Genomic DNA, 54,817 nt, shown 5'->3' on the forward strand with positions numbered 1-54,817 from the left:
CCGACGCCATAGCCCGATCCCGCGGCGGCCGACCCGGCGCGCCCGCCGAACGACCAGTGCGCGGACACGTACAGCGGGCCGAACTGGCCTTCGTACTTCGCCATGTTGTTCTCACGGAAGTTCGCGCCGGCCATCGCGACCACCGGCTCGAACTCGGGCGAGTAATAGGTCGGGGTGTAATCCGCCAGCGCGACGAACATCGACGTGTATTGCCGGCCGAACTCGAGCTTCTGGGTACCCTTGCCGCTACCGAGGCCGACGAATGCCTGCCGGCCGAACAGCAGGCCGCCGTTGCCGAGCGCACCGTTGTCCGGATTGAACTGGTTCTCGAGGGTGAAGAACGCGGAGTAGCCGCCACCCAGATCCTCCGTGCCGCGCAAGCCGAAACGGGAGCTGGCGATGCCGGCAGGGTTCATCTGAAATTGCCTGCCCGACGCGCCGGGGATGATCGTGCCGTTGTTCGTGCCTTGTACGTGATTGACGAACTGGATGTCGGTCGTCACCATCCCGTAAAGCGTGACGGACGACTGCGCGTGCGCGCCGCTCGCCAATGCAAGGGTTGCCACGCCGGCCAAATGACGTTTCTTCAAGTCTCCTCCGATTGCTCATTGTGATGGGTGGTCGATGCGCACGGCCCGCGTCAATTCACCGGCCGGGCCTCGGGAAACTTCCAGGCGCCGCTGAGAATTTCCGCGCGCGGCTGGTACATCCGCTCCAGGTAGTTCCAGCCCGGCGTGATCGGCAGGCAGTTGGCGATCTTGCCGCTCTCGCAACCGCCGAACTGGACGGTGATCGCACCGTCGCTGTCGCGCTTGGCCGTCACGTTGTTGATCGTGTAGGCACCTTCGGCGTTCTTCTCGAAATAGCCTTTGGCGTTGTAGACGCTGATCGACCAGAAGGCGTTCACAGGCGCGTCCTTGAGGCTCAGCCGATAGATCGTCTTGCCATCGTTCTGCCTGGGGGTGATGCTCACGTAGGTCGCTTCCTTTTCCGGCAGCCCGCCCCAGCCGAACGCGGTCCCGAGCAGGTGCCTCACCGGATCCACCTCGCTTCTGGTGCCGAACGTCCTGTCGGCATTCGGCGTGGTGGCCGCGAGTTCGAGCAGCGGCTCGCGCACCTTCTTGAGGCTGGCCGGATCCCATTGAGGCAGTTCGAGCTTGCCGGTTTCTTTCTGGCTGACCTTGATCGCATCCTGCAGCGCATGGACTTGCTTGAGGTCGTCCGCGCTGGCGGGGTCGACGAACATGCGGACGATGGCGATCGCGTAGCGCGTGCCGACGTTCTCCCTGGTCAGGGTGTACGTGCCGCCGCCATGGTAGAGGGCCTGGGTGTAGTGGTCCTCGTCGAGGACCGCCAGCGACACGTAGCGCTTGCCCGGGTCGGGCATCGTGATGGTCACCGGGCCGGCGTCGAGATCGAACACGCCGTTGCTGTACAGCGTGTCCCGGTTCATCCGAATGACGGACTGCTTGTCGATCGGTGCGAGTTCGCGGCTGTGATTCAGCTTGCCAACGCCGCCAGGTTTCGAGAGCTTCACGATGTAGCTGTCGGTTTCCGCCCGGACGAAATTGTCGACTGTGACGGCCGCGGCGGACGGCGCGGGCGTTTGCGCATTCGCGTGGCATGCGATGGCGAAAGCACTGATGCCCAGCACGGCAGCCGTGAAAGCCAGGGATTGGTCTTTCATTGTCGATGTCTCCTTGGGGTGGAACGTCGTTATGATGGTTGTGGTTGACAAATCGGTCCATGGTAGACCACGGGGCGTGGATTATTCTGTCAACCGCGCAACCAATTTTTCAGAATCGCGTCATGGAAAACCCGCAACAGAAATCGCAGAGCCAGCGTGAGAAGATCGAACAAGGGTTGCGCAGTTGTCCGATGTTTCACGACTGGCCGGCCGATCGTCTGTGGGAGTTGTCGCTCTCCGCGCGCCTCGCGCGCTATCGACGAGATACGCAGATACTGGTTTGCGAGGGCACTCCGCGAGACATTCTTCTAGTCGTGTCGGGGTCGGTCGAACTCGGGGCGACGAACGCCACTGGGGACAAGTACCTGCTGGCGGTGCTGGAGCCCGGCCAGGTCGTGCAGCTGGCGCATCTGCTGATGGAACAGGAAGACGTGCCGTCGCCGTACGTCTACCATGCCCGCAAGGATTCGCAGATTATCCACATTCCGTCCGCCGCCATGCGACGATTGCTGGATGCGGAGCCAACGCTCTGGCGAAGCGTCGCGCTCCTCGTACTGCGGCGGCATCGTCTTTCAACCAGGAGCCTCAAGGATAGGGCGATTCGCTCCATTCGGCGCCGTCTGGCCATCGCGCTGATGAATCTCGCGAAAGACTATGACAGTCGGGAGACCGACGTCTATCGCACCGAATTGCACATCTCGCAGACCGACTTGGCCAACATGCTCAAAGTGTCCAGGCAGACGGTCGGCAAGGAACTGAGACGACTGCAGGATGAGGGGGGCGTGAATCGCAGCGGCGGATACAACCGGATTTCACTGAACATCCCCGGGCTGAAGCGTATCGTGCAGGAAGATGAATGCGCCGAGTAACCGTCCGCCGAGTCGAGCGCATTCATCAATGCTTGAACCAACCAGCGTGCCGCAAAAAACACGAGGGGCCGTTCGTCGAACGGCCCCTCTTCGTTGGCGACACACCGCGCGGGCCGCGTCAGGCGATCCGCGCCTCCGACGCCGGATCGAACAGCACCGCCTTCGACGTATCGAACAGCAGCGACAGCGTCTGCGCCGGCTGCGGATTCGCGGCCGGGTGCACGCGCGCGACGATCCGCTTGCCGTTCACCTGCGCGAACACGTGCGTATCCGGGCCGGTCGGCTCGGTCACGTCGACGCGCACATCGATCGGCTGAAGATGCGCGCCGCCGCCGTCGTGCGCATGCCGCACGTCGGTGATCCGCTCCGGGCGCAGGCCGAGGATCACGTCGCGGCCGATGTGCGACTTCAGCTTCGCCGCGTCGAACGGCAGCGTCAGCACGCCGCGCGACACACCGGTGTCGATCTCGAGCGCAACGCCCGCGCCCTGCTCCGCCAGCCGGCCGTTGATGAAGTTCATCGGCGGCGCGCCGATGAAGCCCGCGACGAACAAATTCGACGGCGAATCGTAGATGTCCTGCGGCGCGCCGAACTGCTGGACGACACCATCCTTCATCACCGCGATCCGGTCGCCGAGCGTCATCGCCTCGATCTGGTCGTGCGTCACGTAGACGATCGTCGTGCCGAGGCGCTGATGCAGCAGCTTGATCTCCGCGCGCATCTCGATGCGCAGCTTCGCGTCGAGGTTCGACAGCGGCTCGTCGAACAGGAACATCACCGGATCGCGCGCGAGCGCGCGGCCCATCGCGACGCGCTGCCGCTGGCCGCCGGACAGCTGCCCCGGCTTGCGGTCGAGCAGATGCTGGATCTGCAGCATCTGCGCGACACGATCGACAATCTGGTTCTGCTCGTTCTTCGGCACCTTGCGGATGTTCAGGCCGAACGAAATGTTGTCGCGCACCGACATCGACGGATACAGCGCGTACGACTGGAACACCATTGCAATGTCGCGATCCTTCGGCGACAGGTCGTTGACGACCTTGTCGCCCATCAGGATCTCGCCGCTCGTCACCGTCTCGAGGCCGGCGATCATGTTGAGCAACGTGGATTTCCCGCAGCCCGAACCGCCGACGAGGATCAGGAACTGGCCGTCCTCGATCTCGATGTCGACACCCTTCAGGACCGGCACCCCGTTCGGGTAGGTCTTGTACACGTCGCGAATGGAAAGGCTTGCCATGCTTGTTTCCTTTGTCTCCAGCGGCGCGGCGAAAAAGCCGCGCCGTCTCGTTGCGATGCGCCGCGCGTCACGCGCTCGGCAGATGCTTCGTTGCTGCGCTCAACCCTTCACCGCGCCCGCCGTCAGGCCGCGCACGAAATAGCGGCCGGCAATCACGTAGACGAGCAGCGTCGGCAGCGCGGCGATGATCGCGCCCGCCATGTCGACGTTGTATTCCTTCACGCCGGTCGACGTGTTCACGAGGTTGTTCAGCGCGACCGTGATCGGCATCGAGTCGACGCCGGAGAACACGATGCCGAACAGGAAGTCGTTCCAGATTTGCGTGAACTGCCAGATCACGCACACCATGAAGATCGGCAGCGACACCGGCAGCAGGATCTTCAGGAAGATCGTGAAGAAGCCCGCGCCGTCGATGCGCGCCGCCTTCACGAGCTCGGCCGGAATGCTCACGTAGAAGTTGCGGAAGAACATCGTCGTGAACGCGATCCCGTACACGACGTGCACGAAGATCAGGCCGGGAATCGTGTTCGCGAGCCCGAGCATGCCCTCGAGGCGCGCCATCGGCAGCAGGATCACCTGGAACGGGATGAAGCAGCCGACGAGCAGCATCGTGAACAGCGCGTCCGCGCCGCGAAAGCGCCAGTGCGTGAGCACGTAGCCGTTGAACGCGCCGACGAGCGACGAGATCAGCACGGCCGGGATCACCATCTCGACCGAGTTCAGGAAGAACGGCTTCATCCCGTCGCAGCGCACGCCGGTGCACGCGCCGCTCCACGCCTTCACCCACGGATCGAAGGTCCAGTGCGTCGGCGGCGTCAGCAGATTGCCGGTGCGCAGCTGGTCAAGATCCTTGAACGACGTCGACAGCATCACGTACAGCGGGAACAGGAAGTACAGCGCGAACAGGATCAGCGCCGCGTAGATCACCGCGCGGCTGATGGTCATCTTAGGCTGCATTGCGGGTGCTCCTCGATTCCATATACATGAGCGGCACGAGCACCGCGACGACGGTCGCGAGCATCATCACCGACGACGCCGCGCCGACGCCCAGCTGACCGCGGCTGAACGAGAACGTGTACATGAAGATCGCCGGCAGCGACGACGACGTGCCCGGCCCGCCCGCCGTCAGCGCGACGACGAGGTCGAAGGTCTTGATCGTGATGTGGCAGAGGATCAGCAGCACCGAGAAAAACACCGGGCGCATGCTCGGAATCACGATCTTGCGGTAGATCGTCGGCAGCGTCGCGCCGTCGACCTGCGCGGCCTTGAAGATCTCCGCGTCGACGCCGCGCAGGCCTGCCAGGAACAGCGCCATCACGAAGCCGGTCGATTGCCAGACGGCCGCGATCACGACGCAGAAGATCGCCTTGTCCGGATCGTCGAGCCAGCCGAACGAGAAGCTCGACCAGCCCCAGTCGTGCATCACCTTCTCGAGGCCGAGGCCGGGATTCAGGATCCACTGCCACGCGGTGCCGGTCACGATGAACGACAGCGCCATCGGATACAGGAACACCGCGCGCAGCGCGCCTTCGTTGCGGATCTTCTGGTCGAGCAGGATCGCCAGGAACAGGCCGAGGAACACGCAGATGCCGATGAACGGAATCCCGAACCAGCCGAGGTTCGCGGCGGACGTCCACCAGACGTCGTTCTGGAACAGATCCGTATAACGGCCGAAGCCGTCGAACGTGTAGTTCGGCAACAGCCGCGAGTGGGTCAGCGACAGATAGCCGGTAATCGCGATGAAGCCGTAGATGAACACGACGGCGATCGCCACGCTGGGCGCGAGCACCAGCTTCGGAATCCAGCGGTCGGCGAGTGCCGACAGCGGCGACGCGCGTCGTGCGACGGTCGCGCCGGATCCATTTCCGCTAAGAGGGGAAGCCACTTGATTCGACTCCTGAAACGAGAGGTGACGCGGCCCGGCATGCCGGGCCGCCCGACGTGCGCCGTCGCGCGTTACTTCACCTTCGCGGCCTTCGCGAGCTGCTCGACCGCCGTCTTCGGATCTTCCGACGAGTTCATGAACTTCGTCACGACGTCGGTGATCGCGCCGGCGGTCGCATCACCCTGCGCCATCCCGTGCGCGAGCGACGGCACGTAGCCGCCCGCCTTGATCGCGGTCTGCTCGTCCGCATACGACTTCTTCGCGCAGTCGTCGAACTTGTCCATCTTCACGCCAAGGCGCACCGGGATCGAACCCTTCAGCAGGCTGAACTGCTCCTGGAACGCCGGCGACATGATCGTCTTCGCGAGCGCGAGCTGGCCCGGCGTCGCGTTGCTGCCGCCCTTCTGCTGGAAGAACACGAACGAGTCGACGTTGTACGTGTACGCGCTCGCGGTGCCCGGCACCGGCGCGCACACGTAGTCCTTGCCCGACTTCTTGCCGGCGTTCTCGAACTCGCCCTTCGCCCAGTCGCCCATGAACTGCATGCCGGCCTTGCCGTTGATGACCATCGCGGTCGCGAGGTTCCAGTCACGGCCGTTGCGGCCGCTGTCGAAGTAGCCCTGGATCTTGCGCACGGTGTTGAACACGTCGAGCATCTGCGGCGACGTCAGCGTCTTCTGGTCGAGGTCGACGAGCGCCTTCTTGTAGAACGCCGGCCCCTGCGACAGCACGACGTCTTCCCACAGCGTCAGGTCCTGCCACGGCTGGCCGCCCATCGCGATCGGCATGATGCCGGCCGCCTTCATCTTGTCGGCGACCGCGAAGAATTCGGGCCAGGTGGCGGGCGGCTGCGCGTGCACCTTGTCGAGCGCGGCCTTGTTGATGTAGAGCCAGTTCACGCGGTGCACCGAGAACGGCGCGCCGACGTAATGGCCCTTGTATTTCATGATCGCGTCGATCTGCGGCGGCAGGTTCGCCTTCCAGTCGCCGGCGGCGGCATCGATGTTGACGAGCACGCCCTGATCCGCCCAGTCCTGAATCAGCGGGCCCTTGATCTGCGCGGCCGACGGCGCGTCGCCGGAGATCACCTTCGTCTTCAGCGCGGTCATCGCCGCCGCGCCGGCACCGCCCGCGACCGCGAAGTCCTTCCACACGTAGCCCTGCTTCTGCAGGTCGTCCTTCAGCGCGCCGACGGCCTTCGCCTCGCCGCCCGACGTCCACCAGTGCAACACCGTCACATTCTCGGCCGCCTGCGCGTTGACGCCGGCCATCAGACCCGCGGCGCACAGCGCACCCATGATCGCGCGAACTTTCATTACTTGTCTCCTCCAGAGTGAATCAACTCGTCAGGCTCCCGGATCGGGAGATTGTGTCATCGATGTCCGATACCATCCGGCACATCGCGCGCCGTTCCCGCGAAGCGGGCGCGGCGGCATCGGCCCCGCTGCATTTTTTTCTTCGCACGGGTGCTATCCATTGCGGCGGATTGTAGTTAAACTACAATTCAGTGTCAAAATTATTTTTATCGGACTACGGCATCACCCCCGGTCACCCACTCTCCCGGCAAAGACACATGCAAACCGATTCCAGCTTCACCTTCGTTCTGTTCGGCGGCACCGGCGATCTGTCGATGCGCAAGATCCTCCCCGCGCTGTTCGAGGCGCATCGCGGCAACATGCTGGCGGAGAGCGGGCGGATCGTCTCGGTCGCGCGTCATGACACGGATCTCCCCGGCTATCTCGAATGGGTCGAGGAACATGTGAAGCCGCACGCGATGAAAGCCGCGCGCGGCGCGTTCGACGAAGCGGCGTGGAAAAGTTTCGTCGCGCGGCTCGTCTACGTGCCGCTCGATGCGGGCCGCGTGGAGGACTACGCGGCGCTGCGCGACGTGATCGCGCCGCTGCCCGGCATCCGCGTGTTCTACCTGGCGACGGGCCCGTCGCTGTTCGAGCCGATCTGCGAGGCGCTCGCGTCGGTCGGGCTGAACCAGGGCGCGCGGATCGTGCTCGAGAAGCCGCTCGGCTATGATCTGCGCTCGTCGAACGAGATCAACGACGCGGTCGGCCGGATCTTCGCGGAAGAGCAGATCTACCGGATCGACCACTATCTCGGGAAAGAGCCGGTGCAGAATCTGCTCGCGCTGCGCTTCGGCAACGCGCTGTTCGAGCCGCTGTGGCGCCGCGAATGGGTCGAGAGCATCCAGATCACGATCGCCGAGCAGCTCGGGGTCGAAGCGCGCGGCGATTTCTACGACAATACCGGCGCGCTGCGCGACATGGTGCAGAACCACCTGCTGCAGTTGCTGTCGATCGTCGCGATGGAGCCGCCGCACTCGATGGATTCCGACTCGGTGCGCGACGAGAAGCTGCGCGTGCTGCGGGCGCTGAAGCCCGTCGATTCACGCGACATCGGCAAGGTCGCGGTGCGCGGGCAGTATCATGCGGGCGTCGTCAAGGGGCAGCAGGTGCCCGGCTACGCGACCGAGCCCGGCGTGAAACCCGACAGCGCAACCGAGACGTTCGTCGCGCTGAAGGTCGAGATCGAGAACTGGCGCTGGGCCGGCGTGCCGTTTTTCCTGCGCACCGGCAAGCGGCTCGCGGAGCGCGTTGCGGAGATCGTCGTGAACTTCCGTCCGGTGCCGCACTCGGCGCTCGGGTCGTCCGCGTTGCGGCCGGGCGCGAACCGGCTCGTGATCCGCCTGCAGCCGAACGAAACGATTCGCCTGTACTGCCTCGCGAAGCAGCCCGGCGAAGGGATGAACCTCGCGAGCGTGCACCTCGACCTCGCGTTCGACCAGTTCTTCAAGGAAGGGCAGATGGAGGCGTACCAGCGCCTGCTGCTCGACGTGATCAACGGCCGCCTGGCCCTCTTCGTGCGGCGCGACGAGCAGGAAGCCGCGTGGCTGTGGGTCGAGCCGATCCTGAACGAATGGGCGAGCTCGCTGAAGCCGCCGAAGCCGTATGCGGCCGGCACCTGGGGCCCCGCCGCGTCGAGCGCGATGCTCGCGCAGCACGGCACCTGCTGGCTCGAAGAGGAAAATTGACGGTATACCGGGCGCGGTGCGAAGCCGCGCCCGGGCGCAGTCGCTATAAGATTCACGAAGTTCCACGACAACAATTGCAGTCCGGAGGAGATGTGATCGACATCCACGCTTTCGACACCCAGGAAGCGCAATGCACGGCCCTCGCGGTCGCGGTCGGCGACGCGCTGCGCGCGGCGCTCGCCGACGCATCCGCGCGCGCGACGCTCGCGGTATCGGGCGGCACGAGCCCGCGCCCGTTCCTGCAGACGCTGTCCGGCGCGGCGCTGGACTGGCCGCGCATCGACGTCACGCTCGTCGACGACCGCTGGGTGCCCGAGACCGACGCCGCGAGCAACGCGCGCCTCGTGCGCGACACGCTGCTGCAGCGCGACGCCGCGCGCGCGCCGTTCCTGCCGCTCGTCGACACCGCCGCCGCGCTCGACGCGCACGTCGCCACGCTGAACGCGAATCCCGCTTACCGGCTGCCGACCGTCGCGGTGCTCGGCATGGGCGAGGACGGCCATACCGCGTCGATCTTCGCGGACGCGCCCGAGTGGGAGCACGCGACGTCGACCGCCGAGCGCTTCGTCGCGGTTCATCCGGGCGCGGCGCCGCATCCGCGCGTGAGCCTGTCGCTCGACGCGCTCAAGCATATCGACCGGCTGTTCCTGCTGATCGCGGGCGGCCGCAAGCGTGACGTGCTCGAAGCCGCGGCCGCGGCGCCGCAGCGCAACGCGATTTCGAAACTAGCCAACGACAAGGGGATCAAGCTCGATGTCTACTGGTGCGCCCATTAACGTCGCCGCGTCCCCGCACGCCGACGGCCCGCGCCTGCTCGCCGACATCGGCGGGACCAACGCGCGCTTCGCGCTCGAGACCAGTCCCGGCGCGATCTCGCAGATCCGCGTGTATCCGGTCGGCGAGTTTCCGACGCTCGCCGACGCGATCCGCAAGTATCTGAAGGACGTCAAGATCAACCGCGTGAATCACGCGGCGGTCTCGATCGCGAACCCGGTCGACGGCGACCAGGTCAGCATGACGAACCACAACTGGAGCTTCTCGATCGAGGCGACGCGGCGCGCGGTCGGCTTCGACACGCTGCTCGTCGTCAACGATTTCACCGCGCTCGCGATGGCGCTGCCGGCGCTCACCGACGCGCAGCGCATGCAGATCGGCGGCGGCACGCGCCGGCAGAACGGCGTGATCGGCCTGATGGGGCCGGGCACCGGGCTCGGCGTATCCGGGCTGATCCCGACCGACGACCGCTGGATCGCGCTCGGCAGCGAAGGCGGCCACGCGTCGTTCGCGCCACAGGACGAGCGCGAGGATCTCGTGCTTCAGTACGCGCGCACGAAATTCCCGCACGTGTCGTTCGAGCGCGTGTGCGCGGGGCCGGGGATCGAGCTGATCTACCGCGCGCTCGCCGCGCGCGACAAGAAGCGCGTCGCGGCCAACGTCGATCCCGCGCACGTCGTCGAGCGCGCGCACGAAGGCGATGCGCTCGCGCTCGAAGCCGTCGAGTGCTTCTGCGGGATTCTCGGCTCGTTCGCGGGCAGCCTCGCGCTGACGCTCGGCTCGCTGGGCGGCGTGTACGTCGGCGGCGGCGTCGCGCTGAAGCTCGGCGAGTTGTTCGTGCGCTCGCCGTTCCGCGCGCGCTTCGAGGCGAAGGGCCGCTTCTCCGCGTATCTCGAGAACGTGCCGACCTACCTGATCACCGCCGAGTATCCGGCGTTCCTCGGCGTGTCGGCGATTCTCGCCGAGCAGCTGTCGAACCGGTCGGGCGGCGCGTCGTCGGCGGTGTTCGAGCGGATCCGCCAGATGCGCGACGCGCTGACGCCGGCCGAGCGCCGCGTCGCCGATCTCGCGCTGAACCATCCGCGCTCGATCATCAACGATCCGATCGTCGACATCGCACGCAAGGCCGACGTGAGCCAGCCGACCGTGATCCGCTTCTGCCGCTCGCTCGGCTGCCAGGGGCTGTCCGACTTCAAGCTGAAACTCGCGACGGGGCTGACCGGCACGATTCCGATGAGCCACAGCCAGGTGCATCTGGGCGACGACGCGACCGACTTCGGCGCGAAGGTGCTCGACAACACGGTGTCGTCGATCCTGCAGTTGCGCGAGCATCTGAACTTCGAGAACGTCGAGCGCGCGATCGAGGTGCTGAACGGCGCGCGACGGATCGAGTTCTATGGGCTCGGCAACTCGAACATCGTCGCGCAGGACGCGCACTACAAGTTCTTCCGCTTCGGCATCCCGACGATCGCGTACGGCGACCTGTACATGCAGGCCGCGTCGGCCGCGCTGCTCGGCAAGGGCGACGTGATCGTCGCGGTGTCGAAGTCGGGGCGCGCGCCGGAGCTGCTGCGCGTGCTCGACGTCGCGATGCAGGCGGGCGCGCAGGTGATCGCGATCACGTCGAGCAACACGCCGCTCGCGAAGCGCGCGACGGTCGCGCTCGAGACCGATCACATCGAGAACCGGGAATCGCAGATGTCGATGATCTCGCGGGTGCTGCATCTGCTGATGATCGACATTCTCGCGGTGGGCGTCGCGATCCGGCGCGCGGCGCCGAACGCGGAGCTGTCCGAGGCGCTCGCGCAGGCGAAGTCCCGCGGCGGCGACGACGAGGCGGCGGACGTGCTCGACTGGCTGAGCCACGGCGCGTCGCCGACGGCGAGGGATTGAGCGGGACGTCTTCGTGGCGCGTTGCTTCGCGCGCAGTAATGAAAAACGCCGCCGGGGTTCGGTTCATCGGATCCCGGCGGCGTTTTTCCAGGCATCGAAAGTCACCCGCCCCCCTTCACCGGCCGCCCGTGCCACTTCAGCACGAGCAGCCGCCCGACGAAGCACAGCACGCCGGTCGTGCCGATCGTGACGCCCATCGCGAACGGCGTGCCGTCGGCGAGCGCGCCGATCGCGACGCTCGCGAGCGCGCCGAGCGCAAGCTGCATCGCACCGAACACCGCCGCCGATGCGCCCGCGTTGTGCGGATAGCGCAGCATCAGGTCGGTCGTGCAGTTCGCGGACAGGATGCCGACGACGCCGACGACGAAGAACAGGCAGCACACGATCGACCACAGCCCGCCCCAGCCGGTCAGCGCGACGAGCGCGACCGCGAGCGACGCGACGCAGCTCACGAGCGACGCGGCCGCGATGAGCCGCAGCGAGCCGATCCGGCCGACGAGCCGCGTGTTCGCGAAGTTGCCGATCATGATGCCGATCACGTTCAGGCCGAACAGAAATCCGTAATGCTGCGGCGACACGTGGAAGTAGTCGATGTAGACGAACGGCGTCGCGGTGATGTACGCGAACATCGACGCGAACGCCATCCCGCCGCACAGCATGTGCCCCCACGCGACCGGATCGGCGAGGATGTGCCCGTACGACGCGAACGAGCTCAGCACCGCCGAGGTCTTGCGCTTCTCCTTCGGCCAGGTTTCCGGCACGCGCAGGAACGCCATCGTCGCGCACAGCGCGCCGAACAGCGCGAGCACGACGAACACGCCGCGCCAGCCGGCGAAGCGCAGTATCTGCCCGCCGACGAGCGGCGCGAGCAGCGGCCCGACCGCGGTGACGATCGCGACCATCGACAGCACCTTCGCGGCGTCGGTCGGCTCGTGCGCGTCGCGCGCGATCGCGCGTGCGAGCACCGATGCCGCGCCCGCGCCGAGCGCCTGCAGGAAGCGCACGACGATCAGCACGTCGATCGACCCGGACACGAAGCATGCGACGCTCGCGAGCGCGAACAGCACGATCCCGCCGAGCAGCACCGGGCGCCGCCCCCAGGTATCCGACAGCGGGCCGTACAGCAGCATCCCGATCGAGAAGCCGGCCATGAAGCTCGTCAGCGTGCGCTGCGCGGCCGCGGGGCCGACGCCGAAGCCGTCCGCGATCGACGGCAGGCTCGGCAGATACATGTCGGTGGCGATCGGCCCGCAGGCGGCGAGCGCGCCGAGCAACAGGATCAGCCGGGCATCGGGCCGGCGCCGGACAACGTGGGGCATGGGAAATCCGCAGGGAAGCGGCTGGCGCGCCGGGTGACGCGCAGCCTGGTCAGGCAGGGCATGGCGGCGACTTCGGGCCGGCGCCGTCCCGAGATTGTACGCGCCCCTTTCAGATCGCATCCGGGCTTTCGGCCCAGCCGGTCGTCCGAGCGTCGCGGAGCCCGGCCGCCCCCGGGCGCGCCTTGCCCCGCGCGGCGCCGCGCCGCTGGCGGGCAGGCGGCCCGCGGCGCGCGTCTCCGGTACAATCGGACGATCTCGTTTCGCTTGCGCGCGGCAGCCCGCGCGCGCTTCTCTCGCAGGTTTCGTCCATGTCGAACAATCAGATCCTCTTCGAACGCGCCCAGAAAACCATCCCCGGCGGCGTCAACTCGCCGGTCCGCGCGTTCCGCTCGGTCGGCGGCACGCCGCGCTTCGTCGCCCGCGCGCAGGGCCCGTACTTCTGGGACGCCGACGGCAAGCGGTACATCGACTACATCGGCTCGTGGGGGCCGATGATCGTCGGCCACGTGCATCCGGAAGTGCTCGACGCCGTGCAGCGCGTCCTCGCCGACGGCTTCTCGTTCGGCGCGCCGACCGAGGCCGAGATCGAGATCGCCGAGGAGATCTGCAAGCTCGTGCCGTCGATCGAGCAGGTGCGGATGGTGTCGAGCGGCACCGAGGCGACGATGAGCGCGCTGCGCCTCGCGCGCGGCTTCACCGGCCGCAGCCGGATCGTCAAGTTCGAGGGCTGCTATCACGGCCATGCGGACAGCCTGCTCGTGAAGGCCGGCTCGGGCCTGCTCACGTTCGGCAACCCGACGTCGGCCGGCGTGCCCGCCGACATCGCGAAACACACGACGGTCCTCGAATTCAACAACGTCGCCGCGCTCGACGAAGCGTTCGGCGCGTTCGGCGACGAGATCGCCGCGGTGATCGTCGAGCCGGTCGCCGGCAACATGAACCTCGTGCGCGGCACGCCCGAGTTCCTGAACGCGCTGCGCGCGCTGTGCACGAAGCACGGCGCGGTGCTGATCTTCGACGAGGTGATGTGCGGCTTCCGCGTCGCGCTCGGCGGCGCGCAGGCGCACTACGGGATCACGCCCGACCTCACCTGCCTCGGCAAGGTGATCGGCGGCGGGATGCCGGCCGCCGCGTTCGGCGGGCGCCGCGACATCATGGCGCACCTCGCGCCGCTCGGCGGCGTCTATCAGGCGGGCACGCTGTCGGGCAATCCGATCGCGGTCGCCGCGGGCCTGAAGACGCTGCAGCTGATCCAGGCGCCCGGCTTCTACGATGCGCTGACCGCGCAGACGAAGCGCGTCGCCGACGGTCTCGCGGCCGAGGCGCGCGCGGCCGGCGTCGCGTTCTCGGCCGACTCGATCGGCGCGATGTTCGGCCTCTATTTCACCGAGCGCGTGCCGGCGAGCTTCGCGGACGTCACGAAGAGCGACATCGCGCGCTTCAACCGCTTCTTCCATCTGATGCTCGACGAGGGCGTCTATTTCGCGCCGTCCGCGTATGAGGCCGGCTTCGTGTCGAGCGCGCACGACGACGCGGTGGTCGACGCGACGCTCGCCGCCGCGCGCCGCGCGTTCGCCGCGCTCGCCGCCTGACCGGGAGCCGCGCGGATGTTCTCGGAGACCGATTTCGCGCAGATGCAGCGCGCGCTCGCGCTGGCCGCGCGCGGGATGTATACGACGACGCCGAATCCGCGCGTCGGCTGCGTGATCGTGCAGGACGGCGTCGTGATCGGCGAAGGCTTCACGCAGCCGGCCGGCCACGACCACGCGGAAATCCAGGCACTGAAGGACGCGCGCGCGCGCGGCCACGACGTGGCCGGCGCAACCGTCTACGTGACGCTCGAGCCGTGCAGCCACTTCGGCCGCACGCCGCCGTGCGCGAACGCGCTGAGCGACGCGCGCGTCGCGAAGGTCGTCGCCGCGATGGAGGATCCGAATCCGCAGGTATCCGGGCGTGGCCTGTCGATGCTGCGCGATGCCGGCATCGACGTGCGCTGCGGCCTGCTCGCGCACGAGGCGGGCGAGCTGAACATCGGCTTCGTGTCGCGGATGACGCGTGGCCGGCCGTGGGTTCGGATGAAGAGCGCCGCGTCGCTCGACGGCCGCACCGCGCTGCCGTCCGGCGAGAGCCAGTGGATCACCGGCGACGCCGCGCGGCTCGATGGCCATGCGTGGCGCGCGCGCGCGTGCGCGATCCTGACCGGGATCGGCACCGTGCGCGAGGACAATCCGCAGCTGACCGTGCGCGGCATCGACACGCCGCGCCAGCCGCGGCGCGTGCTGATCGACAGCCGGCTCGAGCTGCCGCTCGACGCGCGGCTGCTCGAAGGCGCACCGTTGCTGATCTTCTGCGGCGCGCTCGACGACGCGGCGAACGCGCGCGCGGCTGAGCTTAAGGCGCGCGGTGCGGAGATCGTGCCGCTGCCGAACGCGCGCGGCAAGGTCGATCTGCCCGCGATGCTCGCGGCGCTCGGCCAGCGCGGGATCAACGAACTGCACGTCGAGGCGGGCCACAAGCTGAACGGCTCGCTGCTGCGCGAAGGATGCGTCGACGAGTTGCTCGTGTACCTCGCACCGACGCTGCTCGGCGCCGACGCGGCCGGCATGTTCGATCTCGCCGCGCCGCCACGGCTCGATGAGCGTACGCGGCTCACGTTTCACAGTTTCGAGCGGATCGGCGACGATCTGCGGATTCTGGCGCGTTTCGCGCCGCCCACCGCCTCTCATTGAACGGAATCGTCACGATGTTTACCGGAATTGTCGCGGCCGTCGGCCGTATCGAATCGATCAAGCCGCTCGGCACGTCGCCGGACGCGGGCGTGCGCCTGAGCGTGCACGCGGGCGGGCTCGACCTCGCCGACGTCGCGCTCGGCGACAGCATCGCGATCCAGGGCGCGTGCATGACGGTGATCGAGAAGCGCGCCGACGCGTTCGACGTCGACGTATCGCGCGAGAGCCTGAACCGCACGGCCGGGCTCACGGACGTCGGCGACGTCAATCTCGAGAAGGCATTGCGCGCACACGACCGGCTCGGCGGGCATCTGGTGTCGGGGCACGTCGACGGGCTCGGCACGGTGTCGCATTTCGCGCCGGTCGGCGAGTCGCACGAGCTGCGGATCGTCGCGCCGCGCGAACTCGGCCGCTATCTCGCGTACAAGGGGTCGATCACGGTCAACGGCGTGAGCCTGACCGTCAATTCGGTCGCGGATAGTCAGGAAGGCTGCGAGTTTTCGATCAATCTGATTCCGCATACGGTCGAAGTGACGACGCTGCGGCATTTGAAGGCGGGGACGAAGGTCAATCTCGAGGTTGATTTGATTGCGCGGTACACCGAAAGGATACTGTCGGCGGCAACGCCCACACAACGTCGCTGACCGCTGCGGGAAGCATCGTTCCGCGAGCAGTCGCCCCATCGGCGACTGGGTAACTCTCGGGCCCTTTGCACCCGCCGCGTCGGGTATCAGCCCTTCGGTCCGCTCAAAACGGACTACGCCGCGGCAACTCGCGATCAGGCGCCCACGCCCCCATCGCTGGCCAACTCTTTCAATGCTCGCTCCGGCGACACGGGGCCCTTGTAAAGCGGGCTGCATGGCGTGCGCGCCAGTTTTAGCGACAGGTCGATGAGTGCGGTCGGTTCGCCGTGGGCGCGATAGGCGTCAGCGAGATATGCGAACTCCGTCATGATGCCAACAACGCTGCGATTTTGCGTCTTCGCGTATTTGACGACCTGCATTTCGCATACTTCCGAGTCGATGAACGAACGCGGCACTCCGTGGGCGGCCAGTATATCCACCAGAGCCCCCGGAAACCTAACCGCTAGACTAGCCGCCGGAGCCAACGGCATGAGCACAGGCAATAGCGTCCGCTCATTCACAAGCATCGCAACCTGCGGCCGCCATGGCAAAACAGTTGCATACCAGTTACCAAGCTTCGCGGTGCTACTTCCTACCTCGAGCACCTCGGGATTCAGGCGTTTGAGCAACTTGTGAGTGCAGTAAAGACACAGCATAGAAAAAGGGAACAGTCCTACCAAGAGAAGATGTACGCCGAGCGAACAAGCGTGGTTCGGCCCGGCCCGCTCTCCAACGCATGTCCTTTGCAATTATACGCAGGTAGCGTACAATTCACCGATGCACGCGACCTTCATCGAACTGCCGCCATTTTCCCGTGAACGCGAGAACTACCTCGCGGATGATGAGTACGCCGTGCTGCAGAAAGAGCTGCTGGCTAATCCCGAGGCCGGTGACTTGATCAAGGGAACCGGCGGTCTGCGGAAGCTGAGGTTCGCTGACAAACGCCGCCAGAAAGGCAAACGCGGTGGCCTACGAGTGATCTATTACTACTGGGTTAGCGGTTATCAATTCTGGTTGTTCACGCTGTACGACAAGGATGAAATGGCAGACCTAACCAGTGACGAGCGGAAAGCCTTCGCGAAGCTGCTGGAAAGAGAGGTCACGATACGGAGCAAGCAATGAAGAAGCGAAATCTGTTTGCTGAATTGACTGAGGGTCTCGACGCCCTTGCTGCCGAGCGCGAAGAGAAAATCACACTGCGCAAGATCAAGGCCGAGGTGCCCGATGCGCTCGACGTCTCGCCGGCCGAAATCAAGGCCGTGCGCGAAGCATCTCACGCATCTCAAGCTGTCATGGCCCGAAGCCTGCGCATCAACGTGCGCACGTATCAGAATTGGGAACAAGGCAAGGCCAAGCCCAACGCACAGGCCGCCACGCTGATCCGACTGGTCGCCAAACACCCGGAAACGCTTCAGATGCTGGAAACGCTCTGAATGATGTCCGATTGCAGGCACCGTCCAGCATCGCCTATCATCGTCGCGCTACATGCAGCGCGACACGACGGTATTGCTGACGGTATACGAGCGGCCTTTCTCGACCCCGCCTATTTGGGGCGTGGCTTTCCCGCCAGACCCAACATAATTGCGCGGTATGTCGAAAGGATGCTGGCGGCGGCGTCGCCGATACAACGTAGCTGACCGCTGCGACGGCTCTCGCATCACGACGATTTTTTCGCTGCGTGACAAGTCGTCTATCGGGCGGCGACTTTGTCACCCTTGGACGCTTTGCACTCAGCGCATCGGGTATCAGTTCTCGCGTCCACTCGAACCGGACTAGGCGGTAGCAGTTCGCAATCAAGCGGCTGCGCCGCCAACACTCGTCAACTCTTTCAACGCGCGCTCCGGAGACACGGGCCCCTTGTAGATAGAAGATGTACGCCTATTGTGCCAACATGACGTACATCTGAAGGAGTATTTCATGAGCACATCTACCCGTTCCGCCCGCCTGGGCTCGATCGTCCGACCCAAGACAATGCGGGCTTGAAGGAGTTGTTCTCCCGAACGGCGCCTTGGGAGAACTGATGTCGCTGTCCGCACTGCAAGCACTAGGCGCCAGCCATGTATTGGAGGGCTTCGATTGCGGCAAGCCCGGACTGAATGACTGGCTCCTGCGCCATGCGCGGCAGGCGCAAGCTAGTGGCTCGGCCAAGACCTACGTCGTTACCGAAGATCGGCGCCTAGTTGGATACTACAGCCTAGCGGTAGGACAGATCGATACGCTGAGGCGCCCGATCGAGTCCGCAAAGGGATGAGCGCCTATCCAATACCTGTGGTGATCCTTGCTCGGCTGGCGGTGGCAATGCAGGACCATGGGCGTGGTATCGGAATCGGCATGCTGCAAGATGCAATCCGGCGCACAGTGGCCATCGCCGAACAAGGCGGCGTTCGCGCGCTGCTGACGCACCCGATCGATGAGGATGCAGCTCGGTTTTATCTGCGTTTCGGATTTGAAGCTTCACCGGTGCGAGAGCAGCAATTGCTGCTGTTGCTCAAGGACGCTCGTCGACTACTCATGCCTGCTGCATCGGGCAAACAGAAGTAGGGATCGTCTATCGATGTTTCGCTACTACACGATCCGTACACCGCGCCGGTTGCTCCCCGGACGTTTCCAGAATGCGTCGTTCTCGAAGCGACTGACGAGCTCCGGCGGCAGAATCGTGTCGCGTGACGGCGGCGCCACGCGCGCCCTGACCTCGTGCAGTCCGGGCATGCCGGCGCGCAGATCGAATTCGTCGCCGCCGTCATACGCGACGTGCTCGAAATCATGCTGAAAGTACGGCTCGTCGATGAACCCGTAGATCGCCTCCATCACCTTGCCCGGCTCGCGCGTCAGCGTGTCGTACTGCACCAGCATCAACCGGTCGGCATCATCGCCGTAAAACGCCTCCTTCAGCGCGTCGTATGCATAGCCGACCATGCCGTCCATGCTCACGAGCCCGTTCGCACGCGTATAGACCGTGCCGCCCGCCGTGTAGTTGAAGATCGACGACGGGCTGAACGCGTTCTTGCGCACCAATCGCTCGATGCTGTCGATGATCCAGTGGATCTCCCGCACGCACGCGATCACGCGACTCGCCGGCATCAGGCGCCGCAGCGCCGGCAGCCGCGTCGTCCACGTGCGGTTCGTATCGAAAATCACGTCGGCGCGGATCTCCGGGCCGTAGTAGTTTTCGAACACGCCGTTGAGCAGTCGCGCGCGCTGCGCGTCGCTGATGAACACGGACGTCTCGTTGCGCTGGCTCATTTCGCTGAGCAGCGTCGAGAACAAGCCGCCCACCGGACTCATCATGCCCGCGTGGAAACGCGGGTTCTGCCGCAGCAGCGCCGCCAGCAGCGTCGAGCCCGAGCGCGGCAATCCGGAAATGAAGTGAAAGGTACGCGACATGCACCGCTCCGTCAGCTGCCCGTTCGTCAGATTCGCCAAATGCGCCAGGTCCGTCAGAATCGATATGCCACGTTCAGGCTTGCTTGCTGAGCCGACGCGTGGGTCGTGTTGATCAGCGCATCATAGCTGAGCGAGCACGTCAGGTTCTTCCCCGGATGCATCGCGACGCTCGCGCCCGCCGTCAGGTAGCCGCGCGGCAGGCTGGTGCCCGGCGCCGCGAACAGCGTGCCGTCCTGCGCGGCGACGCTCACCGCCCGGTTCGCGCTCAGCAGCTCGTGCGCATAGGCGACGCGCAACTCGACGTTCACCGGCGTCAGCGCATCGCCGAATGCTTTGTCGAGCGTCACGCCCGCGTACGGCTGAAGACTGCGGACGTTGTCCGTGCGCACACTCAGGTCCTGCCCGCCCGCGCCGCTCTCGCCGAAACCGTTCGCATGGAAGTACGCGAAACGCAGCCCGAGCGTCGGCGTCACCGTCACGCTGCCGAGTTCGAGCGGCACGCTCGCCTGGCCGCCCAGGTTGAATTCCTGCCCGATGTGGTCGCCTTCGGCCGTGCCGACCGCGCCGAACGGCCGCTTCTGCGACAGAAAGTCGAGGCCCGCGCCGAGCGTCGCGGCGAGGTCCACCTGACCGACGCGGCGCGCGCCGTACAGCGCGGCCCGCAACGTATCGGTTGTGCCGGAATCGCCGGTGAGCTGCTCGTCGACGTCGGCGTGATCGTAGCCGGCCGCGAAGCCGAGCGTATAGTCGCCGCGCTGCTGGTCGATACCCGCGAGGAACCCGTAGCGGGCCGCCTGAAAACCCGGCGCACCGTTCGTGCCGCCAATCTTCGTCTGCCCGCCGGTGGCCGTGATCCATGCAGACGGTGCGCCGCCGCCGGGCTGCTGCGCGTGCGCGAGCAACGCGGCTTCCTGCGCCTGCGCACCAAGCACGGCAGTGGTGCCCATCGCCGTATAGATGCTGATGTCCCGCGGCGCGACCACGACCGGCTGGAGCGGCGTCGGCGCGGCCAGTTCAAGTGCCACGGTGTCCGGTCCATAGATGACCGACTGCGTGAGCGGGCCCAGATACCCGGTACCGGCGCTCGTGACGCGATCGAACTTCCCGCTCACGCTACCGGCGGAGACGAGCGTGTATTGCCGCGCGGTGTAGGTGCCCGGGTCATAGGAGATCGCCAGCGTGCCGGCCAACGCGGAACCGCCGCCGACCTTCAGCTCGGAAGCGGCATTCGGACTCACTTCGACGGCGAGCGTGCCGCCACTCGCCTGCGCGTAGTTGCCGGCCACCGTCAGCGTGCCGATCGAGCCGCCGGGCGCCAGCGTGCCCGCGTTGCTGACATTGCCGCCGACTGTGCCGTGGCCGCGCAACGTGCCGCCGGCATCGACGACGACGTTGCCGCCGAGGACGGCCGACGGCGTATCGATGTCGCCGACTTCGAGCAGGCCACCAGCCACTTCAGTGGTGCCGGCGAACGACGAACTGTTGCCGTTCAGGATCAGCGCGCCGCTGTTGGGGCCGAGCGTCAATGTGCCCGTGCCGGTGAACGCACCGGCGAACGTGCCGCCGGCGTTGGTGAGCGTGAGTTGCCGGCTGCCGAGCGCGACTGTGCCGGCGCCCGCGAGATTCGTGATCGACGCGCCGATAGTCGTGTTCGAAATGTCGAACGTGCCGTTGTCGGTCACGCCACTCGAAGCGGCAATGCCGCCGGAGCCGGACAGCGCGAGTGTCGCGCCGCCGCCGATCGCCGTCGCACCGGTGTAGGTGTTCGCGCCGCTCAGCGTCTGCGCTCCGCCGCTCACTGCGACGCCGCCTCGACCGGCGATCGTGCCGCCAAAAGCGCCGTTCGCATGGGACAACGTGAGCGTATTCGCGCCGAGCGTGACATTCGTACCGGTAACGCCGCTCAACGTGCCGAGCGTCTGATTGCCGGCTGCGCTGATGTCGAAGCCACTTCCGGACGCCGCGAGCGTCATCGCGCCGGTTGATGCGAGGCTGCCGCCCGCACCGATCGCCAATGTACCGCCGCGGATCGTCGTACCGCCGGTGTAGGTGCTGGCGCCCGTCAGCGTTACGGTGCCGGGGCCGGTAATGGCCACCGTGCCGCTGCCCGAAATCGTACCGGCGTAGGTCCCATTGCCGCTCTGATTGAATACGAGCGCGGCGTTATCCGCGATGTTGCCTTGCAGGCTAGTCGTATCGCCTTGTAGCGTGCCCGCACTGATCGTCGTGCCGCCGTTGTAGGTGTTCGCGCCGGTCAACGTCACCGTGCCGGGGCCGGAAATCGCCACCGTGCCGCTGCCCGAAATCGCGCCGGCGTAGGTCCCATTGCCGCTCTGGTTGAATACAAGCGCAGCGTTGTCCGCGATGTTGCCTTGCAGGCTCGTCGTATCACCTTGCAGCGTGCCCGCGCTGATCGTCGTGCCACCGTTATAGGTGTTCACGCCGGTCAACGTCACCGTGCCAGGGCCGGTGATCGCCACCGTGCCGCTGCCCGAAATCACACCCGCATAGGTCCCATTGCTGCTCTGATTGAAGACGAGCGCAGCGTTGTCCGCGATGTTGCCTTGCAGGCTAGTCGTATCGCCTTGCAGCGTGCCCGCACTGATCGTCGTGCCGCCGTTGTAGGTGTTCGCGCCGGTCAGCGTCACAGTGCCGGGGCCGGTAATGGCCACCGTGCCGCTGCCCGAAATCACACCCGCGTAGGTCCCATTGCCGCTCTGGTTAAACACCAGCGCAGCATTGTCCGTGATGTTGCCTTGCAGGCTCGTCGTATCGCCTTGCAGCGTGCCCGCGCTGATCATCGTGCCGCCGTTGTAGGTGTTCGGGCCGGTCAGCGTCACCGTACCGGGGCCGGAAATCGCCACCGTGCCGCTGCCCGAAATCGCCCCCGCGTAGGTTCCATTGCCGCTCTGATTGAATATGAGCGCGGCGTTGTCGACGATATTGCCTTGCAGGCTCGTCGTATCACCTTGCAGCGTGCCCGCACTGATCGTCGTGCCACCGTTGTAAGTGTTCGCGCCGGTCAGTGTCACCGTGCCAGGGCCGGAAATCGCCACCGTGCCGCTGCCCGAAATCACACCCGCGTAGGTCCCATTGCCGCTCTGGTTAAACACAAGCGCAGCGTTGTCGATGATGTTGCCTTGCAGGCTCGTCGTATCGCCTTGCAGCGTGCCCGCGTTGATCGTCGTGCCGCCGTTGTAGGTATTCGCGCCAGTCAACGTCACCGTGCCAGGGCCGGTAATCGCCACCGTGCCGGTGCCCGAGATCACACCCGCATAGGTCCCATTGCTGCTCTGATTGAATACGAGCGCAGCGTCGTCCGTGATATTGCCTTGCAGGCTCGTCGTATTGCCTTGCAGCGTGCCCGCGCTGATCGTCGTGCCACCGTTATAGGTGTTCACGCCGGTCAACGTCACCGTGCCGGGGCCGGTAATCGCCACCGTGCCGGTGCCCGAAATCACACCCGCGTAGGTCCCATTGCTGCTCTGATTGAATACGAGCGCGGCGTTGTCGATGATGTTGCCTTGCAGGCTCGTCGTATTGCCTTGCAGCGTGCCCGCGCTGATCGTCGTGCCACCGTTGTAGGTGTTCGCGCCGGTCAACGTCACCGTGCCGGGGCCGGTGATCGCCACCGTGCCGCTGCCCGAAATTGCGCCAGCGTAGGTGCCGTTGACGTTCTGATTGAAGACGAGCGCAGCGTTGTCGATGATGTTGCCTTGCAGACTCGTCGTATCGCCCTGCAGCATGCCCGCGTTGACCGTCGTGCCGCCGCTATAAGTATTCGCGCCCGTCAATGTGAGCGTGCCGGCCCCATCCTTGACCACGGCCCCCGCGCCGCCGATCACACCGGCGTAGACGCCCGGCGTCGTCTGATCGAAGTCCACCGACGGCGTTCCCCCGCCATTGCTCGCGAACGTCAGATTGCCGGCGAATGATTCGCTGTTACCGCTCAGTTGCCCTTGCTGAATCGTCCAGTCGATGCCCGCGTTACCAGCACCGGTCAACATCCACGTGCTGCTCCCGGTCTTCGTGTTGTTTGCGAACCCCACGATCAGATCCGCGGCGATCGAGCCGTTGCTGGTGCCGCCCAGCGTCAGCGTGTCGCCGCCGTTGACGGAGCCGCTCGCGCTCACGATATTGCCGACGAAGCTGGCGCCCGAGGTAATCACCAATTGATTGCTTCCGCCGGAGAACAGCACCGAATCGGCCTGACCATTCCCGCTGCCACCGGCAATGGAGCCGCTGGTCACGACCGTTTCTCCACCCCAGCCGCGCACCCCGACGCCCGGCGTGCCGCTCTGCGCACCGCCCGCCGAACTCACAGCGGCGCTACCGCCGGTAATCGACCCCGCGTTATCGAGCGTCGCGGATAGGCCGACCAGGTTGACGCCTGCTCCGCCGCTGCCATAGCCGCCGACCTCGTTCAAGCCGTCCTGAAACGTACCCGGCGCACCGCCGGCGCCGCCCGTAACGGCGCCTCCCGCGACGGTGACGCTCGCGCCGGCCCCCAGCACCAGCACGCCATCGCCGCCGCCGCCGCCGCCGCCCGCATATCCGCCGTTGCCGCCAGCGCCGCCGCTTCCCCCCTGGATCCGGCCACTATTGATCAGTGATACGCCGCCGGTGCCCGACCCGATGATCACACCGGCCCCGCCCCCGCCGCCGCCGCCGGGGTCGCCGTTGGTTGCGTTGCCGTTCGCCGCACTGGCCACCGCATCGCCGCCCGCGCCGCCCACACCACCCGCGATCGTCGTGGAACTCGATACGATCGGCGCTGAATTGCCGTCGTTGATGAAAACGCCCGCGCCACCGCCGCCCCCTGCGCCGCCGACGATGCTCGGCGCGGGCGCGGGCGCGGGCGTGCCGCTGCCGCCCGCGCCCCCCGTGACGGACGTATTGACGCCCACCGATCCGGTCGCGCCGACTAAACCGCCGCTACCGCCGGCCGATGTCGAATTGATCGAGTTGACGTTGAATACGGCGGTCGCACCGGCGCCGCCATTGCCGCTACTCGCGGCACTCCCGGTCATTTCAGATGTGTTGGGATTCCATACGGTCGCATCCCCGCCCGTGCCGTTACCCGAGCCGCCGTCGGGAGACCGGGTGGGACGCATGCCCACGCCACCCGGCGCGCCGCATCCGGACGAATCGGACACCGTACAGACCTGACTCCACGCCGGCGCGCTCGCGCATGCGAGCGCCAGCATCGTCGCCGCCCATGCAACAGGGCGTCGGCGCGGCGCTGAAGCTGTAGACGTCGATGAAGACGAGCCCGGCGCACGCGCAAGCTCGGACGTGACCTGCACGATCCCGAGCGAGCGATTCCATACGAGTCGATAGCGGCGATTCATTCGGTCTTCTCCTTCTTTTTATCCGACTGCATATCGTGGACTTCGCGTCGGGATTGCCCCGCCACGTATTCCCTCGCAATTGGCCGATTGATCTAGTGGCCCCCGCCCATGCTCCCGTGCAGATTGGCCGGCCGGCGGCAGGATCCGAGTATAAGCGCTCGTCCGTCAGAAATCCGTGCGTCGAAATAGCGACATCGTCCGGGCACTCCGTCGGCACCGCGCCACATTCGCGGGTCTTCGAATTGCGCAGTATGTGGAGCGGATGCTCAGCGCGTGTCAGGACGGTAATACTCCGGCGCGCGGAAGACGATGACCGAATCGGGATTGCCGTACGGTTCGATACGGTCGCGGCCGTCGGCGAGCGTGGTCAGCGCGGCAGTCACGGCACGATGTTCCACAAGGCGATCCGCGATGGGCTCATCGATCCCGCACGTTCGGTGCAAATCGGCAACGATGCGCCGCACCCGCAAGCCGCACTCGAGTGGATCAACACTATCGAACGTCCCGAGGTGCATGCGGCCATCACCAACGAGGTGTTCTACCCCAATGCCGATGCGGCCGCGCGCAAGTTCATGCGCCCCGAGAGTCAGAGCAGTTTGCAGGCCTCGTCAAAATCCAGGCGCGGGCTGCGCGGGAACAGCGCTGCCGGATCACCATAGCCCAGATTGCAGAGGAAATTCGACTTGATGTGGCTGTCGGGAAAGTACTCCTGCTGGAAGGCACCCTCCGGCGCGCTCGCAGGGAAAAATTCATGGTCGACTTTTGCGTTGTCGAACCCGGACATCGGCCCGCAATCGAGACCGAGCGAGCGGGCAGCCAGGATGAAATAAGCCCCTTGTAGCGAGCTATTGCGCCGTGCCGTGACTTCGGCCAGCTCCGGTGTGTCGGCGAACCAGGCTCGCGCATCTGCGTGCGGGAAGAGTTTGGGCAGCTTGTCGTAGAACTTGCCGTCATAAGCGATGACGGCAGTGACCGGTGCGCTCATCGTCTTGTCGATATTGCCTGGCGCCAGTGCCGGCAGAAGTCGTTGCTTCGCTTCCTGAGTGCGCAGGAACAGGATACGTGCGGGGCTGCAGTTTGCGCTCGTTGGACACCACTTCATCAGATCGTAGAGTGCGCGCAACGTGTCATCACTGACCGGCTGGGGCAGCCAGCCGTTGTGGGTACGAGCCTGACGGAACAGCAGATCCATCCCTTCGTCATTCAATCGCTTGTCCATATTTGCCTCTCAACGAAAACGGACGTTGCAAGTTGTCTTCCAGCATCAACAACCACGAACGCCTGGAGGGCGGTATGCCGTCCAGGCGTTTCGTGAACATCGCGCAGCTGGTCATCGATGATCCGAGCACAGCCCCGTTTGGATGTTATAGACGTACCCGGCAGCGTTCATGGACAAATTTTCGCGGGCGAGTACCGGCGACGCTCCGCGAACCAGCCCAACCGGCAGCGTTCAGGCCGCCACCGCCTGACGACTCGCGTCCTGCTGATCCCCGCCCAGGATATCGACAAGATCCGTCAACATCCGCGCCAACTCACCCGTCATCAGCGTGACGTCCGAGTCGAAGCGTTCATCGTCGTTCTGCGCGGTGGGATCCGCCGCCTCCTTGATCACGTCGAGCGGCGTCACACGCTTGATCGTCAGCGATGGCGTCAGCACGAAGGAGATCCGGTCGTTCCAGGTCATCGCGAGGCGCATGCATTGTTTGCCGGCTTCGATGTGCCGGCGCATGTCGTTCGCTTCCAGCGCGTGGCCGACGTATCGCACCGTGGCGCCGCCCTCGCCGCTCGAGCGCAACTCGGCGTCCTGGTCCACGGTGAATCCGCCCGGCGCCTCGCCGGACAGCAGCCAGTCCGTCATCGCGGCGACCGGTGAATGCGCGACGTGAACGCCGGCGAGCGGCAACTGATCGATCGATTTCACGAGCAGGCCGCGAACGTCGTCGGCCAGCGCCTGCGCAGCCGCATCGATGACGAGCCAGCCGTTCGCCGTATCGATCCACACGCGCGTATCGCGGCGAATGGTGAACGCGCGCGGCAGCAGTTCGTCGGTCACCTGCTCCTTGAGCTCGCGCAGCTGTTTTCGCCCCAGCTTGAAGCCCTGCTGCTCCTCGACTTCAAGCGCCCGGGCCTTGGTCACCTGATTGACGACCGACGCCGGGAGCAGCTTCTTTTCGGCGCGAAACATCAGCAGCATCTGCCGGTTGATCGAATACACGAGCGCGCCGTCGTCGCGCGGCGACGCCCATCCGACGCGCTGCATCTCGACGCTGCTGCCCGGCTGAAACGCATGGGGCGCCAGCCATTTTTCCATCTGATCGGGAGTCACGGCCCAAGGTGCCGGAAGACGGTGAAGCTGAAGATTTTTGAACCACATGGGAGTACGGGCAAAGCGCGTCATTCTATATGACGGTGACGCGGCCCGGCCGAGACCGGGCGTTCAGGGGGCGCAGTTGGAGCTCACGTGCTCCGGAAAAGCGATCTACAGAATGCTGTCCAACGCGTTGGCGAGCCTCGCGACCGCGCCGTCGACGTCATGCAGTTTGTCCAGGCCGAACAATCCGACGCGGAAGGTCTTGAAATCTTCCGGCTCGTCGCATTGCAGCGGTACGCCGGGCGCGATCTGCAAGCCGGCATCGGCGAACTTCTTGCCGGATCGTATGCCGTCATCGTCCGTGTAGCTGACCACGACGCCCGGCGCCTGAAAACCGTCGGCCGCCACGCTTTTGAAACCCTTGCCAGCCAGGAGCGAGCGAACGCGCTTGCCGAGGTCGAGCTGCTCCGCCCTCACCTTGTCGAAGCCGTATGCGTCGGTTTCCTTCATCACGTCGCGCAGCGTCGCAAGACTGTCCGTGGGCATCGTGGCATGGTACGCGAACCCGCCGCTCTCGTAGGCTTCCATGATCTGCAGCCATTTGCGAAGATCGCACGCGAAGCTGGTGCTGGTCGTTGCATCGATTCTTTCACGGGCGAGCGGGCTGAGCATGACCAGCGCGCAGCACGGTGATGCGCTCCATCCCTTTTGCGGCGCGCTGATCAGCACGTCGACGCCGCTGGCCTGCATGTCGACCCAGACCGTGCCCGACGCGATGCAATCCAGCACGAACACGCCGCCGACCGCATGCACGGCGTCGGACACCGCGCGCAAATAGGCATCGGGCAGCATCATCCCGGATGCGGTTTCGACATGCGGCGCAAAGACCAGATCCGGCTTGTTTTCCCGGATCGCGGCGACCACCTCTTCGATCGGCGCCGGCGCATAGGCGGCCTGCCTGCCTGGTTCGACCGGACGCGCCTTCAGCACCATCGATTCGGACGGAATGCTGCCCATGTCGAAAATCTGCGACCAGCGGAAACTGAACCAGCCATTGCGGATGACCAGACACTTCTTGTTCGTCGCGAACTGCCGGGCAACGGCTTCCATGCCGAACGTCCCGCTGCCCGGAACGACGACGGCCGACTTCGCGTTGTAGACTTTTTTCAGGACGTCGGAGATATCGCGCATGACGCCTTGAAAGCGCTGCGACATATGATTGATCGATCGGTCGGTGTACACCACCGAATATTCGAGGAGTCCCTCGCGGTCGACATCGGGAAGTAAACCTGGCACGCTCGCCTCCGGTAAGAGATGAACCACAGAATCAGCGCGAACAGTATTTGCGTTTTTGGTACCGCTGCACCCATGCAAATATGCTTTTTGCGTCGACGACAGCAGATTCTAACGAAAGCCGCCTGCAAGTTGGCGCACATTTTCGTTTGTCATCTGGCGTGTCATGTTCGCTCTGCCGTGCCCCCCAGCATGGTGCCACGGCAGGCGGGCCCACCACACCGGCAGCGGTAAGCCGCCCGATCGTCGTCGGTCGCGCTCTCTTCGACCTCCAGCGCGTAGTCGATGAACAGTTCATCTCCGATTCGAATGTCGCGCGCGGCATGGATGAACACGCGCCCGTCGATCTCGACGGTTTCGCAGTTCGGCGCGCACGCATGATTCAGCCACCGGGCGCTGTTGCCGCCACGCGCTCCGTCGATGACCCGGCCGTCCGACAGGCCGAAGAGAAAGGTGTGCGATTCATCGCTGCGCGACTCGTACCGTCGAACCGCTTTGCGCCATGTCGTCACTTCGCCTTTGTATTCGAAGATACATTCGCCGACCTGGAGCTGTCGCACCGCAAAAACGCCCCGCCCGTGCACGCTTGATCGCCGGACTACTACACGTCGCATGTTTGCCGCCATTCGAGAAGAAACTAAAACGTCCGGTTTCGTTGATCAGGGAAGGCGCGGGTTCCGAAGCGCGCACGACTCAATATGCTCGAAGCTGACCGCGCTTGTCCAGCGGCGACGTCGGCTGCAAACGCGCGGGTCGGCGCTTTCGTGTCACCGGCTACGTGGTCAGGTTTTTCGCGCCAGTTTGGCGATGTCCCAATTTCGCAAGTCAATGTCCCGAATTCGCAAACCGCGTGCCGACCCAAAGTTTCAAACTTGCGGCAAATCATAGCGGAGACACGGCGATGAAAGTCCGGCAACTCACCCCATCCATTGGCGCTGAACTCAGCGAAATCCACCTGGGCGAAGTCTCGCGCGATCCGGCGCAGTTCGCGCAAGTCAAGGATCTGCTCCTGAAACATCGCGTGCTGTTCTTCCGCGGGCAGGACATCACCCGCGCCGAGCACGTGGCGTTCGCGCGCTGCTTCGGCCCGCTGGAAGATCACCCGGTGGTCGGCAGCGACCCCGACCACCCCGGGCTGGTGCGCATCTACCGCAGCGACAACCCGCACAGCTACGAGAACACCTACCACTGCGACGGCCTGTGGCGGCCCAACCCCGCCATGGGCGCGGTGCTGCGCTGCATCGAATGCCCCGAGATCGGCGGCGACACCATCTGGGTGAACATGGTGAAGGCGTATGAGGAACTGCCGGACTACATCAAGACGCAGATCGCCCCGCTGCGCGCCAAGGCCAGCATCGAGCACAGCTTCGGCGCGGTGATGACGCCCGAGGCGCGCGCCAAGCTGGTGGCCGAGCACCCCGCCGCCGAGCACCCCGTGGTGCGCACCCACCCCGAGACGGGCGAGAAGGTGCTGTTCGTGGGCGCGGGCTTCACCTCGCACTTCGTGAACTGGAGCACGCCCGAGAACGTGCGCCACGGCATCGACAAGTCGCCCGGCGCATCGCTGCTGCTGAACTATCTGACGAGCCGCGCGAGCATCCCCGAATACCAGGTGCGCTGGTCGTGGAAGCCGGGCGACGTCGTGGTCTGGGACAACCGCAGCACGCAGCACTACGCGTGCAACGACTACTTCCCCGCGCCGCGCAAGATGGAGCGCGCCGGGATCGTGGGCGACATTCCCTATTGATCAAGAACCCTGGCTGCCGGCGCTTGCCGGACAAGCGCCGGCAGCCGATTTCATTCAGATCGTCCCCCAATCTTCCGCACTGGAACACCACCATGAACTTCCTCGACGGCCACCTGTTCCCCGAAAACCAGCAGCCCCTGATCATCACCGCCGCGCCGTACGCGCCGGGCTGGCTGCCGTCCGATTTCCCCGAAGACATTCCGGTCACCATGGAAGAGCAAGTCCAGAAAGCGGTGGACTGCTACAACGCCGGCGCCACCGTGCTGCACCTGCACGTGCGCGAGCTCGACGGCAAGGGCAGCAAGCGCCTGTCCAAGTTCAACGAGCTGATCGCCGGCGTGCGCAAGGCCGTACCGGAAATGATCATCCAGGTGGGCGGCTCGATCAGCTTCGCGCCCGAGACGGAAGGCGCGGCGGCCAAATGGCTCTCCGACGACACGCGTCACATGCTGGCCGAGCTGGAGCCCGTGCCCGACCAGGTGACGGTGACGGTCAACACCTCGCAGATGAACGTGACCGAGCAGGCCGAGGATGCGGACTTCAAGGGCACGTCGCGCGAAATTCCCGCGATCTTCAACGCCTACAAGGAAATGACCGTGCCCTCGCAGCCCGGCTGGGTGGAGGAGCACATCCGCCGCCTGAACAAGGCGGGCATCCAGAGCGCGTTCCAGTGCTACAACATCAACAGCTTCGAATCGGTGGAGCGGCTGATGCGCAAGGGTGTCTACAAGGGCCCGCTGGTGATGAACTGGGTGGCGATCGGCGGCGGCATGGACGCGCCCAGCCTCTACAGCCTGGCCAACTTCATCCGCGCGGTGCCGGACGGGGCCGTGGTCACCGTGGAAAGCAACGTGCGCAACGTGCTGCCCGTGAACATGTGGGGCATCGCCGCCGGCCTGCACGTGCGCTGCGGCACGGAGGACTGCCTGTGGAACCAGAAGCGCTCGGCCAAGGCCAGCACGGTGTCGCAGATCGAACAACTGGTGCGCATCTCGGAGGAATTCGGCCGCCCGATCGCCACCGCGAAAGAGGCGCGCGAGATCAGCCAGATCGGCGTGTTCTACGACACGGTGGAAGAGTCGCTCGCCGCCAACGGCTTCGCGCCCAACCGCAACGGGGGCAATCAGGGCTACCTGCGCAAGGTCTTCACAGCGTGAGATGACGCCGCTCCCCGAGCCAACGGACAGGAGACCTTGCCATGGCAGCCCCCCAGAACAAAGTCATCGTGACCTGCGCGGTCACCGGCGCGATCCACACGCCGACCATGTCGCCGTATCTGCCCATCACGGCGGACGAGATCGCCAAGGCGTCGATCGCGGCGGCGCAAGCGGGCGCGGCCATCGTTCACCTGCACGCGCGCAAGCCCGAGAACGGCCAGCCGTCGCAGGACCCTGAGCTGTTCCGCGCGTTCCTGCCGGCGATTGCCGCGCAGTCGGACGTGGTGATCAACCTCACCACGGGCGGCGCGCCGAACATGCTGGTGGAGGAGCGGCTGCAACCGGCGCTGCAACTCAAGCCCGAGGTGGCATCGCTGAACATGGGGTCGATGAACTTCGGCCTGTACCCGATGCTCGAGCGCTACAAGGAGTTCCAGCACGCGTGGGAGCGCCCGTACCTCGAAGGCTCCGAAGACCGGGTGTTCCGCAACACGTTCAAGGAAATCCGCTACATCCTCGAATCGTGCGCGGACAACGGCACCCGTTTCGAGATCGAGTGCTACGACACGAGCCACCTGTACACGGCGGCGCATTTCATCGACCGGGGCATCCTCAAGCCGCCGTTCTTCATCCAGACCGTATTCGGCCTGCTCGGCGGCATCGGCACGCACCCCGACGACGTCATGCACATGCGCCGCACGGCGGAGCGCCTGTTCGGCCAGGACTACTACTGGTCGGTGCTGGGCGCGGGGCGTAGCCAGATTCCGATTGCGTCGATGGCCGCCGCGATGGGCGGCAACGTGCGCGTGGGGCTGGAGGATTCGCTGTGGGACGGGCCTGGCAAGCTGGCTACCGACAACGCGCAGCAAGTGAAGCGCATCGTCTCCGTGCTCGAGTCGCTGAACCTTCAGGTCGCCACGCCCGATGAAGCGCGTGCGATGTTGCAACTCAAAGGCCGCCAGGCCGTCTCGTTCTGAGGTAGCCATGAAGACATCCGTCGTATTGATCACGGGCGCGACCGCGGGCATTGGCCGCGCCGCCGCGCTGGCCTTCGGCCGCGAAGGCGCCCGGCTGGTGTGCTCGGGCCGCAATGCCGCCGCGGGGGCCGAGCTGGTGGCCCGGTTGAAAGCATTGGGCGCGCAAGCCGAGTTCGTGCGCGCCGAGGTCAGCGATGAAGCGCAGGTACGCGAGCTGGTGGACTTCGCCGTATCGCGCTTCGGTCAGCTCGACATCGCCGTGAACAGCGCGGGCACGGAAGGCCAGCCTGGCCCCATCACCGAGCAGACGGTCGAGTCCTACACCGCCACCTTCGACGCCAACGTGCTCGGCACCCTGGTGTGCATGAAGCACCAGTTGCGCGTGATGAAGGCGCAAAAGCGCGGCGTGATCGTCAACCTCTCGTCCACCATGGGCAGCCGGGGCAACCCGATGAACCCGCTGTACGTGGCGAGCAAGCACGCGGTGGAGGGATTGACCAAATCCGGCGCGCTGGAAGCCGCGCCGTTCAACGTGCGCGTGAATGCGGTGGCCCCCGGCCCCATTGCCACCGAGATGCTGGACCGCATTGCGGGCGGCGCGGAAAAGATCGGCGCCGTGGCCGCCACCATCCCGATGGGCCGCGTGGGCACGCCGGAAGAAGTGGCCGACGCGATCGTGTTCATCGCGTCCGAACGGGCCAGCTACATCAGCGGGCAAATCCTGCAACTCAATGGCGGCAAGACCGCCATGTGAGGGCGTCAGGCGGCGTTCGCCCTGGTCAGCCAGTCGCCTGCTTGCGCCACTCCGTCACGCTGCACCCAAAATGCGCACGAAACCAATGACTGAACCCGCTGAGCGCGGAAAAGCCGAGCAGATGCGCCACTTCGGCGGCGGGCATGTTGCTGCCGCGCAGATGACGCATGGCGATCTCGCGGCGCACTTCATCGAGCAGCGCGCTGAAGGTCAGCCCCTCGGTCGCCAGGTGGCGGTGCAGCGTGCGCCGGTCCACGCGCAGGTGCCGGGCCACCGTGTCCGCCGTGCAACGCCCACCGGGCAACAGGGCCAGGATGACTTCGCGGCAGGTTTCGCTGGCGCGGCTGCCGCGCTGCTGGAGCGCGGATTCCAGGTAGTCGCGCGCAAAGCGCGCCAGTTCGGGGACGGGCGTGCCACGCGGCCGCAGCAGGTCTGCCGCCGCGCAGACGATACCGTTGAACGGCTGGTCGAACGCCACATGGCGGCCAAAGAAGGCCTGGTGCGCCGCGATGTCCCGCGGCGGCGCGTGCGTGAAGCACACCTTGCGCGGCCGCCAGCCGGGGTTGATCAGTTCCGTGAGGATGCGGAACATCACGCCCACCGCCAGTTCCATCGACTGGCGCGTGGGCCGGCCCTCGCTGAACAGCAGGTCTTCACGGATGACGGTGCTGTCCCCGTCGTCCTCGACGCGGGTGAGCAGCGAAGCGTGGAGCAGCTTGCGGTATCGGCACAACGCATCCAGCGCCTCGCGCGGCGTGGCGGCCTCGCGCAACACCAGGCTGATGGGACCCAGGTTCGACAGGGAACGGCGCGCCGCCAGCCGCAGCGCGAAGTCCTCCGCGCCGGTAGCCTGCGCGGCCAGGTTCAGCGCCTCGCGCACGGCATCGCTGGAGATCAGCGTTTCCGGGTCCTGCAGCAGCCGTGCCGAAAGGCCCGCCTTGCGCAGCAACGGCCGCGGGTCGACGCCCAGCGTCTTGACCAGATCGACATAGCCGTTCAGGCTGGCGCCGCGGATCAGACGATCCAGATCCCTTGCCATCGCCTACGCCTTGCGGTTGCGCCACGCCTGCGGCGCGCAACCGAACTGCGCGCTGAACCAGCGCGTGAAGGCGCTGTGGCTCGCGTAGCCCAGCATGGTCGCAATCTGGCCCATGCCGTAGTGCGGGTTGGCCAGGTAACGCTGGACAAGGTCGTGCCGTACCTCGTCGAGCAGCATGGTGAACGACAGCCCCTCGGCATCCAGCGCGCGCTGCAGCGTGCGCATGCTGCGGCCCAGCCCTTGCGCCACGCCCACGCAGGTGGCGCGGCCCGACGGCAGCAGCAGGTAGATGGCGCGGCGCACCTGCTGGCCCGTGCTGGCGTCGCGGGCGCTGACCTGGGCGTCCACCAGCGTCTGCGCGTAGCGGGCGAGCGCGGGGTCGGCCAGCGGGTTGGGTTCGTTCAGATCGGCCGCCTTGCAAAGGATGCCGTTGAATTCCGCGTCGAACGCCAGGCGGCAGGCGAACAGTCTTTTGTGCACGGCCAGATCGCGCGGGGCCGAATGGGAAAAGCACACGCATTGCGGCCGCCAGCGCTCGTGCAGCAGCGCCGCGCACATGCGATAGAGCACGCCGATGGCGAGATCGACGGACTGCCGCATGGGCCCCGCGGCCACGATGTCTTCGCGCAGGATGACCACGCTCTCCGCGTCTTCCATCTGGATCGCGAGCGATTCGTTGAGCACATGCGCGTAGGCAATCAGCGTGGCCAACACATCGCGCAGCGTGGGCTGGTGCAGCAGCAGCAGGCTCACCACGCCAAAGTGCGAAAGCTGGCGCGACTCGGCCATGCGCAGGCCCAGCGTGTCGCACTGAACGGCTTCGGCCGCGTCTTCGATGAGCTGCGCCGCCACGGCGGCGTCAATGAGTTGATCCGGCTCGCGCACGAGCGCAGGCCGCAGCCCGGCGCGGCGCAGGGCTTTGTCCGCGTCGCCGCCCAGCGCGTGCATGACTTCGGCAAAGCCGGTCAATGCCGCCGCGCGCACCAAAGTCACCATTTGCGACACCTCTGAGGGAAAACCCAAACTGGCACAAAGAGTATAACCGGTGGCATGAAATGCAAAGCGAGGAAACACCTGTATTTCTAGAATGGCGCCTATTGGATGGACAACAGATCCACACCCGGCACCAATAAAGGAGACAAGCAATGCGTGTTGAACAACTCACCTGCGCCATTGGTGCCGAAATCACCGGCGTGAACCTGGCCGACGCGGCGCGCGACGATGCGCTGTTTGCCGAAGTCCGCGCCGCCTTGCTGAAGCACAAGGTCGTGTTTCTGCGCAACCAGGACATCGCCCGCGCCGACCACGTGGCCTTCGCCCGCCGCTTCGGCGATCTCGAAGACCACCCGGTGGTCGGCAGCGATCCGGAAAACCCCGGCCTGGTGCGCATCTACAAGTCGCCCGACTCGCCCAACGACCGCTACGAAAACGGCTGGCACGCCGACACCACGTGGCGCGAAATCCCGCAAATGGGCGCCGTGCTGCGCTGCATCGAATGCCCGCCCGTGGGTGGCGACACCATGTGGGCCAACATGGTGCTGGCCTATGAAAAGCTGCCCCAGCACGTGAAGGACCTGATCGCCCCGCTGCGGGCCCGCCACAGCATCGAAGCCACCTTCGGCGCGGTGATGCCGATCGAAAAGCGCCTGGCGCTCAAGGCCCAGTTCCCCGACGCCGAGCACCCCGTCGTGCGCACCCACCCCGAGACGGGCGAGAAGGTGCTGTTCGTGTGCGGTTTCACCACGCACTTCACCAACTACCACAACCCCGGCAACGTGCGCGTGGGGCAGGACTTCACGCGCGGCGGCTCCGACCTGCTCCAGTACCTGATCAGCCAGGCCGCCATCCCCGAATACCAGGTGCGCTGGCGCTGGAAGCAAGGCGACATTGCGATCTGGGACAACCGCGCGACGCAGCACTACGCGGTGATGGACTACCCGCCCTGCCACCGAAAGATGGAACGCGCCGGCATCATCGGCACCAAGCCGTACTGAGTTTCACGCATCCCCACATCACGGAGATACCTCATGAACTTCCTCGACGGGCACCTGTTCCCCGAAAACCAGCAGCCTCTGATCATTACGGCCGCCCCCTACGCGCCGTCGTATGTGCCGTCGGACTTCCCCGAGGACATCGCCGTCACGATGGAGGAGCAGATCCAGAAGGCCGTCGATTGCTACAACGCCGGCGCGACCGTGCTGCACCTGCACGTGCGCGAGCTGGACGGCAAGGGCAGCAAGCGGCTGTCCAAGTTCAACGAGCTGATCGCCGGCGTGCGCGCGCGCGTGCCGGACATGATCATCCAGGTCGGCGGCTCGATCAGCTTCGCACCGGAATCCGAGGGCGCGGCGGCCAAGTGGCTCTCCGACGACACGCGCCACATGCTGGCCGAGCTGGATCCGAAGCCCGACCAGGTAACCGTGACGATCAACACGTCGCAGATGAACTTCCTCGAGCAGTTCGACTACCGGGACTGGAAAGGCAGTTCGCTGGAAGACCCGGTGGTGCACAATGCTTACAAGGAGATGACGGTGCCCGCGCAGCCGGGCTGGGCCGAGGAGCACATTCGTCGCCTGACGGCCGCCGGCATCCAGAGCGAGTTCCAGTGCTACAACCAGAACAGCCTTGAATCGGTGGAGCGGCTGATGCGCCGCGGCATCTACAAAGGCCCGCTGGTGCTGAACTGGGTGGCGATCGGCGGCGGCATGGATTCGCCCAACATCTACACGCTGGCCAACTTCGTGCGCGGCGTGCCCGACGGCGCGGTGCTGACGGTGGAAAGCTCGGTGCTCAACGTGCTGCCGATCAACATGATGGGCATCGCGATGGGCCTGCACGTGCGCACCGGCACCGAGGACAACCTGTGGAACCAGTCGCGTACCGCGAAGTTCAGCACGGTCGAGCAGATCGAGCAGCTGGTGCGCATCTCGCGCGAGTTCGGCCGTCCGATCGCCACCGCGAAACAGGCGCGCGAGATCTGCAGGATCGGCGTGTTCTACGACACGGTCGAAGAAACCCTGGCCGCCAACGGCTTCGCGCCCAACGCGCCCGGCCGCCAACAGGGCTTCCTGCGCAAGGTATCCTGAACATGTCCACCGCCACGCCCACCATCCTCATCGTCCCCGGCCTGCGCGACCACGTGGAGTCGCACTGGCAGACCCTGCTGGCCCCGCAACTGCCGCGCGTGCGCACCGTGCCCCCGATGGGGCGCACCCGTGAAGGGCTGGACTGCGCGGCGCGGGTGGAAGCCATCGAGCGCGAAGCCCAGGCCATCGACGGCCCGATCGTGATCGTGGCGCACAGCGGCGGCTGCGTGATGCTCGCGCACTGGGCGCAGCGCACGCGCCGCGCCGTGAAGGGCGCGCTGCTCGCCGCGCCGCCGGAATTCGAGCGCCCGATGCCCGACGGCTACCCGACACTGGATGATCTGCGGGACGGCGGCTGGTTCCCCGTGCCGCTGCAACCCCTGCCGTTCCCCAGCATCGTGGCCGCGAGCCGCAACGACCCGCTGGCGCGCTACGAGCAGGTGGAACACATGGCGCGCTGCTGGGGCAGCCGCCTGGTGGACCTCGGCAACGTAGGCCACCTCAACCCCGCGTCCGGCTATGGCGAATGGCCACGCGCGCATGAGTTCATTACCGAGCTGTCGGCTTAAAGGAGACACGATCATGGTCAAGGCAATACGTTTTTACGAAACCGGCGGCCCGGAAGTGCTGAAGCTCGAAAACGTCGAGGTGGGCGAGCCCGGCCCCGGCGAAGCGCGCGTGCGCCACAGCTTCATTGCGCTGAACTTCATCGACACCTATTTCCGCACCGGGCGCTATCCGCTGGATCTGCCCAACGGGCTGGGCTCCGATGCGGTGGGCGTGGTCGAGGCCGTCGGGCCGGACGTCGACTACCTGAAGCCGGGCGACCGCGTCGGCTACCTGATCGGCCCGCAGGGCGCGTACTCCGAAGCGCGCGTGATGCCGGCCGCCGTGCTGATCCCGCTGCCCGACGGCATCAGCGACCGCACCGCCGCCACGCTGATGATGAAAGGCATGACGGCTCAGTACCTGTTCCGCCAGGTCTACCCGCTGAACGGCGGCGAAACCATCCTGTACCACGCGGCCGCCGGCGGCGTGGGCCTGATCGCCTGCCAGTGGGCGCGCGCGCTCGGGGTGACCATGATCGGCACCGTGAGCACCGACGAAAAAGCCGCCCTCGCCAAAGCCAACGGCTGCACGCACACCATCGTCACGTCGCGCGAAAACATCGTCGACCGCGTGAAGGAGCTGACGGATGGCAAAGGGGTGAAGGTGGTCTACGACTCGGTGGGCAAGGACACGCTGATGGATTCGCTGAACTGCCTGCAACCGCGCGGCCACTTCGTGAGCAACGGCACGTCGTCCGGCTCGGTGGTCGTCGATTCGCAACTGCTCGCGGCCAAGGGCTCCATCTGGATGACGCGGCCCGCGATGATCCACTACATCCACCCGCGCCCGCACATGCTAGACATGGCCAAGGAGCTGTTCGACCACGTGCTGGCCGGCCACATCGTGAGCGAGCCGCAGCAGGAGTTCGCGCTCGAAGACGCGGCCAACGCGCACCGTGCGCTCGAAGGGCGCAAGACGGTCGGCTCCACCATCCTCGTGCCGTAATCCAATGCCCCCCCTCTGCCGCCGGCGGAAAGCCGGCGGCAGAGGGCGCCATGCAAGCAACACCCAAAACATTCCCACAACGGAGACAACCATGGCAATGGGCTTGAGCGCGGCCGCCCCTCAGCGGGCACATCCCGACCACTACCTCTTTGGCTCGCGCCACGCGTGGTTCGCATTCGCGATGACCGTGGCGCTGATGCTGTTCGACTACATCGACCGGCAGGTCATCGTCTCGCTATTCCCGCACCTGAAGCTGGAATGGGGCCTGTCGGACAAGCAGCTCGGCGCGCTGGTGTCCGTCGTGTCCATCACCGTGGCCATCGGCGCCCTGCCCATTGCACTGCTGGCCGACCGGGGCAGCCGCGTCAAAAGCATCTTCGTGATGGCCATGGCGTGGAGCCTGTCCTGCATCTCGTGCATGTTCACGCGCAGCTATGGTCCGTTGCTCACCGCGCGCGCCGTGGTGGGCGTGGGCGAGGCGGGCTACGGCTCGGTGGGTTCGGCCCTGCTCGCCAGCCACTTCCCGGAGCGCATGCGCTCCACGATGATGGCGGCGTTTTTCGCGGCGGGCTCGTTCGGTTCGGTGCTCGGCGTGATGCTGGGCGGCATCATCGCCGCGCACTGGGGCTGGCGCGCCGCGTTTGGCGTGGTGGGCGTACCCGGGCTGGTGTTCGCGGTGCTCTACCTCTTCGTGCGCGACTACCGCACGGTGGCGCTCCCTCCCCGGCTCGACCGGGCCACGCAGAGCCTGGGCAGCACGACCCGCTCCGTCGTGAGCGCGTTGACCCGTGCGCCCACCATGCTGTGGGTGTGCCTGGGCACCTCCGCCCAGGTCATCGTGCTGTCCACAGTGTGGGCCTGGCTGCCGAGCTACCTGAACCGCACGCACGGCCTGCCGCCGGCAAAAGCCGCCGTCAGCGCCGCGCTGGTGGTGCTGTGCGGCGCGGTGGGCGCGATGCTGTGGGGGGCGGTCGTGGATCGCGCAGGCCGCCGCCAGCCACGCAACAAGCTGTTCACGCTGGCCGCGCTGTGCCTGCTCTCCATGGCCATGCTCATGCCCGCGCTCGGCAGCCCCGGCCTGGCCCTGGCGCCCGGCCTGCAACTGGCCTGGATCGCCGTGGGCGGCCTGCTGATGACCTGCACCGCCGGCCCGTCGGTGGCCCTGGTGATCGACGTGGTGCACCCCGGCCTCCGCTCCACGGGCTGCGCGGTGCTGGCCTTCTTTCAGAACATGTTCGGCCTGGCGGCGGGGCCGTTCATCGCCGGCGCGCTGTCCGACCGGTGGACGCTGCCCGTGGCCATGGTGATCATGCCCTCGTTCTCGATCCTGGCCGCGCTGTGCTATTTGCTCGCGACGCGTACCTATGAGCGGGATGCGAAGCGCATCCGGGAGCAACTGGCCACCGAAGCGCACGCCTGACGAGCGATCGACGCTCGAGCCTGATGAGTGGGTAACGCACTGCCGTTACTCGCGCCGCGTGCAAGCGCCGTTCCAGCGCGGCGCGTCGATCGTTGGTCGAATCGCAACGATGCATTCCGTCGGGCCCCATTGATGCGCGAAACCGCGGCGCTACACTGAAAGTACGGTTTCGCCGGTTCCGCCGCATCAGGAATCGGCCTCGGTCAATGTCGGAGCACCACATGGACATCCTCGACATCGCACGCCAATCGGGTTTGACGGTCACGCTGGAAGCGAGGATCGGCACCCAGGAATACAACTCGGTGCACGGCTCGGTCGACGCGCTCGAGCGGTTCGTCGAATTGGTCGCGACGTCGCTGGAGCACGATCCGCGGCGGCAGGATTGACGCGACGCATCTCGCTATATACAGCGAGACACAACGGGATAAAATGGGCGAAATCGAGGTTCTTGTTCAGCCGACCACCGAAAAACGCCCAATCCATGCCGCTTCGACACATCCTCCCGCTCGTTTTCTGCATGACCGCGGACGCCGCCTCCGCGCAGCAGGCGCCCGCCACGCCCCCTCTCACGATCTACGCGGCAGGCAGCATGAGTGGCGCGCTGGCCGCCATCACGCATCAGTACACGCTCGAGTCCGGCCAGAAAATCGATCTCGTGACCGGACCGGCCGGCCTGTTGCTGGACAAGATCGAACATTCCGCCACGCCGGACATTTTCATTTCCGCGAATATGGCGCATCCGCAGCGGCTCACCGCCGAAGGAAAGGCTTCGCCCACCGTCGTCTTCGCCAGAAATCGGCTGTGCGTTCAGGCGCGCCCGGACGTCGGCCTCACGACGGACAATCTGCTCGATAAACTGCTCGATCCGAACATCAAGATCGGCACGTCGACACCCAAGGCGGACCCGGGGGGCGATTACGCGTGGGCGATGTTCGCCCGAGCCGACGCGGTTCATCCCGGCGCGGCGCGGATGCTGGAAACGAAAGCGCAGCAGGTGGTCGGCGGCCCGGTGGCACCTCAGGTTCCACCCGGTCAGAATCCGGTGAAATACCTGCTCGCAACCCGGCGCATCGACGTCTTCGTCGGCTATTGCAGCTCTCACGATACGACGCCCGATCCGGCGCTGACGCAGGTCGAACTCCCTGCGAACCTCGGCATCTCCGCCGACTACGGGATGACGGTCCTGGAATCGCCGCAGACCCTCGCCACGCGCGGCTCCGCTTATCGACTCGCGCTGTATCTGATGAGCCCGCAAGCGCAGGACGTGCTGGCACGCTACGGTTTCACGCCCGTCACGCGTCGATAGTCGGTCAGTAGTCGGTCTGTAGTCGACCTGTAGTCGGCCGATAGTCGATCAGTAACCGGCCACTAGCCGGCCGGTGAAGACGCCGCTTCGCCCGCGCGCCACACCGCCACCGCGCGGGGCGCTCAATGCAACGCCCGCGGCGGATAGTAACCATCCGGCAGCAGCGCTTCCCGCGGTCCGATCAATTCGAGTATCGCCGGATCCTGGATGAAGTCGGCGGCGGACTTGGCGGCGAGAATCGTCTCCGGCGATTGCGGGCGCGCGATGCCGAACCCCTGCACGTAGTCCACGCCCATCGACAGCAGTTCTTCAAGCGTCGCCGCATCCTCGACCCATTCCGCGATGCTCTGCATCCCGAGATTGCGCGCGAGACCGATCGCCGCCTCGACGATCGCCGCGTTGGCCGACAGGCTCGTGATGTCGCGCACGAAACAGCCGTCGATCTTCAGCGCATCCGCGGGCAGGTCGCGCAAATACGGGAACGACGTATAGCCCGCGCCGAAGTCGTCGAGCGCGACGCGCGCGCCGAGACGCTGCACGCTGTCGATGAACCGGCGCGTGTTGCCGAGATCGTGCAGCGCGACGCCTTCGGTGATCTCGATGCAAAGCATCGGCACCACGTGCCGGTATCGTTCGAACAGCGTGCCGATCTCCGCGACGAAACGCTCGTCGTTCAACGACGCGCCGCTCACGTTGACCGCGATGAAACGCGTGTTCGTCAGCTTCGCGCGGTGCCGCTCGATCCACGCGAGCACGGTCTCCACCACCCAGCTGTCGAGCGCGGAGATCGTGCCGTTCGCCTCCGCCGCCGCAATCGCCCGCGCGGGCGGAATGATCGTGCCGTCCGGCTCGCGCAGGCGCAGCAGTACCTCGAAGTCGAGCGCGGCGTACGGCGTCTTCGTCGACATGATCGGCTGCATTTCGACGAACAGGCCTTCGGTCGGCAACTCGCCGCTGAACGTTTCGATCAGGCTCAGCGCGCGCGCGCGCTCGCCGAACATCGGCGCGTTGCTGCGATAGACGACAACGTGCCCGTTGCCGTTGCGCTTCGCTTCGCGGCACGCGGCGTCCGCCGCGGAAATGCCGTCGCCGGCACGCATCCCCGGCGGCAATTCGATGATGCCCGCCGACGCGCGCACCTGGAACGCGCGCGTGCCGATCTGGTACGGCGTCGCGTTGATGGCCTCGACGACGTTCTGCAGAACCTGCGCCGCATCGTCGAGCGGCAGCGCGCCGAACAGCACCACGAACTCGTCGCCGCCGATGCGGCCCACGCGGTCGCGCGGCCCGAGCACCTCCTCCATCCGCTGGCGCACCTGCCGCAGCACCTCGTCGCCGACGTGATGGCCGAACAGGTCGTTGATCAGCTTGAAGCGGTCGAGATCCAGATAGCCGATCACGCGCCGCTGCGCGTCGGACGTTGCGTGCGCGTCGGATTCCCGTATCTCGCGATCGATGCCACGACGGTTCAGCGCGCCCGTCAGCGGGTCGTGATCGGCCAGATAGCGCAACGTGTGCACGGCCTGCTGGCGCTCGGTGACGTCCTGAATGGAACCTTCGAGCTGCGTGCCCGCGTGCGCGGCGCGCACCAGGTAATAACGGTGCGATGCGTGGGCGGTGCCCGGTGCCGCGTCGCCGGGCGTCGTGCCGACGGGCTTCGTGCCGGCGGGCGCCCCGATCTCGCGCGTCAGCTCGCTCTCGACCGCCCCGCTCACCCTCGCGTCGTCATAGATGGCCTTCCAGCTCCCGGGCGCGAAGTAGTCGTCCCAATGGTGCCGATCGCCGTTGTCGCGCAGGCCGAGCATCGCCACGAGCGCGGGGTTGAAGCGCGCGAAACTGCCATCGGCGTTCAGCGTGAACAGGCCGACGGGCGTGAGCGCATACGTGTTGTTGAGGTCGACCTGCGCGCGCATGCGCTGCTGACGCTCCGCGCGGATCTGCTCGGCGATCGCGACCGCGGCCATCAGGCTCGACATCAGCGCGGAGGTCACGCTGTTGAGCGCGGGAACCAGAAAGTGCGCATGGAGCGCCGCCGACGCGATCTCCGAAAGGAACGACAGGTAAGCCACCGCGAGCGCCCCGGCGTACCAGATAGCGGTACGCGACGGCGCGACGATCAGCAGCCGCACCAGCATGAACACACCCACTGCGATCCCGACGCTCATGCTCGCCCACATCACCGGCAAATAGAGCCGCACGGGCAGCACGATCGACGCGACGAGCACCACGAATCCGAGCCAGAGCACCGCGCGAAAAAGCCGCTGGAAACCCACGCGCGGGAGGTCGTGGCGAAACAGCGTGGCAAAGAGTGTGCCGGTCAGAATATATTCCACCGGCACGGTAATTTTGCGGATCAGCGATATCCAGTCGTGCGGAATCGGCGTGCCGAGCCACATGTCGTCCCAGCCCATCGAGATCGACGCGAGCCGCAGATTGCCGAACAACCAGCCCGCGAACAGCACGTAGACCCAGTCGCGGTTGATGACCGCCGCGATCAGCACGAACACCGCGAGCGTCGCGAGGCCGCCTTCGAGCAGGCCGTTGTAGCGGTAGAAACGGTCATTGAGGATTTTCTGGTCGGTCTCGGACAGGAGCCGCGTGTGAACGACGACCGGGCCGCTGAACGACGCACGGCAGAGCACCGCGGCGCGACCGTCGATACCGAGCGCGACGCTACTGCCCGAGCGCTGTAGCGCGCCAGAGACGATCCATCCCCGCGACACGCGGCCGAGGGGCTCGAAGGTGGCGGCGTCGTAACAGACGATCTGTTCGATATGGCGAGCCGAGATTCGCAGCGCGGCGCCGGGCGGCAGCGACCCATCGGCGGGCGGCTTCGTGTTGTCGTCCATGCGAGCGGGGAGCGTCACGGACAGCCAGAACGGGGTTTCACTCAGATGCGTGTCGTATTTTTCAACCTCCGGGGCATCTTTCAGCGCTGCTGCGGCGGCAACCACGTCGAGCCGGCCGCGCGGATCGGCGAGCACACGCAGCGGGACCGGCGTGCCGACCGGCTTGTCGCTCGACGCACCGGGACTCATCAGAACAAACAGGGACAGGATGCCGATCGCCAACGGCGCGACGTAGTAACAAAACAGATGACACAGCCTGTCGATGGTCGCGCCGGCCCGGCCTGCGCGATCATCCCCGTGAGCGGCCCCCTTGCCTCTAAGCCATTTCATTCTTGATGCCCTTTTTGGCTCCGTCTATTTACCGAACCAGCGATCCAGCCAACGACACGAAAACGACGATTTGCGGCCGTGCGGCGACGAAGGGCCGAGGCGGATGCAAAATCGGTGCGGTGAACCGTTTGCGGGCTGTCCCCCTGACAACCCTCATGTGACACGTACGCGCCATTGTACGGTCCGGCAGCGGATTGCGAATATCGTCATCGCATGCGGCGTCCGCCCGCGCCACATCGCGCGCGGACCGGCCAGCACGCCGGTCCGCCACCGCACATCGGTCACACCGCCAGATCGGCTTCGCGCCGCGCCGTGACGACGCGCCGCTCGAGCGTCGCCGGCACACGCACCGCCCAGTTCAGCGCCGGCGCGGCACTCAGATCGATATCCGGGTGATAGGTCAGCGCCATGAACGTGTACAACGGGTGTTGCGCGCCGCGCCAAAGCGCTTCCGCGGTGCCGGGATGGAACGCCATGATCCGGTGCGGGATGTTCTGTGCGTGTGCGAGCGGCATGAACTCTTTCTCGCCGAATACGTCACAGAACCGCAATCCCGCATAGATCCGGTCGAGCGGCGAGCGCGCCGCGAGGACCAGCCAGTCGATCCGCTCGCGCATACAGTACAGATAACCCGCCTTGAAGAGCGCGAGCCGTACCATCCGGCCCGGCTCGCCCGCCTCGACGCCAAGACGCGTCGCACCGATCAGCCGCCCCGACACCCACGCCGGCAAATCCACCGATTGCTCCAGGGATAACGGCCGGAAACGGTTGGCCTGCAACCTCAACGTCCCGACCGGGCTGCCGTCGAGCTTCGATTCGGCGAGCAGGATCAGCGCATCGGGATCGCTATCGTAGGACTCCGGCTGATCCATCGTGCTGGCGAAATCGGGCACGTGGCGCTGATAGGCGGCCTTGCGCATACGAAGGGCACGCTGGAGCGCGTCCTCGTCGGCCACGACCCTGACCGTAAACGGCAACCGCCCGACCTGGCGTCCGGGGAGCGGCCCGCCCGGGTTCATCGCCGGCGCCATCGTGGCGCACAGATGCGAGTGCGATTCGGTCGCGTGGTTTTCTTTGATTTGTGTCATTTTTAGCTCCGTTCTGAATGGCCGCGTCCGACTGAACGCGGCAATTTGGAGCTTCGCACGACCCATCGCTTAGCTGTTCGACGTAAACGTGATGGTCGTCTGCCACCAGACTCAGGCAAACGACAACCTCACGAAAACCCCGATACGCCCCTCCCCTTCAACGCGGGCCGAAGCCACGCGCTTGCGCGGCAATCGCTATATTCTGCGGTATATTACGTGACTGAAAAGGCGCTGCCGGATGCTGCGGCATCCGGTCCCGGCCCGAATCGACATGGCAAGAGGCTTCCGATGGACACGCCCCCGTTTAGACTGGCGCGACTCGCATCCGCGCAACCCGATTCGCCGCGGCAGCGCCCGTTCCACGACCGCTGCTGCGAACCGGCGCCGCCGCTCGCCCGCGCCGCCGCGCCCCGCCGCACGCGCCTCGCGGAACTCGATACGCACATCCACTGCTCGGTGATCGGCACGTGCCTGACGACGGCCGAGCTGCGCAAGCTCGTGCCGCGCTACACGAACCTCGACCGCACGCACGCCTCCGACCTGCAGATCCATCACGCGGCGGTCGAACTCGCCACGCAGGGCGGCGACGGCGCGAAAGCGCTGCACAAGGCGCTCGATCAGCGCTATGCGCTGGCGATCAAGCGCTTCGGCTCGGCGAAGGGCATCGCCGCGCTGCGCGCGCTCTGGGCCGACGCGCTCAAGACCGGCGACGTCCCGCCCGCGTACTGGGCGGTGATGACGCATCCGGCAAGCACACAGGAGATGCGTCAGATCGCGTTCGGCGACGTCCACATGCTGTCGCATCTGGTGGGCGCCGCCAACCGCGCGGACATTCGACGCCTGGTCGCGCTCGAAGACGAAAACGCGGCGCTGAAAGGCAAGATCGAGCGCCAGCAAAGCCGGCTGCAAACGTTCGCGCTCGAGCGCGACGAGGAAGTGCGCGCGCTGCGCGCGACGATCGAGTCGCTGAGCGCGGCCGCGAACCGGCGCGCCGATCCGGCTCAAGAGGATCTGTCCGCGGAACTGGCCCGGCTACGCGCCGCGATCGGCGAGCGCGACGCCGCCATCGCGCTGAACGCAGGCCGCCGCGCCGCCGCGGAGGAACGTCTGAAGGAGGAGCAGGCGCGCACGCGGGCACTGCTGGAACGGCTCGACGACGCACGGGACACGATCGACACGATGAAGCACGAAGCGCAAGCGATCGAACGGGCCGTGCTGCGCTCGCTCGCCGAACCGGACGATTCGCCGCATGCGCTCGAGCAGGTTCACGGCAAACGGATCGTGTACGTCGGCGGCCGCCCCGGGTCGAATGCGGCGATCAAGCGGCTCGTCGAATCCGCCGGCGGATGGCTGACCGTGCACGACGGCGGCATCGAGGATCGTAAAGGCAAGCTGGCCGCGCTGATTCCGGGCGCCGACATGGTCGTGTTCCCGGTCGACTGCGTCGATCACGATTCGATGAACACGCTCAAGCGCGTGTGCGAGCGCCATCGGATCGCCTACCATCCGCTCCGATCGGCGAGCGTCGCGAGCTTCGTGCTATTGATGTCGCGCGAATCGGGCGAACCCGGCGAACCGGCGCAGTCGCAGCCCTGCGGCCGCCCTTCCGCGTTTTGTCTGCGGCACGGATAGCGCGACGTCCGTCAACGCTGCATCAGGTCGGTGAGGGCCGTGATCTGATCCGCGCAGGCCGCCGCCGCCCGATCCTCGATCGCGCGATACAGCCGGATGATGTCGTCGCCGACCGGCGTCAGCGTGCAGCCGCCGCCGCTGACGCCCCCTTGCTCCGACACGGTCGCCGGCGATTTCAGCGAACGGTTCAGTTCGTCGATCAGCATCCACGCGCGGCGGTACGACATCCCGAGGCTGCGCGCGGCCGCCGAAATGGAGCCGTGCTCGCGCACCGCCTCGAGCAGCGAAACCTTGCCCGGGCCGAGCGCAACCGTCTCCCCTCTGCGAATCCGCATGCGGAAGCTCACCTGAGGTTCGTCGAACACCGGCTGGACTGGGGGAGTGGAGGATCGGACCATGCGCGAGAGAATACACGAACGCACTTCACGCGCGGTCGTTCCCTACCGTGCCGGCGGAAAGCAGAACGCGTAGTCTTCGCAACCGGGACACCCCGGCGCGGGGCCGGGCGGCACACCCAGCGACCGGGCCAGTTCCCGCGCGAGAAATTTCTTCCAGCGCAGGGACTCGACGTTGCGCGCGACGAGCGCCGGGAAATAGCGCGTCAGCATCGCCGTGACGTCGTCGCGTCCGCGCAGCCCCAGGTCGCGCCACAGGTGATCGGGACGCAGGCACGCATGCGCGACGATCGACGCCACGCATTCGGCGTCGTCGCGCTGAACCGTGCCGCCGACATCACGCTGCAGCAACGCGCGCAATGCCGCCACGAAATTCGCATGGGCCGGATCCTCGATCGCGATCACGATCGGCCCCGCGGCGATCGCCGAAAGCGGCAGCCGTGGAAAGTGCCGGGCGCACAACGCGTCCAGTTGCGCGCGCGACAGGCCGAGCCATGCAAGCTCGCGGCCACCGTCGCGCGCGGCGATCAGCGCGGCGAACAGATTCGCATCGAGTGAATCGGCATCGTCCGCGCCCGCGAGCAGCGCCCTGCGTCGCTGCTCGCGCGTGTGCGCGTGCGCGGCATCCGGCGGTGGCGTCACTCGATGCCGACGATCACGCTCGACGCCTTGAAGATGGCCGTCGCGGCCTTGCCGGCCGCGAGCCCGAGGCGATCGGCGCTGTCGTTGGTCACGATCGCGACGATCTGCGTGCCGCCCGGCGCGGCGATCGCGACTTCCGCGTTGACCGCGCCCTTCGTGACCGAGGCCACGGTGCCGGCGACGCAGTTGCGCGCCGAAATCTTGCTGCTGTCGACGTCGACCATCACGACGACCGACGACGCCTTCACGAGCGCGAACGCCGCGGAGCCGGCCGCGAGGCCCAGCGACGCCGCGCTGCCATGCGTGATGACGGCGACGACGTCGAGTCCGTCCTGCGTGCGAAGCGTGACTTCGTCATTGACGGCGCCGGCCTTGACCGCGCTGATCTGGCCGACGAAATGGTTGCGGGCGCTGGTTCGCATGTTGATCTCCATACAAGATGCCGCTGCCGGATGCGCAGCGGATTCGGGATTGACGGTACGCCGCCCAGTTTACTTCCAATGCGCACGCGCGACGATCGCGGACCGCTATCCCGCGCATCGGGAAAAACCCACCGCAAGCAGCAGAACACGCCGAAGGGGCCGTAATATATCGGTCTCTATAACGCTATGAGGAAGGACATGATGCGCAAGCTGTTCATCTGCGGCATGATGCTGGCCGGGCTCGCCGGCACGCTCGCATCCCGCGCGGCGCTGGCCGACGAAGGGACCGTCGACGTGCTCTATGCGGGCTCGCTCGTCAACCTGATGGAGCGCAGCGTCGGCCCCGCGTTCGAGAAGGAGACGGGCCTGCATTTTCGCGGCTACGCGGGCGGATCGAACAAGATCGCGAACGAGATCAGAGGCAAGCTGCGGCGCGGCGACGTGTTCGTCAGCGCGAGCCCGAAAGTCAACGACAGCCTCGAGGGCGCGGCCAACGGCGATCACGTGACGTGGTACGTGAATTTCGCGGAATCGCCGCTGCTGATCGGCTATAACCCGCAAAGCCGTTTTGCCGCTGAGTTCAAGTCGAAACGCTGGGATCAGGTGCTGCAGGAGCCAGGCATCCGCATCGGCCGGACGGACCCGAAGCTCGATCCGAAAGGCGCGTTCACCGTCGAGATGATGAAGAAGGCCGCCGAACTCTATCATCAGCCGGATCTCGTCGAGAAGACGCTCGGCGCGGCAGAGAATCCCGCTCAGGTGCTGCCCGAGGAGACGCTGGTCGGCCGCCTGCAGTCGGGCCAGCTCGACGCCGGTTTCTTCTATTCGACGGAAACGTCCGACCTGAAGATTCCCGCCGTGCAGCCGGCGCCCGAATTGCAGGCGAAGGCGCGCTATACGCTGACCATTCTGTCGGATGCGCCGAATTCCGCCGGCGCGGCGAAGTTCGTCGAGTTCCTGCTGAGCGCGAAGGGCCGCGCGCTGCTCGCCGCGCACGGCATCGACGTCGTCCGGCCGACGGTCGTCGGCAACCCGCAGGCCGTGCCGTCGTCGCTGCAGGCCGTGATCGACGCCGCGCAATGAAGCGAACGGCGGCGCGGCCGCTCGTCGCGCTCGCGGCACTGCTCGCCGTCTATCTGTGCGCGCCGTTCGTCGCGAGCATTCCGCAGATCGGGCAGGCGGACTGGTCGAGCGTCGACTGGCGCGCGACGTGGTCGGCCGTCGCGGTCTCGGCGGGCAGCGCGAGCGTCGCGGCGCTGCTGATTCTGCTCGGCGGCGTGCCGCTCGGCTACTGCCTCGCGCGTTCGTCGTCGCGCGCGATGGCGCTGCTCGGCTTCGTCGTGCAGTTGCCGCTCGCGCTGCCGCCGCTGACGAGCGGCGTGCTGCTGCTGTTTCTGGTCGGACCGTACAGCGGAATCGGCCACGTGACGGGCGGCGCGCTCACCGATTCGTTCGCGGGCATCGTGCTCGCCGAAACGTTCGTCGCCGCGCCGTTTCTGATCGTCGCCGCGCGCTCGGCGTTCGCGTCGGTCGATCCGGTGTTCGAGGACGTCGCCGCGACGCTCGGGCACCATGCGGGGAATCGCTTCTTCCGGGTCGCGCTGCCCGCCGCGTGGCCCTCGATCCGCGCGGGCCTCGCGCTCGCGTGGCTGCGCGCGTTCGGCGAGTTCGGCGCGACGGTGATGGTCGCCTATCACCCGTATTCGCTGCCCGTGTATACGTATGTCGTCTTCGGCGGGCAGGGGCTGCCGTCGATGATGCCGTTGCTGCTGCCGACGCTCGCGATCGCGATCGTCTGCGCGATGCTGTCGGTGTACAGTCGCGGCGCGCGATACGAGGCGGCGCCGACGCACGCCGACAGCGGCGACAACGGCGACGACCCGCCGCTGGCGACGTCGCCGGCGGCGGTGGCCACGGCGGCCGCCGCCGAGCCGAGCGCGCGTCTCGCGCTGCGGCTGACGAAACGCCTCGGCTCGTTCAGTCTCGACGTCGAATGGGCGCCGTCCACGCGGCGGCTCGCGATCATCGGGCCGTCCGGCTCCGGCAAATCGCTCGCGCTGCGGCTGATCGCCGGGCTCGAGCACAACGAAGCGGGCACGGTGATGCTCGGTCGGCGCGACCTCGGCGCGTTGCCGCCCGAGCAGCGGCAGATCGGCTATACGCCGCAGGACTACGGGCTGTTTCCGCACATGACCGTCGCCCGGCAGCTCGCGTTCCCGGTCGATGCCGATGCGGCGAGCGCGCGTTACTGGGTCGACCATCTCGGCCTGTCGACGCTGCTGAACCGGCTGCCGCACCAGTTGTCGTTCGGTCAGCGCCAGCGCGTCGCGGTCGCGCGCGCGCTGACGCGCCACAGTCACCTGCTGCTGTTCGACGAGCCGTTCTCGGCACTCGACACGCCGCGCCGCCGTCGCCTGCAGCGTTCGCTGCGCGCGCTTCAACGCGAGATCGCCGCGGTGACGGTCATCGTCACGCACGACCCGGACGAAGCGGCGCTGCTCGCCGACGAAGTGCTCGTCATCGATCAGGGACGCGTGCTTCAGGCGGGATCGATCGAGCGGGTGTTCGAGCGGCCGGCGAGCACGCGGGTCGCGGAATTGCTGGGGCTGCGCAACGTCGGGAGCGGCGTGGTTCGCGCGCCCGGGTTGATCGAGGTGCACGGCGGGCCGCTGATCGAAACCCGCGACCGGTCGATCGAAGTCGGCCGGCATGTGATGTGGAGCGTCGCGTCCGGCGCGATTCGATTCGAACCGGGGCCGCGCTCATTCGCGGCAAGCGTCGATTCGGTCGAACTGCGCGACGGCGAGCGCTTCGCGCGCGTGAACGTCGACGGCATTCACTTCGACGTCGCGATCGGGCAGGCGCGTCTGCCCGAGCAACACGCGTGCACGGTGTCGCTGGAGCCGGCGGGCGTGTCGGCGTGGATCGGCGAGGCCGACGCGGCGTGATGGACTGGCCGGGACTGGCCGGGACTGGCCGGGACTGGCCGGGACTGGCGGGGCCAGGACTAGCGGAGCCGGGGCTGACGGGCCGCGGGGCCAGCGGGCCTCGGGGCCGGCGAGCCTCGGGGCCGGCGGGCACCTGAAGCGGACAACGCCGCGATGCCGGCCGTGATAGAGTGTATCGGCCGCTTCTCCTCCCCTCCCGCACGACGCGATTCCACGATGAGCTACCCGGCCCGCGTATCGCGGGGGCCTGAACGTCGGCCTCGGCGCGCGCATCGCGCAACAAAAAAGTCATAGCCTTAAAAAAAAATGTTTTGCCTGGATGTTTCTGTCCGGGAATCATCGATGATCGGCGAACCGCGCCGACGCGGCTGCGCCCGCGTCCGCCCGGCGGCGTCTTTACCTCACCGAAACAGGAACCCGACATGGCAGTCAGCGTATTCGACCTCTTCAAGATCGGCATCGGCCCGTCCAGCTCGCACACGGTGGGGCCGATGCGCGCCGCGCTGATGTTCGTGCAGGGCCTCGAGCGCGACGGCCTGCTCGCCGCCACCGCCGCCGTGAAGGTCGAGCTCTACGGCTCGCTCGGCGCGACCGGCAAGGGCCACGGCACCGACCGCGGCGTGATGCTCGGCCTGCTCGGCGACGCCCCCGACACCGTCGATCCCGACACGATCGCCGAGCGCCTCGACGCCGTGCGTCAAACGAAAACGCTCGCGCTGCTCGGCACCCATCCGGTCCCGTTCGTGCTGAAGGAGCACATCGCGTTCTACCGTCAGGCACTGCCCGAGCATCCGAACGGGATGAAGCTGCGCGCGACCGACGCGAGCGGCGCCGTGCTGCGCGAAACCACCTATCTGTCCGTCGGCGGCGGCTTCGTCGTCACCGCCGGCGCGCCGAACACGAAGGTGCTCGGCGCGGCCGAGCAGATGGCGCATCCGTTCCGCTCCGGCGCCGAGTTGCTCGCGCTGACCGAGCAGACCGGCAAGTCGATCGCGCAGCTGATGTGGGAGAACGAGCGCGTCTGGCATACCGAGGACGAAACGCGCGACGGCCTGCTGAAGATCTGGGGCGTGATGCAGTCGTGCGTCGCGCGCGGCTGCGGCATCGGCAACCCGGACGCCGACGGCACGCTCCCCGGCCCGTTCCAGGTCAAGCGCCGCGCGCCGCAGCTGTACCGCACGCTGACGGACCATCCGGAGCGCGCGCTGCAGGATCCGCTGTCGATGGTCGACTGGATCAATCTGTACGCGATCGCGGTCAACGAGGAGAACGCGGCGGGCGGGCGCGTGGTCACCGCGCCGACGAACGGCGCGGCGGGGATCATCCCGGCGGTGCTGCACTACTACACGCGCTTCACGCCGGGCGCGAACGAACAGGGCGTGATCGACTTCCTGATGACGGCCGCGGCGATCGGGATTCTGTACAAGCTGAACGCGTCGATCTCGGGTGCCGAGGTGGGCTGCCAGGGCGAGGTCGGCGTCGCGTGCTCGATGGCGGCGGGCGCGCTCGCGGCGGTGCTCGGCGGCACGCCGAAGCAGGTGGAGAACGCGGCGGAGATCGGCATGGAGCACAACCTCGGGCTGACCTGCGATCCGGTCGGCGGGATGGTGCAGATTCCGTGCATCGAGCGCAACGCGATGGCGTCGGTGAAGGCGGTAAACGCCGCGCGCATGGCGCTGCGCGGCGACGGCTCGCATTACGTGTCGCTCGATTCGGTGATCAAGACGATGCGCGAGACCGGCGCGGACATGAAGACCAAATACAAGGAAACGTCGCGCGGCGGGCTGGCGGTGAATATCGTCGAGTGCTGACGTGAACGAAGCGGCGCGCGCCCGCCCGGGCAGCGCGCCAAACCTCGATTCTTCGGGAATTAACGCACGGTAATGCCCGCGCATCGCGCGGCGAAAACGCGCGTGCGGCCCGCATGACGGGCCTCTCACCCATGCGTGCCCGCATCGAAAGAAAAAGTCGGTAATCCGTAAGTAACGCGACGGCGCCCCTGCGCGCCTATGCTCGCGGTTCGCTTATCCGGATGAAGTCGATGCAGATCCAACCATTCGCCGACGCAGCCGCGGCATGATTCGCCGGCCTGCATGAAATCCCCCCTGTCAGCGGCGCGCGGCGTCCGCAAGATTCTTCTGGCCAGCCTGTGTGTCGCGAGCGCACCCGCGCTCGCCGTCACCACGCCGTTCGTCGTGAAGGACATCAAGATCGAAGGCTTGCAGCGCGTCGAAGCGAGCTCCGTATTCGCGTATCTGCCGATCAAGCAGGGCGACACGTTCACCGACGACAAGGCATCCGAAGCGATTCGCGCACTGTATGCGACGGGCTTCTTCAACGACGTGCGCATCGCGACGCAGGGCAGCGTCGTGATCGTGCAGGTGCAGGAGCGTCCGGCGATCGCGTCGGTCGACTTTACCGGCACCAAGGAGTTCGACAAGGACAATCTGAACAAGGCGCTGCACGCGGTCGGTCTCGCCGAGGGTCGCTACTACGACAAGGCGCTCGTCGATAAAGCCGAACAGGAGCTGAAGCGCCAGTACCTGACGCGCGGCTACTATGCGGCGGAGGTCACGACGACGGTCACGCCGGTCGACGCGAATCGCGTGTCGATCCTGTTCGCGGTCGCCGAAGGCCCGAGCGCGAAGATCCGCCAGATCAACTTCATCGGCAACAAGGCGTTCAGCACGAGCACGCTGCGCGACGAAATGCAGCTGTCGACGCCGAACTGGTTCTCCTGGTACACGAAGAACGACCTGTACTCGAAGGAAAAGCTCACGGGCGACCTCGACGCGGTACGCTCATACTATCTGAACCGCGGCTATCTGGAATTCAGCTTCGAGTCGACGCAGGTGTCGATCTCACCGGACCGGAAGGACATGTACCTGACGGTCACGCTGCACGAAGGCCAGCCGTACACGGTGTCCGGCATTAAGCTCGGCGGCAACCTGCTCGACCGCGAGGCGGAACTGCAGAAGCTCGTGAAGGTGAAGGCGGGCGACCGCTTCTCGGCCGAGAAGCTGCAACAGACGACGAAGGCGATCGTCGACAAGCTCGGCGAATACGGCTACGC

General features: G+C 66.3%; 48 protein-coding genes. 26 read left to right on the forward strand and 22 right to left on the reverse strand.

The features are described 5' to 3' along the window. On the reverse strand, positions 1-590 hold a 590-nt coding region (locus tag HZI36_RS23835; RefSeq protein WP_179405138.1), incomplete at its 3' end, for a porin. A gap of 50 nt (positions 591-640) precedes the next feature. Beyond that, on the reverse strand, positions 641-1,687 hold the full coding sequence (locus HZI36_RS23840) for a DUF1254 domain-containing protein (protein ID WP_179405139.1): 1,047 nt from the start codon (positions 1,685-1,687) through the stop codon (positions 641-643). A gap of 122 nt (positions 1,688-1,809) precedes the next feature. Between HZI36_RS23840 and HZI36_RS23845 the strand changes: the two genes are divergently transcribed. Then, positions 1,810-2,556 carry a Crp/Fnr family transcriptional regulator gene (locus tag HZI36_RS23845; protein ID WP_179405140.1) on the forward strand — a complete coding sequence of 249 codons (747 nt, stop codon included), beginning with the start codon at positions 1,810-1,812 and terminating at the stop codon, positions 2,554-2,556. A 118-nt stretch (positions 2,557-2,674) separates the two neighbouring features. Here HZI36_RS23845 and HZI36_RS23850 read toward each other — a convergent pair whose 3' ends face one another. The 4 genes from HZI36_RS23850 to HZI36_RS23865 all read right to left on the reverse strand — a co-directional run bounded on the left by HZI36_RS23850 (position 2,675) and on the right by HZI36_RS23865 (position 6,994). Further along, complete coding sequence (locus HZI36_RS23850) at positions 2,675-3,793, reverse strand: ABC transporter ATP-binding protein (RefSeq protein ID WP_179405141.1); 1,119 nt, start codon at positions 3,791-3,793, stop codon at positions 2,675-2,677. A 99-nt stretch (positions 3,794-3,892) separates the two neighbouring features. Beyond that, the gene (locus tag HZI36_RS23855) at positions 3,893-4,750 is read right to left on the reverse strand and encodes a carbohydrate ABC transporter permease (RefSeq protein WP_179405142.1); all 858 of its coding nucleotides are present in this window, start codon (positions 4,748-4,750) and stop codon (positions 3,893-3,895) included. After that, a complete protein-coding gene (locus HZI36_RS23860) occupies positions 4,740-5,678 on the reverse strand; it encodes an ABC transporter permease subunit (RefSeq protein ID WP_179405143.1) in 939 nt (312 codons plus the stop codon). Before HZI36_RS23860 ends, HZI36_RS23855 begins: the two co-directional genes overlap by 11 nt. Positions 5,679-5,749: 71 nt before the next feature. After that, a complete protein-coding gene (locus HZI36_RS23865) occupies positions 5,750-6,994 on the reverse strand; it encodes an ABC transporter substrate-binding protein (protein ID WP_179405144.1) in 1,245 nt (414 codons plus the stop codon). A 257-nt stretch (positions 6,995-7,251) separates the two neighbouring features. Here HZI36_RS23865 and zwf point away from each other — a divergent pair, with 257 nt between their 5' ends. The 3 genes from zwf to HZI36_RS23880 all read left to right on the forward strand — a co-directional run bounded on the left by zwf (position 7,252) and on the right by HZI36_RS23880 (position 11,388). Continuing rightward, complete coding sequence (gene zwf / locus HZI36_RS23870; RefSeq protein WP_179405145.1) at positions 7,252-8,721, forward strand: glucose-6-phosphate dehydrogenase; 1,470 nt, start codon at positions 7,252-7,254, stop codon at positions 8,719-8,721. 92 nt (positions 8,722-8,813) lie between these two features. Then, the gene (pgl, locus tag HZI36_RS23875) at positions 8,814-9,497 is read left to right on the forward strand and encodes a 6-phosphogluconolactonase (protein ID WP_179405146.1); all 684 of its coding nucleotides are present in this window, start codon (positions 8,814-8,816) and stop codon (positions 9,495-9,497) included. Continuing rightward, the gene (locus tag HZI36_RS23880; protein ID WP_179405147.1) at positions 9,475-11,388 is read left to right on the forward strand and encodes a bifunctional transcriptional regulator/glucokinase; all 1,914 of its coding nucleotides are present in this window, start codon (positions 9,475-9,477) and stop codon (positions 11,386-11,388) included. Before pgl ends, HZI36_RS23880 begins: the two co-directional genes overlap by 23 nt. 101 nt (positions 11,389-11,489) lie before the next feature. Here HZI36_RS23880 and HZI36_RS23885 read toward each other — a convergent pair whose 3' ends face one another. After that, entirely contained in the window at positions 11,490-12,707 is a 1,218-nt protein-coding gene (locus HZI36_RS23885) for a Bcr/CflA family multidrug efflux MFS transporter (RefSeq protein ID WP_179405148.1), read from the reverse strand. Positions 12,708-13,015: 308 nt separating this feature from the next. On the opposite strand from HZI36_RS23885, the gene hemL reads away from it, so the two are divergent. The 3 genes from hemL to HZI36_RS23900 are packed head-to-tail and all read left to right on the forward strand — an operon-like array spanning position 13,016 to position 16,080. Beyond that, the gene (hemL, locus tag HZI36_RS23890; RefSeq protein ID WP_179405149.1) at positions 13,016-14,299 is read left to right on the forward strand and encodes a glutamate-1-semialdehyde 2,1-aminomutase; all 1,284 of its coding nucleotides are present in this window, start codon (positions 13,016-13,018) and stop codon (positions 14,297-14,299) included. A gap of 15 nt (positions 14,300-14,314) precedes the next feature. Continuing rightward, positions 14,315-15,436 (forward strand): bifunctional diaminohydroxyphosphoribosylaminopyrimidine deaminase/5-amino-6-(5-phosphoribosylamino)uracil reductase RibD, encoded by a 1,122-nt coding sequence (gene ribD / locus HZI36_RS23895; RefSeq protein ID WP_179405150.1) that lies wholly within the window; start codon positions 14,315-14,317, stop codon positions 15,434-15,436. A 14-nt stretch (positions 15,437-15,450) separates the two neighbouring features. Beyond that, positions 15,451-16,080 (forward strand): riboflavin synthase, encoded by a 630-nt coding sequence (locus HZI36_RS23900; protein ID WP_179405151.1) that lies wholly within the window; start codon positions 15,451-15,453, stop codon positions 16,078-16,080. Between the two features lie 134 nt (positions 16,081-16,214). Here HZI36_RS23900 and HZI36_RS27565 read toward each other — a convergent pair whose 3' ends face one another. Further along, positions 16,215-16,715 (reverse strand): DUF6933 domain-containing protein, encoded by a 501-nt coding sequence (locus HZI36_RS27565; protein ID WP_179405180.1) that lies wholly within the window; start codon positions 16,713-16,715, stop codon positions 16,215-16,217. A gap of 121 nt (positions 16,716-16,836) precedes the next feature. Between HZI36_RS27565 and HZI36_RS23910 the strand changes: the two genes are divergently transcribed. From HZI36_RS23910 to HZI36_RS27100, 3 genes are all read left to right on the forward strand, one after another. Further along, on the forward strand, positions 16,837-17,181 hold the full coding sequence (locus HZI36_RS23910) for a type II toxin-antitoxin system RelE/ParE family toxin (RefSeq protein WP_059590707.1): 345 nt from the start codon (positions 16,837-16,839) through the stop codon (positions 17,179-17,181). Continuing rightward, positions 17,178-17,492 (forward strand): helix-turn-helix domain-containing protein, encoded by a 315-nt coding sequence (locus tag HZI36_RS23915; protein WP_179405152.1) that lies wholly within the window; start codon positions 17,178-17,180, stop codon positions 17,490-17,492. Before HZI36_RS23910 ends, HZI36_RS23915 begins: the two co-directional genes overlap by 4 nt. Positions 17,493-18,306: 814 nt before the next feature. Beyond that, on the forward strand, positions 18,307-18,600 hold the full coding sequence (locus tag HZI36_RS27100) for a GNAT family N-acetyltransferase (RefSeq protein WP_246327202.1): 294 nt from the start codon (positions 18,307-18,309) through the stop codon (positions 18,598-18,600). A 24-nt stretch (positions 18,601-18,624) separates the two neighbouring features. Here HZI36_RS27100 and HZI36_RS23925 read toward each other — a convergent pair whose 3' ends face one another. The 7 genes from HZI36_RS23925 to HZI36_RS23955 form a co-directional block, all read right to left on the reverse strand. Continuing rightward, positions 18,625-19,443 (reverse strand): sulfotransferase family protein, encoded by an 819-nt coding sequence (locus HZI36_RS23925; protein WP_179405153.1) that lies wholly within the window; start codon positions 19,441-19,443, stop codon positions 18,625-18,627. 53 nt (positions 19,444-19,496) lie between these two features. After that, a complete protein-coding gene (locus HZI36_RS23930) occupies positions 19,497-24,794 on the reverse strand; it encodes an autotransporter-associated beta strand repeat-containing protein (protein ID WP_179405154.1) in 5,298 nt (1,765 codons plus the stop codon). Between the two features lie 266 nt (positions 24,795-25,060). Further along, positions 25,061-25,309, reverse strand: a complete 249-nt coding sequence (locus tag HZI36_RS23935) for a hypothetical protein (RefSeq protein ID WP_179405155.1) — start codon at positions 25,307-25,309, stop codon at positions 25,061-25,063. A gap of 71 nt (positions 25,310-25,380) precedes the next feature. Then, positions 25,381-26,013, reverse strand: a complete 633-nt coding sequence (locus HZI36_RS23940; protein WP_179405156.1) for a malonic semialdehyde reductase — start codon at positions 26,011-26,013, stop codon at positions 25,381-25,383. Positions 26,014-26,244: 231 nt separating this feature from the next. After that, the gene (locus tag HZI36_RS23945) at positions 26,245-27,168 is read right to left on the reverse strand and encodes a recombination-associated protein RdgC (RefSeq protein WP_179405181.1); all 924 of its coding nucleotides are present in this window, start codon (positions 27,166-27,168) and stop codon (positions 26,245-26,247) included. Positions 27,169-27,273: 105 nt separating this feature from the next. Further along, the gene (locus tag HZI36_RS23950) at positions 27,274-28,401 is read right to left on the reverse strand and encodes an aminotransferase class V-fold PLP-dependent enzyme (protein ID WP_179405157.1); all 1,128 of its coding nucleotides are present in this window, start codon (positions 28,399-28,401) and stop codon (positions 27,274-27,276) included. Positions 28,402-28,562: 161 nt separating this feature from the next. Further along, positions 28,563-29,012: an SET domain-containing protein gene (locus HZI36_RS23955; protein WP_179405158.1), complete on the reverse strand. Its 450-nt coding sequence runs from the start codon at positions 29,010-29,012 to the stop codon at positions 28,563-28,565. 287 nt (positions 29,013-29,299) lie between these two features. Between HZI36_RS23955 and HZI36_RS23960 the strand changes: the two genes are divergently transcribed. The 4 genes from HZI36_RS23960 (at position 29,300) to HZI36_RS23975 (ending at position 33,033) form a co-directional block, all read left to right on the forward strand. After that, the gene (locus HZI36_RS23960) at positions 29,300-30,145 is read left to right on the forward strand and encodes a TauD/TfdA dioxygenase family protein (RefSeq protein ID WP_179405159.1); all 846 of its coding nucleotides are present in this window, start codon (positions 29,300-29,302) and stop codon (positions 30,143-30,145) included. A 92-nt stretch (positions 30,146-30,237) separates the two neighbouring features. Continuing rightward, positions 30,238-31,302 carry a beta-keto acid cleavage family enzyme gene (locus HZI36_RS23965; protein ID WP_179405160.1) on the forward strand — a complete coding sequence of 355 codons (1,065 nt, stop codon included), beginning with the start codon at positions 30,238-30,240 and terminating at the stop codon, positions 31,300-31,302. Positions 31,303-31,343: 41 nt separating this feature from the next. Further along, positions 31,344-32,279: a 3,5-dioxohexanoate:acetyl-CoA acetone transferase gene (kce, locus tag HZI36_RS23970; protein ID WP_179405161.1), complete on the forward strand. Its 936-nt coding sequence runs from the start codon at positions 31,344-31,346 to the stop codon at positions 32,277-32,279. 7 nt (positions 32,280-32,286) lie between these two features. Then, complete coding sequence (locus HZI36_RS23975; protein ID WP_179405162.1) at positions 32,287-33,033, forward strand: SDR family NAD(P)-dependent oxidoreductase; 747 nt, start codon at positions 32,287-32,289, stop codon at positions 33,031-33,033. 25 nt (positions 33,034-33,058) lie between these two features. Here the strand turns inward: HZI36_RS23975 and HZI36_RS23980 are convergent, their stop codons facing one another. Beyond that, positions 33,059-34,072, reverse strand: a complete 1,014-nt coding sequence (locus HZI36_RS23980) for an AraC family transcriptional regulator (protein ID WP_179405163.1) — start codon at positions 34,070-34,072, stop codon at positions 33,059-33,061. Positions 34,073-34,075: 3 nt separating this feature from the next. Beyond that, positions 34,076-35,068, reverse strand: a complete 993-nt coding sequence (locus HZI36_RS23985; protein WP_179405164.1) for an AraC family transcriptional regulator — start codon at positions 35,066-35,068, stop codon at positions 34,076-34,078. 149 nt (positions 35,069-35,217) lie between these two features. On the opposite strand from HZI36_RS23985, the gene HZI36_RS23990 reads away from it, so the two are divergent. The 7 genes from HZI36_RS23990 (at position 35,218) to HZI36_RS24020 (ending at position 41,438) form a co-directional block, all read left to right on the forward strand. Beyond that, positions 35,218-36,066: a TauD/TfdA dioxygenase family protein gene (locus HZI36_RS23990; protein ID WP_179405165.1), complete on the forward strand. Its 849-nt coding sequence runs from the start codon at positions 35,218-35,220 to the stop codon at positions 36,064-36,066. Positions 36,067-36,099: 33 nt separating this feature from the next. Further along, positions 36,100-37,158, forward strand: coding sequence for a beta-keto acid cleavage family enzyme (locus HZI36_RS23995; RefSeq protein WP_179405166.1), 1,059 nt, complete (start codon positions 36,100-36,102; stop codon positions 37,156-37,158). Between the two features lie 2 nt (positions 37,159-37,160). Then, positions 37,161-37,727, forward strand: coding sequence for an RBBP9/YdeN family alpha/beta hydrolase (locus HZI36_RS24000; protein WP_179405167.1), 567 nt, complete (start codon positions 37,161-37,163; stop codon positions 37,725-37,727). A gap of 13 nt (positions 37,728-37,740) precedes the next feature. Next, positions 37,741-38,712: a quinone oxidoreductase family protein gene (locus tag HZI36_RS24005; RefSeq protein ID WP_179405168.1), complete on the forward strand. Its 972-nt coding sequence runs from the start codon at positions 37,741-37,743 to the stop codon at positions 38,710-38,712. A 91-nt stretch (positions 38,713-38,803) separates the two neighbouring features. Beyond that, positions 38,804-40,132, forward strand: coding sequence for an MFS transporter (locus HZI36_RS24010; RefSeq protein WP_246327203.1), 1,329 nt, complete (start codon positions 38,804-38,806; stop codon positions 40,130-40,132). Between the two features lie 221 nt (positions 40,133-40,353). After that, a complete protein-coding gene (locus HZI36_RS24015; protein WP_179405169.1) occupies positions 40,354-40,518 on the forward strand; it encodes a hypothetical protein in 165 nt (54 codons plus the stop codon). A 131-nt stretch (positions 40,519-40,649) separates the two neighbouring features. Beyond that, a complete protein-coding gene (locus HZI36_RS24020; protein WP_179405170.1) occupies positions 40,650-41,438 on the forward strand; it encodes a substrate-binding domain-containing protein in 789 nt (262 codons plus the stop codon). 122 nt (positions 41,439-41,560) lie between these two features. Here HZI36_RS24020 and HZI36_RS24025 read toward each other — a convergent pair whose 3' ends face one another. Both HZI36_RS24025 and HZI36_RS24030 read right to left on the reverse strand, forming a co-directional pair. Further along, the gene (locus HZI36_RS24025) at positions 41,561-44,476 is read right to left on the reverse strand and encodes an EAL domain-containing protein (RefSeq protein ID WP_179405171.1); all 2,916 of its coding nucleotides are present in this window, start codon (positions 44,474-44,476) and stop codon (positions 41,561-41,563) included. 422 nt (positions 44,477-44,898) lie between these two features. After that, positions 44,899-45,771 (reverse strand): N-acyl amino acid synthase FeeM domain-containing protein, encoded by an 873-nt coding sequence (locus tag HZI36_RS24030; RefSeq protein WP_179405172.1) that lies wholly within the window; start codon positions 45,769-45,771, stop codon positions 44,899-44,901. A gap of 222 nt (positions 45,772-45,993) precedes the next feature. On the opposite strand from HZI36_RS24030, the gene HZI36_RS24035 reads away from it, so the two are divergent. Continuing rightward, positions 45,994-47,337: a DUF2325 domain-containing protein gene (locus HZI36_RS24035; RefSeq protein ID WP_179405173.1), complete on the forward strand. Its 1,344-nt coding sequence runs from the start codon at positions 45,994-45,996 to the stop codon at positions 47,335-47,337. Positions 47,338-47,348: 11 nt separating this feature from the next. Here HZI36_RS24035 and HZI36_RS24040 read toward each other — a convergent pair whose 3' ends face one another. The 3 genes from HZI36_RS24040 to HZI36_RS24050 form a co-directional block, all read right to left on the reverse strand. Then, positions 47,349-47,672, reverse strand: a complete 324-nt coding sequence (locus tag HZI36_RS24040; protein ID WP_179405174.1) for a winged helix-turn-helix domain-containing protein — start codon at positions 47,670-47,672, stop codon at positions 47,349-47,351. A 105-nt stretch (positions 47,673-47,777) separates the two neighbouring features. Next, the gene (locus tag HZI36_RS24045) at positions 47,778-48,374 is read right to left on the reverse strand and encodes a nitrogen fixation protein NifQ (RefSeq protein WP_179405175.1); all 597 of its coding nucleotides are present in this window, start codon (positions 48,372-48,374) and stop codon (positions 47,778-47,780) included. Continuing rightward, positions 48,371-48,796 carry a TOBE domain-containing protein gene (locus HZI36_RS24050; RefSeq protein ID WP_179405176.1) on the reverse strand — a complete coding sequence of 142 codons (426 nt, stop codon included), beginning with the start codon at positions 48,794-48,796 and terminating at the stop codon, positions 48,371-48,373. The genes HZI36_RS24045 and HZI36_RS24050 overlap by 4 nt, the downstream gene beginning before the upstream one ends. Before the next feature lie 198 nt (positions 48,797-48,994). On the opposite strand from HZI36_RS24050, the gene HZI36_RS24055 reads away from it, so the two are divergent. The 4 genes from HZI36_RS24055 to bamA form a co-directional block, all read left to right on the forward strand. Then, positions 48,995-49,879 (forward strand): extracellular solute-binding protein, encoded by an 885-nt coding sequence (locus HZI36_RS24055; RefSeq protein ID WP_179405177.1) that lies wholly within the window; start codon positions 48,995-48,997, stop codon positions 49,877-49,879. Further along, the gene (locus tag HZI36_RS24060) at positions 49,876-51,744 is read left to right on the forward strand and encodes an ABC transporter ATP-binding protein/permease (protein ID WP_179405178.1); all 1,869 of its coding nucleotides are present in this window, start codon (positions 49,876-49,878) and stop codon (positions 51,742-51,744) included. Before HZI36_RS24055 ends, HZI36_RS24060 begins: the two co-directional genes overlap by 4 nt. A 422-nt stretch (positions 51,745-52,166) precedes the next feature. After that, positions 52,167-53,555, forward strand: a complete 1,389-nt coding sequence (locus HZI36_RS24065; RefSeq protein WP_179405179.1) for an L-serine ammonia-lyase — start codon at positions 52,167-52,169, stop codon at positions 53,553-53,555. Positions 53,556-53,837: 282 nt separating this feature from the next. Beyond that, a partial coding sequence (gene bamA, locus HZI36_RS24070) for an outer membrane protein assembly factor BamA (protein ID WP_246327205.1) occupies positions 53,838-54,817 on the forward strand: 980 nt, incomplete at its 3' end.

The organism is Burkholderia guangdongensis, from assembly GCF_013403875.1.
Taxonomy (GTDB): domain Bacteria; phylum Pseudomonadota; class Gammaproteobacteria; order Burkholderiales; family Burkholderiaceae; genus Burkholderia; species Burkholderia guangdongensis.

What these genes read in the sequence shown, in the direction of transcription:
- HZI36_RS23840 (WP_179405139.1), bottom strand. Translation starts at nt 1,687, where the DNA reads ATGAAAGACCAATCCCTGGCTTTCACGGCTGCCGTGCTGGGCATCAGT.
- HZI36_RS23845 (WP_179405140.1), top strand. Translation starts at nt 1,810, where the DNA reads ATGGAAAACCCGCAACAGAAATCGCAGAGCCAGCGTGAGAAGATCGAA.
- HZI36_RS23850 (WP_179405141.1), bottom strand. Translation starts at nt 3,793, where the DNA reads ATGGCAAGCCTTTCCATTCGCGACGTGTACAAGACCTACCCGAACGGG.
- HZI36_RS23855 (WP_179405142.1), bottom strand. Translation starts at nt 4,750, where the DNA reads ATGCAGCCTAAGATGACCATCAGCCGCGCGGTGATCTACGCGGCGCTG.
- HZI36_RS23865 (WP_179405144.1), bottom strand. Translation starts at nt 6,994, where the DNA reads ATGAAAGTTCGCGCGATCATGGGTGCGCTGTGCGCCGCGGGTCTGATG.
- zwf (WP_179405145.1), top strand. Translation starts at nt 7,252, where the DNA reads ATGCAAACCGATTCCAGCTTCACCTTCGTTCTGTTCGGCGGCACCGGC.
- HZI36_RS23880 (WP_179405147.1), top strand. Translation starts at nt 9,475, where the DNA reads ATGTCTACTGGTGCGCCCATTAACGTCGCCGCGTCCCCGCACGCCGAC.
- HZI36_RS23885 (WP_179405148.1), bottom strand. Translation starts at nt 12,707, where the DNA reads ATGCCCCACGTTGTCCGGCGCCGGCCCGATGCCCGGCTGATCCTGTTG.
- hemL (WP_179405149.1), top strand. Translation starts at nt 13,016, where the DNA reads ATGTCGAACAATCAGATCCTCTTCGAACGCGCCCAGAAAACCATCCCC.
- ribD (WP_179405150.1), top strand. Translation starts at nt 14,315, where the DNA reads ATGTTCTCGGAGACCGATTTCGCGCAGATGCAGCGCGCGCTCGCGCTG.
- HZI36_RS23900 (WP_179405151.1), top strand. Translation starts at nt 15,451, where the DNA reads ATGTTTACCGGAATTGTCGCGGCCGTCGGCCGTATCGAATCGATCAAG.
- HZI36_RS27565 (WP_179405180.1), bottom strand. Translation starts at nt 16,715, where the DNA reads ATGCTGTGTCTTTACTGCACTCACAAGTTGCTCAAACGCCTGAATCCC.
- HZI36_RS23910 (WP_059590707.1), top strand. Translation starts at nt 16,837, where the DNA reads ATGCACGCGACCTTCATCGAACTGCCGCCATTTTCCCGTGAACGCGAG.
- HZI36_RS23915 (WP_179405152.1), top strand. Translation starts at nt 17,178, where the DNA reads ATGAAGAAGCGAAATCTGTTTGCTGAATTGACTGAGGGTCTCGACGCC.
- HZI36_RS27100 (WP_246327202.1), top strand. Translation starts at nt 18,307, where the DNA reads ATGAGCGCCTATCCAATACCTGTGGTGATCCTTGCTCGGCTGGCGGTG.
- HZI36_RS23925 (WP_179405153.1), bottom strand. Translation starts at nt 19,443, where the DNA reads ATGTCGCGTACCTTTCACTTCATTTCCGGATTGCCGCGCTCGGGCTCG.
- HZI36_RS23930 (WP_179405154.1), bottom strand. Translation starts at nt 24,794, where the DNA reads ATGAATCGCCGCTATCGACTCGTATGGAATCGCTCGCTCGGGATCGTG.
- HZI36_RS23935 (WP_179405155.1), bottom strand. Translation starts at nt 25,309, where the DNA reads ATGCACCTCGGGACGTTCGATAGTGTTGATCCACTCGAGTGCGGCTTG.
- HZI36_RS23940 (WP_179405156.1), bottom strand. Translation starts at nt 26,013, where the DNA reads ATGGACAAGCGATTGAATGACGAAGGGATGGATCTGCTGTTCCGTCAG.
- HZI36_RS23945 (WP_179405181.1), bottom strand. Translation starts at nt 27,168, where the DNA reads ATGTGGTTCAAAAATCTTCAGCTTCACCGTCTTCCGGCACCTTGGGCC.
- HZI36_RS23955 (WP_179405158.1), bottom strand. Translation starts at nt 29,012, where the DNA reads ATGCGACGTGTAGTAGTCCGGCGATCAAGCGTGCACGGGCGGGGCGTT.
- HZI36_RS23960 (WP_179405159.1), top strand. Translation starts at nt 29,300, where the DNA reads ATGAAAGTCCGGCAACTCACCCCATCCATTGGCGCTGAACTCAGCGAA.
- HZI36_RS23965 (WP_179405160.1), top strand. Translation starts at nt 30,238, where the DNA reads ATGAACTTCCTCGACGGCCACCTGTTCCCCGAAAACCAGCAGCCCCTG.
- kce (WP_179405161.1), top strand. Translation starts at nt 31,344, where the DNA reads ATGGCAGCCCCCCAGAACAAAGTCATCGTGACCTGCGCGGTCACCGGC.
- HZI36_RS23975 (WP_179405162.1), top strand. Translation starts at nt 32,287, where the DNA reads ATGAAGACATCCGTCGTATTGATCACGGGCGCGACCGCGGGCATTGGC.
- HZI36_RS23980 (WP_179405163.1), bottom strand. Translation starts at nt 34,072, where the DNA reads ATGGCAAGGGATCTGGATCGTCTGATCCGCGGCGCCAGCCTGAACGGC.
- HZI36_RS23985 (WP_179405164.1), bottom strand. Translation starts at nt 35,068, where the DNA reads ATGGTGACTTTGGTGCGCGCGGCGGCATTGACCGGCTTTGCCGAAGTC.
- HZI36_RS23990 (WP_179405165.1), top strand. Translation starts at nt 35,218, where the DNA reads ATGCGTGTTGAACAACTCACCTGCGCCATTGGTGCCGAAATCACCGGC.
- HZI36_RS23995 (WP_179405166.1), top strand. Translation starts at nt 36,100, where the DNA reads ATGAACTTCCTCGACGGGCACCTGTTCCCCGAAAACCAGCAGCCTCTG.
- HZI36_RS24000 (WP_179405167.1), top strand. Translation starts at nt 37,161, where the DNA reads ATGTCCACCGCCACGCCCACCATCCTCATCGTCCCCGGCCTGCGCGAC.
- HZI36_RS24005 (WP_179405168.1), top strand. Translation starts at nt 37,741, where the DNA reads ATGGTCAAGGCAATACGTTTTTACGAAACCGGCGGCCCGGAAGTGCTG.
- HZI36_RS24010 (WP_246327203.1), top strand. Translation starts at nt 38,804, where the DNA reads ATGGCAATGGGCTTGAGCGCGGCCGCCCCTCAGCGGGCACATCCCGAC.
- HZI36_RS24015 (WP_179405169.1), top strand. Translation starts at nt 40,354, where the DNA reads ATGGACATCCTCGACATCGCACGCCAATCGGGTTTGACGGTCACGCTG.
- HZI36_RS24020 (WP_179405170.1), top strand. Translation starts at nt 40,650, where the DNA reads ATGACCGCGGACGCCGCCTCCGCGCAGCAGGCGCCCGCCACGCCCCCT.
- HZI36_RS24025 (WP_179405171.1), bottom strand. Translation starts at nt 44,476, where the DNA reads ATGAGTCCCGGTGCGTCGAGCGACAAGCCGGTCGGCACGCCGGTCCCG.
- HZI36_RS24030 (WP_179405172.1), bottom strand. Translation starts at nt 45,771, where the DNA reads ATGGGTCGTGCGAAGCTCCAAATTGCCGCGTTCAGTCGGACGCGGCCA.
- HZI36_RS24035 (WP_179405173.1), top strand. Translation starts at nt 45,994, where the DNA reads ATGGACACGCCCCCGTTTAGACTGGCGCGACTCGCATCCGCGCAACCC.
- HZI36_RS24040 (WP_179405174.1), bottom strand. Translation starts at nt 47,672, where the DNA reads ATGCGGATTCGCAGAGGGGAGACGGTTGCGCTCGGCCCGGGCAAGGTT.
- HZI36_RS24050 (WP_179405176.1), bottom strand. Translation starts at nt 48,796, where the DNA reads ATGCGAACCAGCGCCCGCAACCATTTCGTCGGCCAGATCAGCGCGGTC.
- HZI36_RS24055 (WP_179405177.1), top strand. Translation starts at nt 48,995, where the DNA reads ATGATGCGCAAGCTGTTCATCTGCGGCATGATGCTGGCCGGGCTCGCC.
- HZI36_RS24060 (WP_179405178.1), top strand. Translation starts at nt 49,876, where the DNA reads ATGAAGCGAACGGCGGCGCGGCCGCTCGTCGCGCTCGCGGCACTGCTC.
- HZI36_RS24065 (WP_179405179.1), top strand. Translation starts at nt 52,167, where the DNA reads ATGGCAGTCAGCGTATTCGACCTCTTCAAGATCGGCATCGGCCCGTCC.